This is a genomic window from Nostoc sp. (assembly GCF_036917415.1).
Taxonomy (GTDB): Bacteria; Cyanobacteriota; Cyanobacteriia; order Cyanobacteriales; family Nostocaceae; genus Nostoc.
Genome location: NZ_JBALDJ010000116.1, coordinates 115,068 through 172,738, shown reverse-complemented (window position 1 = coordinate 172,738; position 57,671 = coordinate 115,068). Strand labels below are relative to the sequence as shown.

At 42.3% G+C, this 57,671-nt stretch carries 51 protein-coding genes and 2 pseudogenes (2 of these 53 cut by a window edge); 21 read left to right on the top strand and 32 right to left on the bottom strand.

Annotated elements, in window-relative coordinates; all coding sequences use genetic code 11:
* The 7 genes from hpsE to gloA all read right to left on the bottom strand — a co-directional run.
* Positions 1 to 370 carry the 5' end (the start) of a hormogonium polysaccharide biosynthesis glycosyltransferase HpsE gene (gene hpsE / locus V7K41_RS28065; protein ID WP_334853555.1) on the bottom strand. It extends 590 nt beyond the left edge of the window, so 370 of the gene's 960 nt are visible here — the first part of the coding sequence; its start codon is at positions 368 to 370; the stop codon falls past the left edge of the window.
* 221 nt (positions 371 to 591) lie between these two features.
* Positions 592 to 1,299 (bottom strand): prepilin-type N-terminal cleavage/methylation domain-containing protein, encoded by a 708-nt coding sequence (locus V7K41_RS28060; protein WP_334853553.1) that lies wholly within the window; start codon positions 1,297 to 1,299, stop codon positions 592 to 594.
* Positions 1,300 to 1,337: 38 nt separating this feature from the next.
* Positions 1,338 to 2,366 carry a hormogonium polysaccharide secretion pseudopilin HpsC gene (hpsC, locus tag V7K41_RS28055; RefSeq protein WP_334853551.1) on the bottom strand — a complete coding sequence of 343 codons (1,029 nt, stop codon included), beginning with the start codon at positions 2,364 to 2,366 and terminating at the stop codon, positions 1,338 to 1,340.
* A 64-nt stretch (positions 2,367 to 2,430) separates the two neighbouring features.
* A complete protein-coding gene (hpsB, locus tag V7K41_RS28050) occupies positions 2,431 to 3,135 on the bottom strand; it encodes a hormogonium polysaccharide secretion pseudopilin HpsB (protein ID WP_334853549.1) in 705 nt (234 codons plus the stop codon).
* A gap of 262 nt (positions 3,136 to 3,397) precedes the next feature.
* The gene (gene hpsA / locus V7K41_RS28045) at positions 3,398 to 8,242 is read right to left on the bottom strand and encodes a hormogonium polysaccharide biosynthesis protein HpsA (RefSeq protein ID WP_334853547.1); all 4,845 of its coding nucleotides are present in this window, start codon (positions 8,240 to 8,242) and stop codon (positions 3,398 to 3,400) included.
* A gap of 783 nt (positions 8,243 to 9,025) precedes the next feature.
* Positions 9,026 to 11,668, bottom strand: coding sequence for an ATP-dependent chaperone ClpB (gene clpB / locus V7K41_RS28040; RefSeq protein ID WP_334853545.1), 2,643 nt, complete (start codon positions 11,666 to 11,668; stop codon positions 9,026 to 9,028).
* A gap of 845 nt (positions 11,669 to 12,513) precedes the next feature.
* Complete coding sequence (gloA, locus tag V7K41_RS28035; RefSeq protein ID WP_334853543.1) at positions 12,514 to 12,948, bottom strand: lactoylglutathione lyase; 435 nt, start codon at positions 12,946 to 12,948, stop codon at positions 12,514 to 12,516.
* Between the two features lie 269 nt (positions 12,949 to 13,217).
* Between gloA and eno the strand changes: the two genes are divergently transcribed.
* Positions 13,218 to 14,507 (top strand): phosphopyruvate hydratase, encoded by a 1,290-nt coding sequence (gene eno, locus V7K41_RS28030; protein ID WP_334853541.1) that lies wholly within the window; start codon positions 13,218 to 13,220, stop codon positions 14,505 to 14,507.
* Between the two features lie 96 nt (positions 14,508 to 14,603).
* On the opposite strand, the gene argC is transcribed toward eno, so the two are convergent.
* A complete protein-coding gene (argC, locus tag V7K41_RS28025; RefSeq protein ID WP_334853539.1) occupies positions 14,604 to 15,662 on the bottom strand; it encodes an N-acetyl-gamma-glutamyl-phosphate reductase in 1,059 nt (352 codons plus the stop codon).
* A 317-nt stretch (positions 15,663 to 15,979) separates the two neighbouring features.
* Between argC and ribBA the strand changes: the two genes are divergently transcribed.
* The 3 genes from ribBA (at position 15,980) to V7K41_RS28010 (ending at position 18,484) form a co-directional block, all read left to right on the top strand.
* A complete protein-coding gene (ribBA, locus tag V7K41_RS28020; RefSeq protein ID WP_334853538.1) occupies positions 15,980 to 17,653 on the top strand; it encodes a bifunctional 3,4-dihydroxy-2-butanone-4-phosphate synthase/GTP cyclohydrolase II in 1,674 nt (557 codons plus the stop codon).
* A 130-nt stretch (positions 17,654 to 17,783) separates the two neighbouring features.
* The gene (locus V7K41_RS28015; protein ID WP_334853535.1) at positions 17,784 to 18,050 is read left to right on the top strand and encodes a hypothetical protein; all 267 of its coding nucleotides are present in this window, start codon (positions 17,784 to 17,786) and stop codon (positions 18,048 to 18,050) included.
* Positions 18,047 to 18,484, top strand: coding sequence for a putative toxin-antitoxin system toxin component, PIN family (locus tag V7K41_RS28010; protein WP_334853534.1), 438 nt, complete (start codon positions 18,047 to 18,049; stop codon positions 18,482 to 18,484). The genes V7K41_RS28015 and V7K41_RS28010 overlap by 4 nt, the downstream gene beginning before the upstream one ends.
* 16 nt (positions 18,485 to 18,500) lie before the next feature.
* On the opposite strand, the gene V7K41_RS28005 is transcribed toward V7K41_RS28010, so the two are convergent.
* The 3 genes from V7K41_RS28005 to V7K41_RS27995 all read right to left on the bottom strand — a co-directional run bounded on the left by V7K41_RS28005 (position 18,501) and on the right by V7K41_RS27995 (position 22,253).
* Positions 18,501 to 18,629: a hypothetical protein gene (locus V7K41_RS28005; protein WP_334853533.1), complete on the bottom strand. Its 129-nt coding sequence runs from the start codon at positions 18,627 to 18,629 to the stop codon at positions 18,501 to 18,503.
* Between the two features lie 87 nt (positions 18,630 to 18,716).
* Positions 18,717 to 20,429 carry a diflavin flavoprotein gene (locus V7K41_RS28000; protein ID WP_334853532.1) on the bottom strand — a complete coding sequence of 571 codons (1,713 nt, stop codon included), beginning with the start codon at positions 20,427 to 20,429 and terminating at the stop codon, positions 18,717 to 18,719.
* 99 nt (positions 20,430 to 20,528) lie between these two features.
* A complete protein-coding gene (locus tag V7K41_RS27995; RefSeq protein ID WP_334853530.1) occupies positions 20,529 to 22,253 on the bottom strand; it encodes a diflavin flavoprotein in 1,725 nt (574 codons plus the stop codon).
* Between the two features lie 110 nt (positions 22,254 to 22,363).
* Here V7K41_RS27995 and V7K41_RS27990 point away from each other — a divergent pair, with 110 nt between their 5' ends.
* Entirely contained in the window at positions 22,364 to 23,206 is an 843-nt protein-coding gene (locus V7K41_RS27990; RefSeq protein ID WP_334853529.1) for a pantothenate kinase, read from the top strand.
* 387 nt (positions 23,207 to 23,593) lie between these two features.
* Positions 23,594 to 24,808, top strand: coding sequence for a Caspase domain-containing protein (locus V7K41_RS27985; protein ID WP_334853527.1), 1,215 nt, complete (start codon positions 23,594 to 23,596; stop codon positions 24,806 to 24,808).
* Between the two features lie 190 nt (positions 24,809 to 24,998).
* Here the strand turns inward: V7K41_RS27985 and V7K41_RS33030 are convergent.
* From V7K41_RS33030 to V7K41_RS27970, 3 genes and pseudogenes are all read right to left on the bottom strand, one after another.
* Positions 24,999 to 25,166, bottom strand: a pseudogene (locus V7K41_RS33030) (ISAzo13 family transposase); the annotation flags it as partial.
* A gap of 44 nt (positions 25,167 to 25,210) precedes the next feature.
* Positions 25,211 to 26,035 carry an alpha/beta fold hydrolase gene (locus V7K41_RS27975; RefSeq protein WP_334853523.1) on the bottom strand — a complete coding sequence of 275 codons (825 nt, stop codon included), beginning with the start codon at positions 26,033 to 26,035 and terminating at the stop codon, positions 25,211 to 25,213.
* A 209-nt stretch (positions 26,036 to 26,244) separates the two neighbouring features.
* Positions 26,245 to 26,739, bottom strand: coding sequence for an NUDIX hydrolase (locus tag V7K41_RS27970; protein WP_334853521.1), 495 nt, complete (start codon positions 26,737 to 26,739; stop codon positions 26,245 to 26,247).
* 723 nt (positions 26,740 to 27,462) lie between these two features.
* Here V7K41_RS27970 and V7K41_RS27965 point away from each other — a divergent pair.
* A complete protein-coding gene (locus V7K41_RS27965) occupies positions 27,463 to 27,627 on the top strand; it encodes a hypothetical protein (protein WP_167407613.1) in 165 nt (54 codons plus the stop codon).
* A gap of 171 nt (positions 27,628 to 27,798) precedes the next feature.
* Here the strand turns inward: V7K41_RS27965 and argH are convergent, their stop codons facing one another.
* The 6 genes from argH to trmD form a co-directional block, all read right to left on the bottom strand.
* A complete protein-coding gene (gene argH / locus V7K41_RS27960) occupies positions 27,799 to 29,184 on the bottom strand; it encodes an argininosuccinate lyase (protein ID WP_334853519.1) in 1,386 nt (461 codons plus the stop codon).
* A gap of 75 nt (positions 29,185 to 29,259) precedes the next feature.
* A complete protein-coding gene (locus V7K41_RS27955) occupies positions 29,260 to 29,466 on the bottom strand; it encodes a hypothetical protein (RefSeq protein ID WP_292780927.1) in 207 nt (68 codons plus the stop codon).
* Between the two features lie 107 nt (positions 29,467 to 29,573).
* Positions 29,574 to 30,362 (bottom strand): nickel pincer cofactor biosynthesis protein LarB, encoded by a 789-nt coding sequence (gene larB / locus V7K41_RS27950; RefSeq protein WP_334853518.1) that lies wholly within the window; start codon positions 30,360 to 30,362, stop codon positions 29,574 to 29,576.
* An 81-nt stretch (positions 30,363 to 30,443) separates the two neighbouring features.
* Complete coding sequence (locus V7K41_RS27945; protein ID WP_334853516.1) at positions 30,444 to 32,237, bottom strand: ABC transporter substrate-binding protein; 1,794 nt, start codon at positions 32,235 to 32,237, stop codon at positions 30,444 to 30,446.
* A 63-nt stretch (positions 32,238 to 32,300) separates the two neighbouring features.
* Positions 32,301 to 32,786, bottom strand: a complete 486-nt coding sequence (gene ispF, locus V7K41_RS27940; protein WP_334853514.1) for a 2-C-methyl-D-erythritol 2,4-cyclodiphosphate synthase — start codon at positions 32,784 to 32,786, stop codon at positions 32,301 to 32,303.
* Positions 32,787 to 32,859: 73 nt separating this feature from the next.
* Positions 32,860 to 33,594, bottom strand: a complete 735-nt coding sequence (trmD, locus tag V7K41_RS27935; RefSeq protein ID WP_334853513.1) for a tRNA (guanosine(37)-N1)-methyltransferase TrmD — start codon at positions 33,592 to 33,594, stop codon at positions 32,860 to 32,862.
* A gap of 582 nt (positions 33,595 to 34,176) precedes the next feature.
* Here trmD and V7K41_RS27930 point away from each other — a divergent pair.
* Positions 34,177 to 35,040, top strand: coding sequence for a cyanophycinase (locus V7K41_RS27930; protein ID WP_104905797.1), 864 nt, complete (start codon positions 34,177 to 34,179; stop codon positions 35,038 to 35,040).
* Between the two features lie 174 nt (positions 35,041 to 35,214).
* On the top strand, positions 35,215 to 37,920 hold the full coding sequence (cphA, locus tag V7K41_RS27925) for a cyanophycin synthetase (protein ID WP_334853512.1): 2,706 nt from the start codon (positions 35,215 to 35,217) through the stop codon (positions 37,918 to 37,920).
* Between the two features lie 48 nt (positions 37,921 to 37,968).
* On the opposite strand, the gene tatA is transcribed toward cphA, so the two are convergent.
* The 3 genes from tatA to V7K41_RS27910 all read right to left on the bottom strand — a co-directional run bounded on the left by tatA (position 37,969) and on the right by V7K41_RS27910 (position 41,054).
* Positions 37,969 to 38,142: a twin-arginine translocase TatA/TatE family subunit gene (gene tatA, locus V7K41_RS27920; RefSeq protein ID WP_094348761.1), complete on the bottom strand. Its 174-nt coding sequence runs from the start codon at positions 38,140 to 38,142 to the stop codon at positions 37,969 to 37,971.
* A 210-nt stretch (positions 38,143 to 38,352) separates the two neighbouring features.
* Positions 38,353 to 39,435 (bottom strand): DNA-methyltransferase, encoded by a 1,083-nt coding sequence (locus tag V7K41_RS27915; protein ID WP_334853510.1) that lies wholly within the window; start codon positions 39,433 to 39,435, stop codon positions 38,353 to 38,355.
* A 182-nt stretch (positions 39,436 to 39,617) separates the two neighbouring features.
* Positions 39,618 to 41,054: a serine/threonine protein kinase gene (locus V7K41_RS27910; protein ID WP_334853508.1), complete on the bottom strand. Its 1,437-nt coding sequence runs from the start codon at positions 41,052 to 41,054 to the stop codon at positions 39,618 to 39,620.
* Positions 41,055 to 41,149: 95 nt separating this feature from the next.
* Between V7K41_RS27910 and cbiT the strand changes: the two genes are divergently transcribed.
* Together cbiT and V7K41_RS27900 are read left to right on the top strand one after the other, a co-directional pair.
* Positions 41,150 to 41,752: a precorrin-6Y C5,15-methyltransferase subunit CbiT gene (cbiT, locus tag V7K41_RS27905; RefSeq protein WP_104905801.1), complete on the top strand. Its 603-nt coding sequence runs from the start codon at positions 41,150 to 41,152 to the stop codon at positions 41,750 to 41,752.
* A gap of 15 nt (positions 41,753 to 41,767) precedes the next feature.
* The gene (locus V7K41_RS27900) at positions 41,768 to 42,664 is read left to right on the top strand and encodes a phosphatidate cytidylyltransferase (RefSeq protein ID WP_334853506.1); all 897 of its coding nucleotides are present in this window, start codon (positions 41,768 to 41,770) and stop codon (positions 42,662 to 42,664) included.
* A gap of 136 nt (positions 42,665 to 42,800) precedes the next feature.
* Here V7K41_RS27900 and V7K41_RS27895 read toward each other — a convergent pair whose 3' ends face one another.
* Positions 42,801 to 43,061 carry a hypothetical protein gene (locus tag V7K41_RS27895; RefSeq protein ID WP_334853504.1) on the bottom strand — a complete coding sequence of 87 codons (261 nt, stop codon included), beginning with the start codon at positions 43,059 to 43,061 and terminating at the stop codon, positions 42,801 to 42,803.
* A gap of 72 nt (positions 43,062 to 43,133) precedes the next feature.
* A complete protein-coding gene (locus V7K41_RS27890; RefSeq protein WP_334853503.1) occupies positions 43,134 to 43,847 on the bottom strand; it encodes an LmeA family phospholipid-binding protein in 714 nt (237 codons plus the stop codon).
* Between the two features lie 135 nt (positions 43,848 to 43,982).
* Between V7K41_RS27890 and V7K41_RS27885 the strand changes: the two genes are divergently transcribed.
* Both V7K41_RS27885 and V7K41_RS27880 read left to right on the top strand, forming a co-directional pair.
* On the top strand, positions 43,983 to 44,741 hold the full coding sequence (locus V7K41_RS27885; protein ID WP_334853501.1) for a pseudouridine synthase: 759 nt from the start codon (positions 43,983 to 43,985) through the stop codon (positions 44,739 to 44,741).
* A 29-nt stretch (positions 44,742 to 44,770) separates the two neighbouring features.
* The gene (locus V7K41_RS27880; protein ID WP_334853500.1) at positions 44,771 to 45,583 is read left to right on the top strand and encodes a helix-turn-helix domain-containing protein; all 813 of its coding nucleotides are present in this window, start codon (positions 44,771 to 44,773) and stop codon (positions 45,581 to 45,583) included.
* 160 nt (positions 45,584 to 45,743) lie between these two features.
* Here V7K41_RS27880 and malQ read toward each other — a convergent pair whose 3' ends face one another.
* The gene (gene malQ / locus V7K41_RS27875) at positions 45,744 to 47,258 is read right to left on the bottom strand and encodes a 4-alpha-glucanotransferase (protein ID WP_334853497.1); all 1,515 of its coding nucleotides are present in this window, start codon (positions 47,256 to 47,258) and stop codon (positions 45,744 to 45,746) included.
* A gap of 201 nt (positions 47,259 to 47,459) precedes the next feature.
* Between malQ and V7K41_RS27870 the strand changes: the two genes are divergently transcribed.
* The gene (locus tag V7K41_RS27870) at positions 47,460 to 47,891 is read left to right on the top strand and encodes an NUDIX hydrolase (RefSeq protein WP_334853675.1); all 432 of its coding nucleotides are present in this window, start codon (positions 47,460 to 47,462) and stop codon (positions 47,889 to 47,891) included.
* 119 nt (positions 47,892 to 48,010) lie between these two features.
* On the opposite strand, the gene V7K41_RS27865 is transcribed toward V7K41_RS27870, so the two are convergent.
* Positions 48,011 to 48,457: a type II toxin-antitoxin system VapC family toxin gene (locus V7K41_RS27865; protein ID WP_334853496.1), complete on the bottom strand. Its 447-nt coding sequence runs from the start codon at positions 48,455 to 48,457 to the stop codon at positions 48,011 to 48,013.
* A complete protein-coding gene (locus tag V7K41_RS27860) occupies positions 48,457 to 48,765 on the bottom strand; it encodes a hypothetical protein (RefSeq protein WP_334853494.1) in 309 nt (102 codons plus the stop codon). The genes V7K41_RS27865 and V7K41_RS27860 overlap by 1 nt, the downstream gene beginning before the upstream one ends.
* Before the next feature lie 63 nt (positions 48,766 to 48,828).
* Here V7K41_RS27860 and V7K41_RS27855 point away from each other — a divergent pair.
* Positions 48,829 to 49,332, top strand: a pseudogene (locus V7K41_RS27855) (RidA family protein); the annotation flags it as partial.
* A gap of 41 nt (positions 49,333 to 49,373) precedes the next feature.
* Here V7K41_RS27855 and tumA read toward each other — a convergent pair.
* Positions 49,374 to 49,583, bottom strand: a complete 210-nt coding sequence (gene tumA / locus V7K41_RS27850) for an antitoxin TumA (RefSeq protein ID WP_334853492.1) — start codon at positions 49,581 to 49,583, stop codon at positions 49,374 to 49,376.
* A 127-nt stretch (positions 49,584 to 49,710) separates the two neighbouring features.
* Between tumA and V7K41_RS27845 the strand changes: the two genes are divergently transcribed.
* From V7K41_RS27845 to V7K41_RS27830, 4 genes are all read left to right on the top strand, one after another.
* Positions 49,711 to 50,184: a hypothetical protein gene (locus V7K41_RS27845; RefSeq protein ID WP_334853491.1), complete on the top strand. Its 474-nt coding sequence runs from the start codon at positions 49,711 to 49,713 to the stop codon at positions 50,182 to 50,184.
* A gap of 686 nt (positions 50,185 to 50,870) precedes the next feature.
* Positions 50,871 to 52,493, top strand: a complete 1,623-nt coding sequence (locus V7K41_RS27840) for a tetratricopeptide repeat protein (protein ID WP_334853489.1) — start codon at positions 50,871 to 50,873, stop codon at positions 52,491 to 52,493.
* Positions 52,494 to 52,833: 340 nt separating this feature from the next.
* Positions 52,834 to 53,073 (top strand): hypothetical protein, encoded by a 240-nt coding sequence (locus V7K41_RS27835; RefSeq protein WP_334853487.1) that lies wholly within the window; start codon positions 52,834 to 52,836, stop codon positions 53,071 to 53,073.
* Positions 53,070 to 53,336, top strand: a complete 267-nt coding sequence (locus V7K41_RS27830; protein WP_334853485.1) for a type II toxin-antitoxin system RelE family toxin — start codon at positions 53,070 to 53,072, stop codon at positions 53,334 to 53,336. The genes V7K41_RS27835 and V7K41_RS27830 overlap by 4 nt, the downstream gene beginning before the upstream one ends.
* Positions 53,337 to 53,472: 136 nt before the next feature.
* Here the strand turns inward: V7K41_RS27830 and V7K41_RS27825 are convergent, their stop codons facing one another.
* The 3 genes from V7K41_RS27825 to V7K41_RS27815 form a co-directional block, all read right to left on the bottom strand.
* A complete protein-coding gene (locus V7K41_RS27825; RefSeq protein WP_334853483.1) occupies positions 53,473 to 53,841 on the bottom strand; it encodes a hypothetical protein in 369 nt (122 codons plus the stop codon).
* A gap of 347 nt (positions 53,842 to 54,188) precedes the next feature.
* Positions 54,189 to 54,857 (bottom strand): (2Fe-2S) ferredoxin domain-containing protein, encoded by a 669-nt coding sequence (locus V7K41_RS27820; protein ID WP_334853482.1) that lies wholly within the window; start codon positions 54,855 to 54,857, stop codon positions 54,189 to 54,191.
* Positions 54,858 to 54,926: 69 nt separating this feature from the next.
* Positions 54,927 to 55,175 (bottom strand): Asr1405/Asl0597 family protein, encoded by a 249-nt coding sequence (locus V7K41_RS27815; RefSeq protein ID WP_292866551.1) that lies wholly within the window; start codon positions 55,173 to 55,175, stop codon positions 54,927 to 54,929.
* A 675-nt stretch (positions 55,176 to 55,850) separates the two neighbouring features.
* Here V7K41_RS27815 and V7K41_RS27810 point away from each other — a divergent pair.
* Positions 55,851 to 56,405 (top strand): Dps family protein, encoded by a 555-nt coding sequence (locus V7K41_RS27810; protein WP_094331591.1) that lies wholly within the window; start codon positions 55,851 to 55,853, stop codon positions 56,403 to 56,405.
* 613 nt (positions 56,406 to 57,018) lie between these two features.
* Positions 57,019 to 57,671, top strand: the start of a protein-coding gene (gene carB, locus V7K41_RS27805) for a carbamoyl-phosphate synthase large subunit (protein ID WP_334853480.1). Its footprint extends 2,608 nt past the window's final position; the window shows 653 of its 3,261 coding nt (coding positions 1-653); the start codon lies at positions 57,019 to 57,021; its stop codon lies beyond the right edge, outside the window.

Sequence of the window (57,671 nt, the reverse complement as noted above, 5' to 3'; positions counted from 1 at the left end):
AAGCTCCCGCTTTGGGATATTTTGCACCAAAAGCATAAGCTGCGACTACCCAATTTGATACTGGGTAGTTGTCATCATCTAGAAAACCTATGAATCTACCTTTAGCTTCTAAAACTGCCTTTTTTCGAGCATAAGCTGCGCCTTGTTTTGCTTCAAAGCAATACTTTAAAGGGTAAGGACATCGCCAATCTTTTTGATAGGTTTGAACAACTTTAGCTGTATTATCAGTGCTGTTATTGTCTACAACTATAATTTCCCAAGATAAATTTTCGGTGTGAAGTTGGTTTTGTAGCCGTTCTAGCAGTTCAGGCAAACGACTTTCACCGTTATAAGTTGGGATAGCTACAGTAAAGTCAAGGCAATTGTTCATTGCTCTAAAATTATATTTCTAAGTATGATGTGATACTCTTTATAGTATGCTCAAGTAATGAAAATACGACAATATATTACAAATTCTTCCTGGTGGTTAATAATCAGTCAAATATGTAAAATCAGTCATATTGCAACTTCTCTATCAATTTTGCTATCTCTTTTGCCGTTTTATATACCGTATTTTTAGGTATCTTTTCTATTTTACTGCTACAAGTAAATTTAATTGCAGTCACCATCTTTTTTCTTAAGAGTTGCGCCTAAAAGAGTATTGACGATAAGGCATCGCTTTAAGCTATTAGAGGATGATACAGAACTTCCAGCAGAAGCCAGTACAATTTTTAAACCTAGTGCGTTTGGTGATGTTGGGGTTGTGGTAAAAGTAAGAGTACCCATATAGTCAAAGGTAATAGTGTTTGGTTGATTAGTAGAATCGTATGCTCTAGAGTCTAAAGTACCAATTGTGTTTGGACTAATAATGTTACTACTTAACAACACTGAGCCTGCTGGAATTTGTAAATCTCCACCCAAGCTTTGCCATGTATTATCACTTAAGAGAATAGCAGAGGAACTGGGATAAACAGCAACTTTTATTACCTTGGTGGTGCTATCAGTTGTAAAACTGACACTGTAGCTAAGTTTGTTCTTTTTAGCTGTTTGCTGTGCTTGCTGTATGGAAGCTAAAACAGCATCTTGAGCTTTATTCAAGCGTTGTCGGTTCACAAAGGCAAACCAACCAGGGGCTGCGATCGCTGCTAAAATTCCTACTAACAGCAGTACTACTATTAACTCTATCAGGCTAAATCCAGCATCTTGTTGATTGTAGCCATCGGTAGAGGATCTATTTGCTAAATATTGTTGCTTCAGCTTTGTTTCTCGGCTGTGCAATTGGAAAGAATCTAATAGTCTTAAACTAGGAATATTCGGCATACTATCCTGCTTTTATGAATATTTGTCAAAGATAGAAGCTATTTGGTAAAGATGAAGCTGCTTCCTTGAACCTTAATGTTTGCACTCGGAAAATAACTAGATTTACTCTGCGCGTAACGTACTTTAGTTTCATCATTTTGTATTAAACGAGCTTGTGCATTACCCCTTAAATAAACTTCCGCAGCACTTCTATTATTTGCACTAACTGAATCTACACAAGCATAGAATCCTGTTTTGACAGTAGTTGCTGCTACTGGAATTTGACTAAAGTCAGTAGAGCATATTGCTGCTGGCGCTCCCTGTGCTATTGTTGTTTGATCTATAAAATCAACCAACACCACGGGATCTTGATTGTAAATTCCCCCTCTTGTCCAACTATTCATTTTTGCTTGTAATGTTATGCCTTTTTGTGACAAGTCAAATTGCTTAAAACCTTTATCTGGACATGGGAGATATTTTTCGGTGGGAAATCCTTCGCAAGCACCTACTGTTACTCTAGCAGCAGTATTTGGAACGCCATCTTTAATTTGCCATCTGGCGATGCGGGCAGCCTTAGACCAGTTAGGACTACCGTCTTGAATTAAATAGTAAGCTACCAATGAGTAAACAAAAGTATCATCTTTAAATTGAACCGCATCTGAAGAATTTCTAGTTTCAACAACGTTTTGGCTAAATTCTCGTTTCCAAAAAACAAGCACAGGAACTTTATCTGTTCCACTAGGTAGTTGATTCCCAGTTGTACTTGCATTTGGGCAAGTATTATCGGTACTAGTATCAACAGTACCGCTTAGACAAGCAATTCCAGTAGCATCATATATATATATTGCTTGTTGGAGATCGCGAGTAATATAATCTAGTGCAGCTTTAATTTCTTGCTCAGAGTTTGCTTTGGCTTGTTCCTGACCATCAGTGTTTAAAACACTGATCATAAAACTTAGTAACGGCGTAATTACTAAAAATGCAATGAGCATAGCCACCAGTAATTCAATCAGGGTAAAGCCACTATTTTTGTTTTGCTTGTGAGAGGGTTTTAGCTGAGTACTTAACAGCCACCTCAATATATTCATTTTGCTACAGTTCTCCTTAGTGACCGATATTGAGTTATAAAACTATTTATGTTTACCGAGTTAATTATGGTTGACAACCACCAAGACGATCGCACAAAGCGCTATAGGAACTTTGACCCCTGACAATTTCAGTTGTCATTTCTACTAGGGGAGCTTTGCGATCGCCTAGTCCCCCTGTGAATGTTGCTGCCGTTTTTCCATTGCTATCACTACTTTTTTTCAAGCTACCAGTACCGATGAAGGCATCTGAACGATATACCCGAACTCCCAAACGATAGCTTTGACCGCTATCAATTTGAGCGCTACTTGTGCTGATAGTTCCAACTGCATTGCCAAAAGCCTGAATGTAAAACTGAACTTGGCTGGTTGTACAGGTGGCTGGTAGAGTGATTGTGCCATCCTTGTGAAAGCAATATAAACTAGTTGCGTCTGCGGGAACAGCTGCACTACTGATTAAATAGTCACCACTGGTAGTTGAGCTTGATACTGTTCTGCGTGCAGCAGCAGTTGCAGCAGAAAGTGAGGTAGTATTTGATACTTGAGATTCTGCGATTGTTTTAGACTTAATAGCATCAATGAAGGCTTTAGCCGCTCCTGTTGCTAATTCGACCCGTTTAGCTTGCACACGAGTTGCTGTTGACATTACTAGGACAGGTGCGATCGCTACCAGCAAAATGGCAACTACGAGGATCGCCACAAGGGACTCAATGATCGTAAAACCAGACTCGTTAGACTGAGCAGATAATTGTTGTAGTTGACGTGGGTTCATACTCAATTTTTTAATAAGGCTATGTTTTACAGTAATTTGCGATCGGGTGTAAGCTAAAAAACATCTAATTTGCATAATCGAATTAAATATAATTCTTGTGGGGTGGGCATCCTGCCCGCCCAGCTTATGCAATTTAAATGTGGAACAGCTTAATACACTCGTAACCTCTCTCCAAACCTCTTCCCCATTAGGGAAAGAGGCTAGGTCTGTTAACGTGGTCTATTCACCTAAAAAGTGCTGTAAAAACTCTCATTCAGACACTTTAGGATGGTTGGAGTCGGCAGCTAGTAGGACGTTCAGTTGCAGGTAGCGCAAATTTGAAACCACTGCCAAAGTAACTAGTGTCAGCAGTATCAAACCCATCCGCTGTTTGAGTTTGGACAGCACACAACAGAGTTTTCACCCAAAGGTCATCGCGGCCTACTTCTCTGAAGTATTCATTCGGAGGATCTGCTGCTGGAGTTACAAAGCGCTGCGCAAACAAGTCGGGGTTTTGCGCTAATAACGCCACATCAAAACCCCAGTTACGGTTAGGAGGCATATAAAAAGGCGCTTCACCACTAGGATTAGTAACATAAGTACTATCTGATGTGTAACCAGGTCTTGCAGAATGCAGAACTCTGAAAAAGATACTGTTATTCTTAGCAAGGCTAGCAGTGTCAGTAAAATTAGGGTCAGCAGTGGTTGCTGGAGCAGTTGTTGGTCCTGGTCTAACAAAAGCTTGGAATGGTGCGGTAGCATAGATACTGCGTTTAAATTGGATGAATGAACCGTTGATATTGGCATCAACCCCATCCCAGTTTTCTAAAAACCGCACAAAGTTATGCAAACCCCCATTGATTTCGTAGGTATTTGGACCCACACGAGCCGGACTATCACCAGCAGCAACAACTAGATTAAAAGTTGTTGCACTTGCCTGAGACAACCATCTAGTGTTTTTAACAAGACTAGATAATCCTGCTAAACTGGCGTAACCTTGATCTTGAGGTGCTACGGTTGTTACCTGTAATTGCAATACAGGTTCTAATAACGGCTGGTATGTCGCATCTCTGGCTGTAAGAATCAATCCTGTTGTAGTTCCAGGAAAATCCCTCAAACTAGAAGCTGGTGGTCTGTGGTACCTGAAGAATAGACGATTAGTGGCGTTGTATTCTATTTTATCGAGTCCTGACCCTGGTGCTCCACCGTAATTAGTATCTGTTGTAGTTGCAAACCATAGGGCATTAGTTGCTGTTTCAGGTAAGGTACCGTTACTAAATTGGTCAACTACCTTCTTTCCGCCCACTGTTTTTATGCCCAGTACAACCGGAGTAGCGGTATTAAAAGGTATAAAAGTACCATCAGTTTTAACTGTTTGACCCGAAGTATTTCGTTTGTAGGCAACTCGGCGGGCAAATCTTTCAAAACCAGGCTGTGCCAGTTGGGCGGTAGTACCAGCTAAGAGTTTGCTACGCTCTGCATTTGCTGGAAGATTATGGGATTGTATTGTTTGATCGCCATCGTAACCAATATACCAATCCAATACTCCACATTCCGAAACTGGTATCTTGAAGCACATCTCCATTACATACTCTGGGAAAGTTCCTCGGCGTTGAATGGGTGTGACAAAGTTGGTCAAGTAAGAACTGTTATTGTCGGTAGAAGTGGGAGTACCTTGATAGTAGGCATCACCACCAGAGTCAATCAAGAATTTAGATGAAGTGACGAAGTTGTTATTCCAGAAACCTACCTTTAGTCGGCTGAGTACGAGGTTAGGATCGCTCCCTTGGTTATTTCGCAAGTCGTAATCACCCTCATTACGGAAACCTTCACGGAAGCTATTAGAAAGCAAAGTGACAGCATCAGCAATTACTGATGCTGGTCGCCAGGTTTCGCCTGTTGTGCAATTAGGTAGTCTAGGGTCACTAGGCCGACAAGCAAAGTCAGGATCGCGGTTTGTCTCAGCACGAGTGTAAAATTTAGTATCGTAGTTAGAAGCGCTGGGAGCAGGTAAAAGATCCGGGGTTTTGAATTCTTGTTTAGTGTGCAGATTAAAATTGCCTTTAACATACACTGGTAGCTCAGTTGCTAAAATTAAACCTTTTTCTTCTGGTCTGTAATTAGTCTTACGACTCAAGTCACTGCCATTAATCAACATAATGGCGTTGGGTCGCCGTTCTGGATCGAGCCTGTAGTCAGTAGCACTAACATTTTCACTAGCTGAGTTACTGGCATCTTTTTGAGCATCATCACGGGAGGCATAGATAATGCCGCTATTGGGCAATAGATATTCTTTATCCGATGCAGCGCCGATTGCTTGTGTGCGAAACTTACTTAAATCTATGGTAGTGGCACGAATTTCTAGAGGCTGACGCTGTTCGACTTCCAGATTGTAGTTTCCAGTTAATGCACCACCTTTATCTATAGCTTTAATTTGTCGGGCATCAAGAAATGCCCTTTCTGTGATTGCACCATGAGGAATGTAGGTAATACTCTGAGCTAGAGTGCCATCAGCAATCTGTATTGCACAGATGGTAGAGTCAATTGCTGATTGCTCAGAAAGAGTAAGTTTGCTGGTTGTTGCTTTGGCCAAAGCTTGCCTAAGTAGAGGATTCACAAGGCGACCATTGGGAAATACCAAGTTAGCTTGATGTTTCAAGCGATTTAGCAAAGTTACGCTAGTGTTAGTAACATCATCATCGTTAGTCGCAGCTGCAAAAAAACCATTGCTATCTACTGTCTGTCCTCTAGTTATGCCAGCAGATGTAGTAGTGGGAGCCTCGTAAACAACCCCATTATTTGATCTGGCTCCAGCAGGTCTAGCACCACTTGTGTCACCGCTCACATCCGGTAGTGTACCTGTATTTCTTGCTGTCTCAATGTTTGTGGGATCGTAGTAACTACTTACACAGGCCATAGGTGTTTGATAATCGTCTGGTGTAGCTGCCTCAGGATAGTAGGAATCAAACTTGTAGTGATAAACTGCCGTGGCACGCATTACCAAATCACCACGTTTTTGTTTACTCGCATCAAGAGGATCGGGCGGATCGGGTACAAGCATAGGCATAGTATCAGGCCAGACTACTGTGCCAGCACTTTCGTTGACTACCGACACAGGCGTGCTTGGATCATCAGGTGGTGTTGGACGAGTAGGTGTTAGTCCAGAACCTGTAGGTCTATATACTCCTGCACCTGTAATCACCCTCAGTCCACCGACCACATCGAGGGGATTAGATCGGGGTGAAGCGGCTGAAATTTCCCAAAAACCATCACGTCCTGTTACCCCTAAATCTGATAACTGTCTGACGCGAGTGGTACGAGTTCGATCTTTAGTAGTGCTACCTGTCCACTTCACAGCAGGATCGATAGGTTGGGGATCATCATCTCCGACAAACTTTCCTTTTGTGTTGTCCCATATAAGTTCAGGTAGGTTATTGCCTACTACGATGCGATCGCCTAACTGTGTTTCTATTACAGGAGTATTATCTACAACGTCTGGATCTCCAGTAGGTAGTTGCGCTGTATTTAGTGTTAGTTTTGTATTAGTATCTGTTGGATAAATCCACGCATCCATTGGACGTAGCGTATTAATAGAACCTTTCATAAAAGTTGCTGCATCTGCTGTGGTATAATCGACACCAGCAGATTTTTCAATACCAGAAGTACCATAAGGAACTTCTTTAAATGGTACACGCCTAGTACGTTTACGGAACCAATTTCCCAATTCTTCCTTACGTACTTTAGTCGCATCCAAGCTTGGATCGCTTAGAAGCCGATTATTTATATTAGTTTGGATTTCTTGAGGATCAGTATTAGCTAATTGTGCGTTCACTAATAAGTCTATGCGTTGAGCATAAGCCTGAGTGTTATAGGCAATGTCATTCGAGTTATTTGAGGTAGTTTTATTAGTAACTCCCAAAGATTTAGTTATATCAGGTGTATTATTTTCTCTAAATAAATCTACGCGTGTTCCACCTTTCTCAGTTGCACTGATTGGGCTACTAGTTGCAATATTACCGCCAACAACTATTTTGCCATTTTCTCGTTCGTAGTAACATGAATACCTACTACTGACCTGAAATAGGGTTATATTTTGATCGGTTTCACCAGTAAATAAGTTACTGTTGGTAAAGATGCGTCCATTGAGACGGAATCTCGGCCCTGGTGTAATATCTAAGTCATCTTCATAGACAACGGCATTATTAGTAATAGAAATTTGACTACGATCTTGTTGCATTTCTAATGCAGAAAAGCCCTTATTACCTCGATACTGCTCATATTTGGTTGTTGGTGTATTAAGAGAAGTAGCTTGAGCAATATCACTAATGGGAACCGTTACCGCATAAACGAAAAAGCTTTTTTTCAATTCGCCAGTTGGTAGTTTATACCAACCCGAACTACCTACTAAGCTGGCACTAGTATCACCAGCTACGTCACAAGCTCCACCTGCTTTAGCTGGTAGCATAGGAGGAGTTCTAGCATCTAGTGGGCTTCTACTTCTGGTTTGGGTTGTACCAGTTTGGGGGGGAGTGCGGAAGTAGAGACCATAGAGAATAAAGCTATCAAATTTACCGTTATTATCTGTATCGGCAGGAAATTTCCAGGCTGTTTGTATGTTTTCTTGATTTTCTAAAGCCATACTACTACCTGCTTCAATCATCGGAGTTGAAGTACTTTTATTAAGGTTATAAGCCAGGGTTATAGGAGTTTCATCACCAAATGTATAGATAGAAAGTTTATTAATTAAGGTATTGTATAGGGTTAGATTTGATGGGACAGAGCGTGGTAGAGTCGGGTCAGCAAACAGTGCAGTTATTTTGGCTTTAGCCCTTTCTAATGCAGGGGTGGCAGCTTGCATTGTTGCTTCATTCACGCGGACGTTACTAGCATTTTTAGAACGCTCAAAAGACCGAAATAAAATTGCAGTTGTTAATAGTACGACTACCAAAACTACCATCGCCACTGTTGGCAATACAAAGCCAGAGTTAACCGAGCCGCGTCTTCTTCGAGTACCAGAAATAGTTCGCAAAAGCCAAATAATTTGCTTATTAATTGCAGAGACAAACTGCTTGCTAATTTGTCTGAAGGTTTTTTTAATTACCTTGAATAGCTGGCGTTTTCGAGACATAGCTGCTTCCTGGTCAAGTGGATTATAGCGGATTTTCTATTTTGTCAAAGTTTTCACTTATGCCTATTAAGTATTTTTACAGGCATTAGATGAAAGGATATTTATCTAACTACTACATTTGGCTTTACTAACTTCCAAATAAAATAGCTATAAAAAAAAGATAATTTATTAAAGTTATATCATTTATAAATTGTTCATTTTATCCGGTAAACACTGATTTTTTCAGAATTATTTAGTTCAAGCCTGATAAATAATAAGAGCATTACTTCACAGTATATTTGCGTAAATGTGTTTTATTTGAAAACAAATTTATGAAGATTTTATCAGCAGAGTAGGCTTATAATACCCATCTGTTAAAGGAAAAATATCAGTTAGGTGCAAAATAATCAGATGTGCGGCTTAAATTCCCGACTTATTTAATTAAGAAGTCGGGAATCTTGTTGTTCACATTGCTTTGATTAATTACTAATTACTCACTAATACACCTTGGCGTAAATCCCATTACCACCTTTAAAGGCAAGCAAGCTTCTGCCACAAGGTACGAAAAATTAGTACCCTGTGGCAGAAGCTACTAGGCATCATAGATGCAACACGCAGTCACATTAACGTTAAAAAGGGTGGTTAGTGCAACAATATGGGGTTTAACCACCTGCGTGGGTTTCAAACCCTCAATTATTCTTAGACTTTGTTTGTGTATCCAAGCCAGTTTGGTTTTCTTCCTACAACCCTTTGGATACAGCAGGCGCTAGCCTCTCCTGTTGAGTGAAGGGGAGACGCCAGGTGCTATGTAGCAATTTGTGGTACTGACACCTTCACCAGCATTTTTTTGCTAAAAGACAGACCGTTCTCATTTTTGTCGATGATAATCGTGTCTCCAGAGATAAAAGTATTTTCCAATAATTTGGTGGCGAGGGGGTTTTCTACTTCTCGCTGAATTGCCCGTTTGAGTGGGCGGGCACCGTACACTGGATCATAGCCTGATTCGACAAGGTGATCGCAGGCTGATTGGGATATCTCAAAAAAGATTTTTTGCTCGCGGAGGAGATTTTCTACTCGCTTGAGTTGAATACGGATGATATGCCGCATTTCCGTGCGACTGAGGGCATGGAAGAGAATAATATCATCAAGGCGGTTGAGAAATTCTGGGCGGAAATGCGATCGCAAAGCATCCATTACCCGCTTTTGCATCATTTCATACTTGGAATCATCACCAGATACATCCAAGATATGTTCGCTACCAATGTTACTTGTCATGACGATCACAGTGTTGCGAAAATCCGCTGTACGCCCTAGTCCGTCAGTAATGCGACCATCATCTAACATTTGCAGAAATATGTTAAATACATCTGGGTGAGCTTTTTCAACCTCGTCTAACAAAATTACTGAGTAAGGCTTGCGGCGAACAGCCTCAGTGAGTTGCCCCCCTCTTTCAGAGTCTACATAGCCTGGAGGAGAACCAACTATTCGCATGACAGAATTTTTTTCCATATATTCCGACATGTCAAGCCGGATAATGGCATCATCAGAATCAAAGAGAAACTGAGCTAAAGCGCGAGCGAGTTCGGTTTTACCTACGCCCGTGGGACCCATGAACAAAAATGAACCAATAGGACGCGAGGGATCTTTCATCCCCGCACGGGCGCGGCGAATTGCGGCTGCTACTGCTTCTACAGCCTCTTCTTGCCCAATGACTCGTTGATGCAAATGACTTTCTAGTTGCAGTAATTTTTGTCGTTCCGATTCCAACAAGCGATTGACGGGGATTCCTGTCCACTTTGCGACGATTTCGGCAATATCGGCTTCGGTGACTTGTTCTCGCAGCAACGTGGAACCTTGGTTTTGAATTTCTAAAAGGCTCGCTTCTTTGGCTTCGCGATCGTGCTGCACTCCCTCCAATTTGCCATACTTCAGTTGGGCAGCTTTATTTAGATCATAGGCGCGTTCTGCCTGTTCAATTTGCACTCGCAGCGCATCTTCTTCTTTCTTTAAGGCGCTTATAGCCTCCAATATCTGCTTTTCACCTTGCCATTGCTCATTAAATATTTGCTGTTTTTCTGTTAAATTGGCGATTTCTTGTTCAATGCGCTCTAAACGTTCTTTCGTTTGGGGAGTACCCTTTTCTTCGCCAGCTAATGACAGCTTTTCCATTTCTAACTGCATGAGGCGGCGATCAATCGTTTCCAATTCGGCTGGTTTGGAGGTAATCTCCATTTTCAACTGTGCTGCTGCTTCATCCACTAAGTCAATAGCTTTATCTGGTAAAAAGCGATCGCTAATATAACGTGCTGACAGGGTTGCTGCTGCTACCAAAGCCGAATCAGAAATTTTGACGTTGTGATGGACTTCGTAGCGTTCTTTCAATCCCCGCAGAATCGAAATAGTATTTTCCACAGTTGGCTGATCGACAAATACTTGCTGAAAGCGGCGTTCTAGGGCGGCATCTTTCTCAATGTGTTTGCGGAACTCGTCGAGGGTAGTTGCACCAATACAACGCAATTCTCCCCGCGCCAGCATTGGTTTGAGCAAATTTCCCGCATCCATTGCCCCTTGTTGGCTGGAACCTGTACCGACTACGGTATGCAGTTCGTCAATAAACAGAACAATGTCACCGTTAGATTCTGTAACTTCCTTGAGGACTGCTTTGAGACGTTCTTCAAATTCTCCTCGTAATTTTGCTCCAGCAATTAAACTGCCGATATCTAATGAGATCAACTTGCGGTTTTTCAGAGATTCAGGAACATCACCGTTTACCATCCGTTGTGCTAATGCTTCTGCGATCGCTGTTTTACCTACCCCAGGTTCACCAATTAATACAGGGTTATTTTTGCTACGACGAGACAATACTTGAATTACCCGCCGAATTTCGTCATCCCGCCCAATTACCGGGTCGAGTTTTCCAGCTTTTGCCTGTTCTGTTAAATCTCTACCAAATTTTTGTAGGGCTTCATAGCGGGATTCTGGGGTTTGATCTGTCACCTTTTGGCTACCACGAATGGTTTTGATAGTAGCTTCGAGTTTAGGTGCATCCGCGCTAAAGCCTTTGAGTATTTTTCGTCCAATGCGATCGTCTTCAGCAAAGGCCAAAAGTATATGTTCCACGGAAATGTAGGAGTCTTTCATCCTGGCTCTAGCTTCCTCGGCTCGGTCTAGTAAAATATCTAAATTGCGGCTAAGGTAAAGCTGATCGCTTTTACCAACTTTGGGCTGGCGTTGGGTAAAGGCTTCTAGCTGCTGCTGCAAGCGGATTGGATCGACCTCAGATCGAGCCAGGATACGTATTGCTAGACTAGTGGGTTCTTCTAACAGGGCAATAATTAAATGTTCAACATCTAGTTGCTGTTGTTGATAAGCACGGACTATATCCTGAGATTTAACAATTGCTTCCCAGGCTTTATCAGTAAATTTATTTGGATCTGTAGGTTGCATCTTTATAATTTTGGAATTTGGATTTTTAGTTTAAGGATTGGGGATTATTAAAGGGAGTAGGGAGTTGGGAGTGGTTGTAACCCTACTCCTTCCTTAATACCCAGATAATTATCAAGGAAGGCAGGAGGCAGAGGGCAGGAGGCAGGAGGAAAACTGCCCGACGCTCGCGGACTCGCTAACGCTGCGCTATCTACCTCCTGCCGCGACGCCTTGGGAGCAGGGGTTTAAGACCTCACCGTTTATACGGCGCTTACAATTGGGAGGGGTCTGAATCCTCTCCCAATTGTTCCTTCTGCCTCCTGCCTCCTGCCTCCTTCAACCAAACATTCTCAGCGTATATCCGCGTGTATCTCCGGTGGCAATTTGGGATTGGCAATTGATGATAGTTTAATCTATTGCCTATTTCCTAATTTAAAACGAAAATACTGTTATGAGCAGACTTTCCCCGATAGTGTTATTGGAGCGATGTCTAACGACGGGCTATGACGCTCGCGGACTCGCTAACGCTTCGCTATCGACTTCGCTATAAATGTTGCTCATCAACGACAGTATTGGGGTAAAACTAATAGGATTTACGTAGAGGAGATCCCCTAACCCGCCGAAAAGCGGAAAAGTCTCGCGCGTCTTCTGGGTTTACTGACACGAGACGACAGTGCGCGGGAAAAATCAATCTCTCTCTAGCTCAACTTTTTAAGACATCTGTGTAGGATTTTCCTATGGCTCTTAAGCACAAGTTGCTGCCCAGATTCCCAGCTTCTTGAAGAAGTCGAGGATCTGAATCCAGCTTAAATAAATGACATTCCACCCTACCGGATAATTAATTTTTTGGAAATCCCTGATAAAAATTACTGACTCACAAGTTGCTCTTGTGATTCCTGTTTGACTCCTGAACCTTGAGTTCCCAGTTGAATCAGCTCAATTTTATACCCATCTGGATCTTCCACAAAGGCAATTACCGTCGAACCATGTTTCATCGCCCCTGGTTCGCGCACGAGTTTACCGCCCTGATTGCGAATTTCTTCACACGTAGCGTAAATATCATCAACGCCAAGGGCAATGTGACCGTAAGCATTACCTAATTCGTACTTTTCCACACCCCAATTGTAGGTTAGTTCGATCGCCGAGTTGTCGCTTTCGTCGCCATAGCCAACAAAAGCCAGGGTAAATTCTCCTCCAGGATAATCTTTCCGGCGCAGCAGTTTCATTCCTAGAATTTCACAGTAGAACTTTAAGGATTCTTCAAGGTTGCCTACCCGCAGCATTGTGTGTAGTAATCGCATATTGACCTTTTCTCTGTAATTGATTTAGTGTTATTCTCTGCAAACATTTTACCTAGCTCAAAGTCTTAAGGGAAAAATGCCGTCACAGAAAGAATTAAAAGCCGAAAGGACAGGATAAACAATTATCCATTTTTGGCATTGCTCCCCATCCCTATAATGGAAATCTTCTTTAATCTCAGCCGAGAAAGTCTCTTAACCGCCTATGCTAGCGATTGGGTTAGGCAACTGGACTGGATGCGTAACACACTCGAATAAAGGATAAAGTACAGATGAGTAAATTTCTAGATACTGCCATTGAGGCGATCGCAGCCCGTGAAATTCTTGATTCTCGCGGTAGACCGACAATTGAAGCCGAAGTGCATTTAGCTAACGGTGTTGTTGGACTGGCGCAAGTTCCCAGTGGTGCATCTACTGGCACTTTTGAGGCTCACGAACTGCGTGATGGCGATAAAAGTCGTTATGGGGGCAAAGGCGTACTCAAGGCTGTACAAAACGTCAGAGAAGCACTTGCACCAAAATTGTTAGGCTTGGATGCCCTCAACCAAGAACTGCTAGACCGGACAATGATTGCGATAGATGGTTCTGCTAACAAATCCAAATTGGGGGCTAATGCGATTTTGGGGGTTTCCTTAGCAGCTGCTAAAGCTGGTGCTGAGTCTCTAGAAATTCCTCTATATCGCTATTTAGGTGGCCCTTTAGCGAATTTGCTACCAGTGCCGTTGATGAACGTGATTAACGGTGGCGCACACGCCTCAAATAACGTGGATTTTCAAGAGTTTATGATTGTCCCAATTGGCGCAACTTCTTTCCAGGAAGCATTGCGTTGGGGTGCAGAGGTGTTTGCTACCCTCAGTCAAGTGTTAGATGAAAAGGGTTTGCTTACTGGTGTCGGCGATGAAGGCGGCTTTGCTCCTAACCTAGAATCTAATCAAGTGGCTTTGGAATTGTTGGTTGCTGCCATTAAGAAAGCTGGTTACAAACCAGGGGAACAAGTAGCTTTGGCGTTGGATGTGGCGGCTAGCGAATTTTACAAGAATGGTCAGTATGTTTACGATGGTAAACCTCACGCCCCGGCTGAATTTATTGATTATTTAGGACAACTAGTTGACCAATACCCAATTGTGTCAATTGAGGATGGCTTGCACGAAGAAGATTGGCAAAGTTGGCAATTACTGACCCAGAAGTTAGGTTCGCGGGTGCAATTGGTAGGGGATGACTTATTTGTGACTAACGCTACTCGCTTGCAAAGAGGCATCCAGGAAAAAGCCGCTAATGCCATTTTGATTAAGCTCAATCAAATTGGTTCACTTACTGAAACCTTGGAAACGATTGATTTGGCAACTCGCAATAGCATCCGTTCAGTAATTAGCCATCGTTCTGGTGAAACCGAAGACACAACGATCGCTGATTTAGCTGTAGCAACCCGTGCCGGTCAAATCAAAACAGGTTCTCTATGTCGCAGCGAACGAGTAGCAAAATATAATCGCTTGCTGCGAATTGAAGATCAACTAGGCGATCGCGCCGTTTATGCTGGTGCTGTGGGGTTAGGGCCGAAGTAGGGACTGGGGACTGGGGACTGGGTGACTGGGGACTGGGGACTGGGGACTGGGGGCTGAATTCTTCCTAATACCCAATACCCAATCCCTAATACCCAATTAAGGATAAAACCCCAACTTGGGCAACCCCAAGGTTTCATCCCAGCCCATCATCAGGTTCAGACACTGAATAGCTTGGCCCGCCTGTCCTTTAATTAGATTGTCAATTGCTGACATAACAATCACGCGACCTGTGCGTGGGTCAACTTCTACACCGATATAACAAAGATTGCTGCCGTTAGCCCACTTGGTTTGCGGGTAAACGCCGCTACCGCAGACTCTTACCCAAGGAGAGTTGCGGTAGAAGGCTGAGAAAATTGTGATTAAGTCATCTCGCACTAGACCGGGGTCGCTCATTGTGGCATATACTGTTGCCAAAATACCGCGTACTATTGGGATCAGGTGCGGTGTAAATTGGATCATGAGTTCGTGACCAGCTAAGTCACTGCAAATTTGCTCAATTTCTGGAGTATGACGGTGACGACCAAGATTGAAAGCTGTTATGGAATTGTCTGCTTCAGCTAGTAATAAGTTGGTTTGAACCTGCCGTCCACTGCTAGATGTGCCAGACTTAGCATCGATAATAGCTGTTTCTGGTCTGATTAAGCCTTGCTTTAAAAGTGGCGAAAGCGCAAGGAGACTAGCAGTCGCATAGGAACCAGGACAACCAATGAGTTGAGCTTCAGCAATGCGATCGCGATACAGTTCTGGTAATCCATAAACTGCTGTCGCTGCAATTGTGCGATCGCTTCTCTCTGTACCATACCAATTTGTATAAGTTGTCAAATTACTAAACCGATAGTCTGCACTCAAATCTAGTACTTTACATCCTTTTTCCAACAGTTTGGGTGCGATTTGGCAAGCCAGACCATTTGGTAAAGACAGGAAAACTACTTCACAGCGATGAGCAATTATTTCTGGTTCTACTGCCTCTATTAGCAGGTTAGTTGCATGAGCCAGATGCGGGTAGAGATCCCCAAAAGATTTCCCGATACTACTTTCACCTCCTAAATAAACTATTTCGACTTCTGGGTGATCCATCAGTAGTCGTACTAACTGCACTCCACCATAGCCCGACGCGCCAACAATCCCAACGGGTACGCGTCTAAATTTGCCCATGATCTGAAATCCTTATCCCATGAATGGTTAATTCGTTCTCAGCTATCAACAATATCAGCGACCAGACGCACAGCGCACAAAAGGTCTTAAACCCCTCTACTTTGTTCTAAGAAGATGGGGGAGCAAACAAACGATTATTATTCTTCTTCATCGCCTTCATCCTTTACTGTCGCTGCACTTTATCCCCACTTTTTATGGCAAAAATTTTTACCCCGTTATCAAATCATTGCTAGTCTACTTCTCTGCCTTATAAAGGAGCTACAATCTAAAAGAAGAAATTGTTAAAAAAATTTACGTTTATAGCTGGAAATCTTTCTGTGTCACAGACTAATCCTACCCAAACTTTTAAATTTGATTCGATTGATGCCGCTTTAGCAGACCTAAAAGCTGGTCGCGTCATTGTAGTGGTAGATGATGAAAATAGAGAAAATGAAGGCGACTTAATTTGTGCTGCCCAATTTGCCACACCCGACATGATTAATTTCATGGCAGTGGAAGCAAGAGGACTAATTTGTTTGGCAATGACAGGCGATCGCCTAGACGAGCTAGACTTACCCTTGATGGTAAGCAACATTACAGATACTAACCAAACTGCCTTCACTGTCAGTATTGATGCCGGGCCAGAATTAGGTGTCACTACAGGCATTTCAGCAGAAGACCGCGCCCGAACTATCCAGGTTACTCTCAACCCAGCTACAAAACCCACCGATTTGCGTCGTCCTGGTCATATTTTTCCGATTCGGGCTAAGGCTGGAGGCGTACTCAAACGCGCAGGACATACGGAAGCGGCTGTGGACTTAGCTAGGCTAGCAGGGCTATACCCGGCGGGGGTAATTTGTGAAATTCAAAACTCTGATGGTTCAATGGCGCGGTTGCAGCAGTTAGTTGAATACGCTAAACGTCACAATTTAAAAATAATTAGTATTGCGGATTTAATCAGCTATCGCCTACAGCACGATCGCCTAGTGTATCGTGAGGTAATTACCAAGCTGCCTAGTCAATTCGGTCAGTTTGAAATTTACGCCTACCGCCACACTCTGGATAATACAGAACACGTGGCAATTGTCAAGGGCGATCCAGCTAACTTCAAAGATGAGCCAGTGATGGTACGGATGCACTCAGAATGCTTAACTGGTGATGCTTTGGGTTCTTTGCGCTGCGACTGTAGGATGCAGTTGCAAGCTGCACTCAAAATGATTGAGTCTGCTGGTCAAGGTGTAGTTGTATACCTGCGTCAAGAAGGACGGGGAATCGGCTTGATTAACAAGCTGAAAGCCTACTCGTTGCAGGATATGGGGCTGGATACAGTAGAGGCAAATGAGCGTTTGGGATTTCCCGCTGACTTGCGAGACTACGGGATGGGGGCACAAATGCTCATGGACTTGGGTATCAAAAAAATTCGTTTGATTACCAATAATCCCCGCAAAATTGCTGGAGTCAAGGGTTATGGATTGGAAGTAGTCGATCGCGTGCCATTGTTGATTGAGGCAAATGACTACAATTCTTATTATTTGGCGACAAAGGCGAAAAAGCTGGGTCACATGCTGTTACAGACTTATCTGGTGACAGTAGCAATCCATTGGCAAGATGACCCGGAAGCTGTGACGGAACGTTATGAGCGCTTAGAAAAACTGCGACACTTAGCGAAAAGTAACGATCTATTGTTACAAGAAGAAGCGCGTCCCTTAGCGATCGCTCTATTTGACGAGCCATCTTTAACAGTACACTTGGGTTTCGATCAGGCAAAAGTTGCTAGCTGTGATTGGTATCAGCAGAGTGGTCATCCTTATATACAAGCTATCTTCCAAATTCTGGACAACCTCGCAACTGTGCCATACATCCAGAAACTAGAATTTCTGATTTCTTCTGGTTGCGATCCTTTGAGTAATTTACAAGTCCAACTAGATCGGCAGACATTCGCCGATGGTACACTGCCTTCGTCAATTAGCGATCGCTTGGAGACGCAGCAAATTTACAGCTTTAGTAAATAGCTTGGATGATTTTATTTTCAATAAATCTTGTAAGGTACACCACCAGAACCGATGAAGTAACTGTCGGAAGCGCCTCAAAATAACGGCATAATAAAACCACAATAGAGCGTCAAACCTGAAGATTGAGATTATGAATACAACTATTATTGCCAAAGTCACATCTGATGGAAAGCTAGAAATTCCTCCAGAGGTTTTGGAAAAGCTTCAGCCTTGTACAGAATATGAAGTCTCTGTTACTGAAAATGAAATTGTGTTTAAAAAAACAAATAACCGATTAACACTAAAAGCATTAAGGCAACGAGTAACACAGGCTGGTTCAGATCCAAATCAACCAACTCTCGAAGAAATTAGTCAAATAGTCAAGGAAGTTAGGCAAGAACTTTGGACTGAAACATGAGGGTTGTAGTTGATGTAAATGTTTGGATTTCAGCATTACTTTGGGGAGGAGTGCCAGATATAGTTTTGAAACTGGCAGAGGAGCAGAAAATAACTATATTTGCATCTGATGCATTATTTTTAGAGTTAGAAACTACTTTGCGTCGTCCAAAGTTTCAGTCTAAAATCGAGTCTTTAAATTTAAGAGTAGAAGATGTAATTAATGCCACAAAAGATGTACTCCAACTTTGTGTAACTGTTTCTGTCAATTCTCCTCAATTACGTGACCCAAAAGATATTATAGTTCTGGCTGCGGCTATTGCTGCAAATGTTGAAGTAATTATTACTGGTGATTTAGATTTATTGGTGTTGAGAGAGTTTAACGGAATTCCCATTTTGACACCACAAGATTTTCTGATGCGTTATTTTCCAGAAAGGTCTAATACTAATTCGTAGCAAATAAATTCTTTCACTAGACGATCGCATTTCTCCAGACAAGCTTACCAATAGGCAATTCGTGAAAACAAGATGATATGCGATCGCTCTCTAAACTTCTACTTTTTACCTCAGAACTTGGAACTCCGATATGAGAACTCGACATTTCAGTTTTATAGAGAAGACTGGGGTTTAGAGAATAGTTTTATTTATCCTCTAGCATCTCACTTCATGCCCCATACCCAATTCCCAATTAATAATGAGTTGCCGATTTACGATGATGCACAGCTGTAACGCCATCAGTATCTAACAATTTGCCATTCTCGACAGTCGCATAAACCAGCCAGTGGTCGCCAGATTCCATCCGATTTTGTACGGAACATTCGAGATATGCTAGGGCATCCGTAAGTATGGGAGAACCGCTTTCCGTTTCTTCGGCGGCGACATCAGCAAATCGGTCTTGTCCTGGGCCAAAAGGTTTGAGGAAGTGCTTCATCAACCCCAAGTGATTTCCTTCTTTAAGGATATTGAGGACAAATTTGTTTCCTGTATGCGTTAGTGTTTCTACTGCCCGGTCTTTAGCAACGGCGATGGTTAAACCAGGTGGACTAAAACTTGCTTGAGACACCCATGAAGCTAACATGGCACTAGAGCGATCGCCTTCCTTGGCTGTGAGAACGCAAAGAGAACCCACAATCCGACCAACTGCTTGTTCTACATTTGTTGCAGGTTGACGTGGCGATCGCACTTTTTTCGCTTTCTTCAGTGCTTGAGCAAAGTCGGTTCCAGCTTCTTCACATAATTGTAAGGTGGCATCGTCGGGTTTGAATTTTACGCGGATGGTGTCAAAACCAAACCGATAGCCAGCATCTTTTAATTTACCCTCAATTAAATCAACCGCTTCCCCACTCCAGCCAAAGGAACCAAAAGCACCAGCAAGTTTATTGTTAGTAGCGGTGGATAGCACAATTCCTAAAGCTGTTTGCACGGGTGTCGGTGCATGACCGCCGAGAGTAGGAGAACCGATGATGAAACCACCGGCTTTTTCCACAGCCGCCTGGATTTCTTCTGGTTCCGTAAATTCGCAGTTAATCGATTCTACGGCAACGCCAGCTTTTGTGATCCCACGAGCGATCGCTTGGGCTAATGTCGCTGTATTTCCATAAGCTGATGCATAAATCAATGCTACTGTCAAGTCAGCAGATGCTTGCTGCTGAATCCATTCCCGATAGGCTTTGGTTAGGTCGATTAAGCCATAGCGCACCAAAGGCCCGTGTCCAGTGCCATACATTCTCACGGAAAAATCGACCAGTTTATCCAACGCTGTTTCAACTTGACGAGCGTGGGGAGCCATGAGGCAATCAAAATAATAGCGCCGATCTTCGTTATATATTTCCCAGCCTTCATCAAATACCTGATCTCCACAAACGTGCGCCCCAAATAACTTATCTGTGTATAGAATTTCTGTTTGTGGATCGTAGGTGCAGAGTTGATCGGCATAGCGGGGATTGGGAGTGGGAATAAATTGTAAATTATGCCCGTTACCCAAATCTAGAGTTTCTTCGCCCCGCATCACAAGAATTTGCAAATCTGGATTTTCCAGCGCCCCACGTAAATTTATCGCCCCTGGATTAGAACACACAAAGGTGATTTGCGGGGCAATTTCTAACAAAGCTTTTAAAGTTGCAGCCCGGTTAGGATTTACGTGTCCCAAAATTACATAATCTAAATCTTCAAGATGGAAACGTTGTTGCAAAGCTTCTAAATAAATTTGCGTAAACGTTTCTCCTGGAGGATCGATAATGGCACTTTTATCGCTTTCGATTAAATAAGAATTAGCAGTTGTACCTTTAGCAAGAGCATATTCAATTTCAAATCTCAGCCTTGACCAACTGCGCGATCGCAGTATTCTCGTATCTGTAGCAATGGGAAAAACTTGAACGTCACGGGGTTTGTTTTTTGACATAGCTTTATTGGGGAATTGGGGATGGGGCATGGGGCATGGGGCATTAGTATTAATATATTCTCCCCGCTCCTGTGCCCCTCTGCTCCTCTGCTTTGCTTGTTAATAATGATTACCAACTTTACGGTGATGCACAGCAGTCAAACTTTCTGGCTTAGAAACCCCTCCGGCGTAGACTGTGCTATATACTCCCCAATGGTCGCCGCAATCCATTCTGCTGATGACTTCGCACTCCATGTAAGCAAGGGCATCGTTGAGGATAGGCGCACCATTTTCGGCTGGCTGAGTTCTCACACCTTGAAAACGATCTGCACCAGGGGCGAACCGTTTCAAAAAGTGTTTCATTAATGGTTGGAAATTGCCTTCTTCTAAAACGTTGAGAACAAAGCGATCGCCTACTTGCATGAGTGATTCAATTGCCCGATCTTTGGCGACTGCAATGGAGAATCCCAATGGTTTAAAGCTGGCTTGAGCAACCCAGGAGGCTAGCATGGCACTGGAAACATCGCCTTTTTTAGCAGTAATAATATATAACCCACCGCTGATTCTACCTAGTGCTTTATCTAAGTCAGCACCAAGGGATTTCATGGCTTTGATGCTGCGATCGCGTGTTACCCATTGAGCTAAGTCTGTGCCCGCTTCTTCACACAACTTGTAGGTATTTTCCGTAGGCGTTTGTTTAATCCGAATCGCGGGAAAAACTGTTGTCAAACCCAAATTACGGAATTTACTCAGTAAAGGATCTATCGGCTCATCATCGCCACTGCCGGTTTCAAACACGCCGATAGCTTGCTTTTCTTTGGCCGATCCTAAAACTGTGCTGAGTGCTGCTTGGATGCTAGCAGCGCCAGAAGCCGGAGGTAATCCAACGACTAGTCCAGCACAGCGGCTAACTAGTTCCCGCAGTTCTTGTAAATCGACTTCAGATCCCAAATCAACAATTTCCACGGCGACACCAGTTTTAGTGATACCGTTGGCAATTGCTTGCGCGAGGCGATCGCTATATCCGTATTCGGAAACGTAAAATATCCCAACTGCCGTTTCTGCCTTGGTTTGGCTTTGGCTCCAAGTGCGATAACGTCCAACTAGTTCTTCAACATTGTGAGATAATAATGGCCCGTGTCCTGTGGCAATCATGTCGATGGTTTTCAGTTCCGCCATCCGCTTCAGGGCAGATAGAACTGACCGGGCATTCGGCCCCATCAAGCAATCGTAGTAGTAATGAAAGTCTTCTTCGATAGCTGCTAAGTCTTCATCAAAGGTGCTATCTGAGCAATAGTGTAACCCAAAGGCATCGCAGGTATAGAGAATTTTGGTTTTGTGGTCAAAGCTGAAAATGGTATCCGGCCAATGCAAATTTGGGGCAATCACGAATTCAAATTCATGCCCATTGCCCAAATCTAAGCGATCGCCATTTTTCACAATCCGCCGTTTAAATGGCTGATGTACTAAATTCTCCAGAAACTGAATCGCCACTTTAGAACCAACAACGGTGATTTCTGGAGCCATAAGCAGCAAATCTTTAACTAAACCGCTATGGTCTGGCTCAGTGTGGCTGATAATCAAATAATCAATCTCTGTTGGGTTGATTAGTCCGGTAAGCGTATCAAAATATAGTTGACGAAACTTTTCGTGGGAGGTATCAACTAAGGCAGTCTGCTCCCCGCGAATCAGAAACGAGTTATAAGTAGTACCGTTTTGCAGACCAAACTCAATATCGAAGCGATCGCGATCCCAATCTAAAGAGCGAATAGCCGTCGTCTCTTGAGCAATCTCTACAGTCTGTATGGTGAGCCGTTTTTCAGTTTTTTCGGTGAGCGCTACCATAACTCCCCTCCTTGACACAATGAGTATTTGTTCCTCTAGGTTTATTGTGACACGGCTTGAATGTTAATTTTTATTAAAAAACATATAACTGACTTAAAAAAGTTAAAAGTGTGAAACAGCAGAGGCACAGAGAGGAAATTTGGCTAGCGTTGGAAATTGGTAATTCCCGGCTGCATTGGGCGTTGTTTGTTGGCGAAACGCTTTACTCAGCTTGGGATACCGATTATTTGCCTGACTCTGTTATACAACACTTGGCTGAATGTCAAACCCTGAATGATTTACTAGAGAAAATTTTTCCAGAAGGTGAATCTCTAACAAACACTCTACCCCTTTGCCCTCTCCTCGTCGCCTCTGTAGTTCCCAGCCAAACTGCTATTTGGCAAACTTACCCAAATACTCGCGTTATTACATTAGACCAAGTACCACTAAAAAATGTTTATCCCACACTAGGAATTGACCGCGCTTTAGCTTTGTGGGGTGCGGGGAAAACGTGGGGTTTTCCAATGTTAGTAATTGATGCTGGAACAGCGCTAACTTTTACATCTGCGGATGCTAATGAATCTCTAGTTGGAGGTGCAATTCTGGCGGGATTAGGCTTGCAATTTGCAACTCTCGGTCAACAAACAGGACAATTGCCATTTGTAGAAATACAAAATTTTCAGTCTTTACCACCACGTTTTGCACTTAATACAAAAGAGGCTATTAAAAGTGGAGTTATTTACACATTAATAGCTGGAATAAAAGCTTTTATTGAGGCGTGGTGGGCTTTATTTCCTGATGGTAAAATTGCAATAAAAGGGGGCGATCGCACTTTATTACTAAATTACCTACGAACCTTATATCCTGAAATTGCAGCACCTTTAATTGTGGAACCAAATTTAATTTTTTGGGGAATGCAAAAAATAGTAATGGGTGATAAGGAAATGGGAAATATTGGCACGATCACAAGATAAGCAGACAGGTTCAGCTATGGATGAAATAAAATTAGGGACTTCCATTAAAAAAAACATCCTATCGTAGATTTGTAAGGGCGCAAGAGCTTACAAATCTACAAATAATTTGAGATAATTTATTTTTTGCAAGTTCCTTAATCGCACTTATCTGTGACAGTTCTAGAAGTAATAACCCAAGTTGTTAGTTATCAAAAAGTGCCTTTGCTTAAATACAATATTTTGTTTTCTGGTATTTAAAAATACTTAAAAATTAGTTTTCTGTATCACATTTGATACAGTTGATAGACACTAACTAGCAACTTACGTTAATATTATTCGTGAGCAAAGGTTAAGAGTTATACTCTTCGCGAGACAGCAGAAAGCTTAGAGATATAGGATAATTACAAAATGCACCGCTTATTAGTCAATTTTACCTGTGGCTTGCTAGTTGCAGTTCCAGGTTCTAGTGGAGTAAGTCTACAACAAACTCATATTTGTCAAAGCCCGCAGTCAGAATCAAATTTCTTAGTTGTGGGTGGTGGTGGTGCGCCTTCTTACAACGAAATTGCTTTAGAGAAAAATGTACTTTACTTTCAGCGTACCCTGCAATTCATGGGGTACAATCCAAAGCAAGTTGCATCCATTTTCTTTGCCAATGGTAACGATGGCCAAGCCTCTGTGCGCTATATTGACCAGCAAAGAAGACAGCAATTTAAACGACCAAATATTCCTCACCTTCAAGGTGCTACTACTTTAAATAACTTAGAGCGTTATTTCAAGCAGTTAGGACAACATAAAAGTTCTAAAATTTCGTTTTTATACTTCACAGGACATGGAGGTAAAAATACACAAGACCTAGATAACAATTATTTTGTGTTGTGGAATGAACAACCGTTGAGTGTCAGGCATTTTTCTCAAATGCTAGATAAAATGCCATCAGAGAAGCCTGTTGTAGCAATGATGGCTCAGTGTTTTTCTGGCTCTTTTGCTAATTTTATCTATGAAGAGGGAAATCCCAAACGTCCTGTAGCACTTCAAACACGTTGTGGATTCTTTGCAACGATTAAAAGTCTACCTTCAGTCGGCTGTACGCCAGAGGTAAATGAGGCTGACTATCGAGATTATAGTTCTAGCTTCTTTGCAGGTTTGAGTGGACGCGATCGCACAGGTAAAACAGTGAGTTCTGCTGATTACAATCAAGATGGACGAATTACTTATGCCGAAGCTCATGCTTTTGCTAAGGTGGATGAGAAATCGATGGATTTACCAATATCTACTTCTGAGGCTTGGTTGCAGAACAAAGTTCTTCCAACACAGGAAAAGACAATTCTTACTCAACCAATTAGTCAAATTTTAAAGACAGCTCGCCCTGAACAGCGCTATGTAGTCAATTCTTTAGTGAAAAAGTTTAATTTAGACAAACAAAAGCCTATTTTTGGGGTTATACAAAATATAGATAGTAACAAAATTAAAATCGACGAACAGCAGGCTTATTTTAAACGCTTGAAGATGGAACTAATTAACATTGCTGTTGAAAAGCAAATCCGTACTTCTGGTAATCAAAAAGATATTGCGATACTCAAACGGTTGGTGAAGTGCGAGAGTGGTTCTTGGAAAAAATAAATTAACTATAGCGGTTCCCATTCAGATGCGGTACAAGATTAATCGCGAAGTGTAAGGGCACGGCAGTGCCGTGCCCTTACGGGTGTACCTCACTCAACCGAGAACGGCTATAAAACACCTGATAGTTTATATAGTATTGAGCCGAGATATGACCAAAAACCTGCAAGATGACCACTTTCCAACTCCTGCATCTATTCCATCCTAACTCCCGTTTTACTAAAGTCTGTCCACCTATTCCCAAACCTTTCACCACTTCTGCGATGAATTGTCGTCGGTTGCTTCCCTTAAGTTTTTTGGCTGTTTTGATGTACAGAGATTTTAGGTTCTCGGTGAGTTGAATGATAGATTTTGGAAACATGAGGTAGGCTGTATACTGAAATTATCTTTCTGCGATCAGTAGGATCAATCATTCTGTGGAGTTCTCTTAATAAACTCTTGAATCTCAATTGTCACAACTTCAGCACAAGATTCTGGTAAGTCATTTCCAGCATGGGCAATCATTTTTAACTCAACTTTCGGCATCAGTTGAGCATAAACCTGGCTTTTAGCTAAAGCATCTGGTGTATCTTGGCCACCTTGTAAAATAAAAACTGGGACATCTATCATATAAAGCTGCTTTTGCAGTAATTCCGCCTCAATTTCTACTTGTCGCCGTTTAAAAAGTAACTGGCAACCTATGGGATACGGCAATAGTGCTTGACGCAGTTGCAAGTCTTGTGCAATTTTTTCATGCCAACCCAGAATTTTAGTGAAAGGAGTTAGCGATCGCAACAATTGAACTATAAGTGGTGGATAATTCAATAATCGCCGCATCTTCTGGGAATACTCTTCTTGTCCTGCTATCTCTACGCCCTCTGGTGCTAGCAGTACCACACCATCAACTTTCTCTGGATACTTTAAAACATAGCTAGCAGCAATCCAACCCCCAAGAGAATGCCCCACTAAATATACTTTTTCTAGCTTCACAGCTTGCAAAAACTCAGCTAGACACTCAACTTGTAAATCTATCGAATGGTGGATATTAGGATTTTCTGATTCACCAAATCCTAACAAATCAGGTGCAAAACAATGAAAATCTTGTGCAAGGGATTCCATCACAGATAACCATTGACTGCTCTCATTCCAAGCACCATGTAAAAAAATTATAGGAGTTTTTTCACCGACTTCACGCCAGAATAATAGCCCTTGAGAGAGCTTTCTCCGGGAGTTACGGAATAGTGTATCCATTTTATTTAGTAATTAACTTTTAGCACCATAATAAATAGTCATTAGTCATTAGTCATTAGTCATTAGTTATTAGTCATTGGTTATTGGTCATTATTAACTAGTTCTGGACAAATTACAAACACAGAAGTGTGAACCAAGGCTTTTTGAGGTTATAACTTTGGCGGCAAATGACAAAGGACTAATGACTAATGACTAATGAAAAAATATTGTTATGCCAATGTTGTCAAGCCATTCAAGTAGTCTTGCAACTGCCGAGTATGGTCATGAGACATCTGTCCTGAAGGTAGTAAACTGGGAGAAAAAGCTTGGATTTCCATGACTTCTAAGGTGTCTTGAATTTCCATTGTCCCATGCACTTCGGCTTCAACCACAATACAAATAGAATGGATTCTGGGATCGCGGTCTGGTGCAGAGTAAACTCCTACTAAACGGTTAATTTTCACCAATTCTAGCCCGGTTTCCTCCATCAATTCCCGGCGGACTGTATTGGGAACATCTTCTCCCCAATCTACAATTCCTCCAGGCAATGACCAAAGACCATTGTCGCGCCGCCGGATCAGTACAATCCGACCATCGGGTAAAATTGGGATGATACTAGTGCCAGTAATGGGATGACGAAATATTATACCCAATACTGTTTGTCCAATACGCCATAAGCTACGTGTGGACTCGACAGCTGCCGGAAAAAAAGCAATAACGTTCAATCTTCAAAATTTATGTGTTGTATTCTCTAGTTCCCTACCACTTACATAGACTCAACTAATAAAATTTTTGTTGAGTTTTGTTTTATACAAAAATGTTTGTGGGTTAAGATTTTATTCTCACGATTTACGTAGAATACTATTAATTCTAACATCAAGTTTTAATAGAAGCACTGTATTTATATATACATGATATTTATTGAACCAAGTAAATTTTCAGTTTTTAGCTAGCATTAGTGCTGCTGAAACAAGCTATCACTAATAGTTTTTCAGTAGACATTAAAAAAAATAATATGAATAATAAGTCAAAATCCAAAATTCTGAATTTATAAGAGGAAATTTAGTAGGATTTAAAACTCCACTTAATTAAAGACCATTAAATCAAATATTAGACTCCATAGTTAAACCCACCTATGCCTGCTGAGTTTTGATGACTGACTCCTGAATTATTGCTTGATAATATTGGTTTGTTTCAATAACAACTAGTGAGCTATTCTACAATCTATTTGACAGATTAGAATCTCAGAAAAGATATTTTTCGTCTAGCTGGCGGGGAGAATTCAGAATTTTTATTGACAAAGCTAGGTAGAATGCGATAGGCTAGTACACTGTTTAAAGCGTATTTTTGCTGCACTAGGTTAAAAGTATATCAATAACATTGGTAGCTAATATTGCCTATGTGATGCCTAGTTGCTACTTTTTTGTTGTTTATTAATAGAGGTGAACATGGCCAAGCGCCGTAACCCGAAAAAAGAAAAGGCGCTACGTAACCAGGCGTATGCCAGAAAGTTTCGTAAACGGACTACGACAGGAAGAATGCAGAGAAGGTTCCAACAAAGACCACCAAAGAGTGAGGAAGAAGAAGGCGCAGCAGCAGCTGACACTGAATAAGCTGCCTGCTTAAATCCTTATTGTTTGGGTTATTTACCTTTTAGGGCGCACATTTATTTGTACGCCCTTATTTATTTTTGGGCATTGGGCATAGAGAAAAGACAAAAGAGAGATTTATTCAATAATTCCCCTTATATCCTTTATGTCCCTACTCTCCACTCCCCAATTCCTCTATTGAGCAATTTGAGCGCGGGCGGCTATAAGTGCTTTGTTTACCTGTACAAAGCCAGTTCCTCCGTAACTGTTGCGGGCAGCAACAACTTGACGGGGAGATATCGCTTCATAAATATCTGCTGCAAATGCCGGATGTAGTTGTTGCCATTCTTCCAATTTCAAATCTTTTAGGAGTTTACCTGCGGCAATACTAGTTTTTACCACCTTACCCACAAGATTGTAAGCTTCCCGGAAAGGAACGCCCCGTGCAGCCAGATAATCTGCTACATCGGTAGCATTAGAAAAATCTTCCGCTACAGCTGATGCTAATCGCTGGGTACGAAATTCTAAGCCTTCCCTGAGCAAAATTGTCATCGCTTCTAGTGAGGCTTTGACTGTGTTAACGCTATCAAATAGACCTTCTTTATCTTCTTGTAAGTCTTTGTTATATGCCAGGGGTAGCCCTTTCATGATGACTAACATCGCTTGGAGATGACCGAATACACGTCCCGTTTTCCCCCGCACCAATTCTGGTACATCGGGGTTTTTCTTTTGGGGCATGATACTGGAACCCGTAGCACAGCTATCTTTGAGGGTGACGAAGCGAAATTCTTCAGATGACCAAAGAATGACTTCTTCTGCAAGGCGGCTGAGGTGAACCATAATTAAGCTAGCAGCACACAAGAATTCGATCGCAAAATCGCGATCGCTCACTCCATCGAGGCTATTAGCATAAATATCCTCAAAATTTAAGAGTTTGGCTGTGTAGTGGCGATCAATAGGGAAAGTAGTTCCCGCTAAAGCACCACATCCCAAAGGTGAAATGTTCACGCGGCGAGAAACATCTCCTAAACGTTCCCAGTCGCGTTGCACCATTTGAAAGTATGCCAAGAGGTGGTGAGCTAAACTTAGAGGTTGGGCGCGTTGTAAGTGAGTATAGCCAGGAATCAGAGTTTCAACGTGCTTTTCGGCTATATCCAGTAAAACACCTTGAAATTCTCGCAATTCGCTTTTGATTTGTTGGATTTGGTCGCGCAGGTAAAGTCTGGTATCAGTGCCAACTTGGTCATTACGCGATCGCGCCGTATGCAACTTTTTACCTACATCACCGACAATTTCTGTCAGTCGGCGTTCAACTGCAAAATGTACATCTTCAGCATCGACACCAGGCTGAAATTTCTCCTGGCGGTACTCTTGGCGAATTTGTTCTAAACCAGCAACTAGTTGCTCTCCTTCTTCTGGGGAGATGATGCCCGTGTAAGCAAGCATTTTGGCATGAGCTTGAGAACCAGTGAGGTCATATTCGATTAATTCAATATCGAAACTTATACTGGCATTAAAACGAGCGATCGCTGGATGCAACGCTGATTCAAACCGCTGGCTCCAAGTTTGTTTTTCGGTCATAAATTATCAAGGAAAGGGCATTAATTTTAGATTTTGGATTAATTATCAATCCAAAATCCAAAATTCAAAATTACTTTAACCGTAGCTAGTTAGATTCCGAATCATATAGCCAATGACTAAACCAATCAACAATGCCCACACTTGACCTGTTTGTATAAAGTGGCTCCAAGCTTTTTGCATCTGACCCATAACGTTTGGATCGGTGATTGTTTGTGCTAGGGCTGTCCAATTTACAGGCAAATGCCAAAGTAACTGAGATGTCAAATCGCTGTAATTGCTCATCTTTGGTGATTAAGAAGTTAGGGGTGGCAAATTTCAGCATCAGTTTATTATTTACATTAATTACTGATATATACTGAAATATTTGGATATAACTTCAATGTCTTAACTCAAGATGTAGCTGATGCCAACCGCAATTTCTCGGCAGTCCGCAAAATCTGCCCCGCCAAAACTGCTGCACCAAAACCATTATCGATATTTACTACACCTACTCCCGCAGCACAAGAGTTAAGCATTGTCAATAAAGGTGCTAAACCACCAAAACTTGCGCCATAACCGATGCTCGTGGGTACGGCAATCACCGGACAACTCGCTAAACCAGCGACAACGCTAGGTAAAGCGCCTTCCATCCCTGCCACGACAATCAACACCGATGCTGATTCAATCAAGTGGCGGTTACTTAATAAGCGGTGAATTCCCGCAACGCCAACATCCCAGAGGCGCTGTACCCGAAAACCAGAAAGTTCAGCAGTGACAGCAGCTTCTTCAGCAACGGGTAAATCGGCAGTACCAGCAGAAATAATACCGATTTCACCCCAGAATTGTGGTTCTATAGTTGGGGGAGCGATCGCACAAATTCGCGCCGATTCGTAATATCGCAAACCGCTAACTTTTGATTGCAGTGCGGCATAAACTGCTGGTTCAATGCGAGTTGCCATCACCACCGGATTACGAAGACGCATCACTTCCATAATTTGAGCAATTTGTTCGGGCGTTTTACCAGGGCCCCAAATTACCTCTGGGAAACCAGTTCGTAGCTGCCGATGGTGGTCAATTTTGGCAAACTCCCCCACAGATTCATAAGCTAAATCTTTGAGTGAGTCTAATGCCGTATCTGGCGTAACTTTACCATTGGCAACCGCTTCGAGGAGCGATCGCAATTTTTTTTCATCGGTCATTTTTTATTTGTCCTTTGTTATTTGTCATTTATGAATAACCAATACCCCATATCCCAATGACTAATGACCAATGACTAATGACTAATCAGTTACTTTTAGTTCGTAGAGATTCCAGAATGGGCCACCAAGAGCAGTATATTGAATTCCTTGGAAGCGATCGCGCACTGCTTGCAGATTCAACCTTTCCACTAAATGAATAAACGGCAACTGTTCTGAGGCGATACGCTGATATTCGTAATAAATCTCCTTGCGCTTGTTTTCATCTAATACCTGTGCGCCCTTAATGTAAAGGCTATCAATTTCCTTTTCCCAGTCGGAAACTTTCCAGCCAGTCATGGGTGGATCTCCTGGTTGTGGCCCCAAATTAAATGCGTGGGATGCACCGGTAACTCTCCAGATATTGCTAGCGCCGTGGGGTTCAATACCGCCTCCAGCAAATCCTCCCAGATAACAATCCCAATTCTGCGTAACTTTGAGTTTTTCTAAATAAGAATTAAAGCTGAGAATTTGCAAATCTACTTGAATTCCAATCTTACCGAGATCCCGTCTGATTTGAGATGCCATATCTCCTCTAACTTTTCTTTCCGAATTTGTTAAAATTGTAAATCTGACTCGGTTGCCATCAGCATCGACAAGCTGATTTTGAGCATTATATTTGAACCCAGATTGTAACAGTAATTTCTTAGATTTATCTGGTTCGTAATTATATACTTTTAACCCTTTTTCTGGAGGAAGGAAGTAGGGACTCTTGACATAAACAAATGAATTTTGTAGTTCACCCAGTCCTCGATAAGCATTTGTTTTCATCGTTTCTCGGTCAAGTGCGTATGCTATAGCCTGCCTGAATTCCTTTTTATTAAACCAGCTAGATTTAATTGGGTCTACGAAAGGTTTACCCTGAGAATTCTTAGCTTTACTAAGATTGAAAGCAATAAAACTCGTACTTGTATCTGGACCACCGTTATAAATTTTAAACTTTGCCCGTTTTTCTTCTCGCTTTAGCAAACTAAAACCTTCAGGAGGAACTTCTAAATCATCCAACTGCCCAGAGCGAAAACTAATCAATTGGTTTTCAGTAGATTCAATAATTTGCCAAACAATTCGCTCAATGTAAGGCTGAGGATTACCCTGAGTATCTTTGCGCCAGTAGTATGGATTACGCCGAAATATAACTCGCTGACTGGAAACATAACTTTCCATTACATAGGGGCCGTTGCCAACAATTTGTTTAGGATCTGTCCCTGTTCCCCATATTGAGAGAAACTTAGAATTTTTATCAGATCCAGTTGTGCGAACTGCTTCCTGTAGAACATGGGCTGGCATAATTGGGATGCCGCCTACATATCTTAAAAAAGGAGCAAACGGTTCCAGTATGCTAAATTCAACCCGACGCTCATCAATTTTTTTCACCTTTGGCAAACTGCCCTTCTCGCCAATTCTTAGGGCATCTTTGGTAGAGGTGGGAATTTTAGGATTGAGGTAAATTTCGTTATAACTAAAGACAACATCATCAGCAGTCATTGGCTGACCATCTGACCACTTAATTCCTGATCGCAGGGCGATCACAATCCGCTGACCATCTTCAGAAACTTCCCACGCTTCTGCTAAAGCAGGCTCTAATTTTGTGGTTACGGGATTCTCATTAATCAATGAGTCATAGAGGAAGCCAAAAACGCTATATGCCGACTCATTCAGAGCATAGTTGAAAGTTGAAGGCTCACTCAAAACTGCGGTGACAAGTTGCGGCACTTGAGCAGCTGCGCTTTTGAAGTTAGCTGGATTGCAGGCGGTAACTGTAAGTGCAATTGCTGAAATCAGAATTAATGTTAGCCAAAAATGTTTAATTGCCAGAAATATTTTTTTAAAAAATCTCATAATTTCAAATTTATTTCCATCTTAATCAGTCCTCAATATCTCGATCAGAGGCTAAAAGAAAAGTTACTCTGAAGCAACTAGCAAGACAACAGCATAAGCACATATACCTTCTTCACGTCCAACGGGGCCTAATTTTTCGTTAGTGGTAGCTTTGATGCCAATTTGATTTGGTTGTAATTCTAAAACCGCCGCTAGTTTGTCGCGCATATTGTTAATATGCGGCTTTAATTTTGGACGTTCTGCTACTACTACCGAATCAATATTTCCCACCTGCCAACCTCGATCCCGAATTAGTTGATGTACTTGAGTTAATAGTACTAAACTATCTGCTCCCGCCCATTTAGGATCGCTAGGCGGAAAATAATGACCAATATCCCCCAAAGATAATGCCCCAAGCATCGCATCCATAATTGCATGGGTCAGTACATCAGCGTCACTATGACCTAATAAACCCAGTTCATGGGGAATTTGGATTCCACCTAAAATCAAAGCGCGATCGCTCACTAGTTGGTGAATATCGTAGCCGTTACCAATACGAATTTTTGTCATTTGTCATTTGTCATTTGTCATTTGTCATTTGTCATTTGTCATTTGTCATTTGTCATTTGTCATTTGTCAGGAGTTAGAAATTATTATTCTCTCCCTGCTCCCTTGCTCCCCTGCTCCCCTGCTCCCCCTGCTTCAATTTCTCCAACAAATCAGGGCGGCGATCGCGGGTTTTTTGAATTTGTTGTTCGTAACGCCACCGGGCGATCGCTGCATGATTCCCACTGAGCAAGACATCAGGCACTTTCAAGCCGCGAAAATTCGCAGGACGAGTATATTGGGGATAGTCCAGTAACCCTTCCTCAAAACTTTCTGCTGTCAGGGATTCAGTTTTGGCGACGGTTCCTGGTATTAGCCGCACTACACCATTAATCAAAGCCATTGCTGGAATTTCCCCACCAGTCAGAATAAAATCGCCCAAAGATATTTCACGAGTTACCAAATGTAGCACCCTCTCATCCACTCCTTCGTAATGCCCACAAATAACTACTAACTGGTCATAATTTGTCACCAATTCTTTCAAAAGAGGTTGATTAATTGCTTGACCCTGTGGACTCATCAAAATTACTTCTCTTCGGGGTAGAATCGGCAGCGACTCCACGGCGGTAAAAATAGGTTCTGGCTTCATTAGCATCCCAACACCACCGCCGTAAGGTTCATCATCTACTTTTCGGTGTTTGTCAGTCGTAAAGTCCCGTGGATTAATCAGATGCACTTCGGCAATCTGTTTGGCTAAGGCTTTACCTAGCAGCCCAGAATTGAGAACAGAGTTAAAACAGTCAGGAAAAAGCGTAACTATATCAAAGCGCACAGTTATTCGTATTCGAGGACACTAATCTTAAATTTGAATGTCTAGCAAACACCAGCAAGCCAAGGTCGGGTTAAACTCCAGTTAAACTTTATCAATAGTATCTAAAACTACCAGACCCCTGGATTTTAGATGGGATCAAAAGTTTTTCTAATTACTTAATTTATGTTTAAATGTTGTCACAACTACATTTAAATTAATAATCATATCAAGTTAACAACTTCCAGGATGCATCGAGCCAGCCTCAGAAAAAAGCGTAGTCTTAACTGCTCGTCCCCAACTCTAAAGGGGAAATCTAGCTACTTAAAGACTATTTTGCCCTGCTGCAAGTGGACAGGTGAAAAACAAGGCGCTGGCGAGAGAGGAATGGGAACAAACACGTTTAGACTGAGGCAACGCGAGCGTTAAGCGAGAATTTGGAGAGTGGCTTTCCCCAGTTCCAAACTTCCAAAAAGTGTTCTCTCAAAGAAGCAAAGCGCAAAAATTATCAGGCAACTGAACTTGTTAAATTCACACGCCATTCGCCACAAGCCGGGGAACCCGTCCAAAGCGATGGCTCCTGAAGTTGTTGACAGGAGAACCAAAATGCCGCAATTACAAGCTAAATCGCTAGAAATGAGGACACCCCAAGCAACTAAAACCGCCGTTCTGGTTATCGGAGGTGCAGAAGATAAAGTTCATGGGCGCGAAATCCTACGAACTTTTTTTGGACGCGCCGGTGCTAGTAAGGCTTATATTACAATAATTCCATCTGCCTCTCGCGAACCTGCCATCATCGGTGGTCGGTATATTCGCATTTTTGAAGAAATGGGTGCCCAAAAGGTAGAGATATTAGACATTCGCGAACGAGAACAGTGTGAAGCCTCCCAGATCAAAGCATCCTTAGAAGCCTGTAGTGGGGTATTTTTGACAGGAGGAGACCAACTGCGTCTTTGTGGCGTATTGGCAGATACGCCAGCAATGGAAATTATTCGCCAGCGGGTGAGGGCGGGGCAACTTACGTTAGCAGGCACCAGTGCAGGAGCGGCGGTGATGGGGCATCACATGATTGCTGGCGGCGGTAGTGGAGAGGCGCCCAATCGTTCCCTAGTGGATATGGCAACAGGCTTGGGATTTATTCCGGAAGTAATCGTTGACCAACACTTTCACAACCGTAATCGAATGGGGCGACTGATTAGTGCGATCGCAGCTCATCCCGATCGCTTAGGTATTGGCATTGACGAAGATACTTGTGCCGTTTTTGAACGTGATGGTTGGCTACAAGTTATGGGCAAAGGCAGTGTCACCATTGTCGATCCCACTGAGCTGACCCATACTAACGAACCCCATGTCGGTGCTAATGAACCGTTAACCGTGCATAATTTACGTCTCCATATCCTCAGCTACGGCGATCGCTTTCACTTGTACCAGCGGACTGTATTGCCTGCTGTACACCGAATCTCCAGCTGACGGGATAGAGTATCTGAGGTTACACTGAGTTGACCGCACATTTATTATTTCTTACCGTAGAAAAATGATAAGAATACCATGTAAAAAGAAAAAACTGTTTTTTATGAACAGTTTAGCGGTCAATTCCAGTAAGAAACTAGAATTTTGGTTCCGAATCTCCATCTACCTATTCCCATGAGAATTCTCAAGATCCAGACCTTACGCGGCCCAAACTATTGGAGCATTCGACGCCACAAACTGATCGTCATGCGCCTCGATTTAGAAAACCTTGGCGAGACGCCCTCGAATGAAATCCCTGGCTTTTATGAAGGATTAGTTGAGGCGCTGCCAAGTCTGGAGGGCCACTATTGTTCGCCTGGCTGTCGCGGTGGTTTTCTGATGCGAGTCAAAGAAGGCACTATGATCGGCCACATAGTAGAACACGTAGCCTTAGAACTCCAAGAATTAGCTGGGATGCATGTCGGCTTTGGTCGCACCCGCGAAACTGCCACACCCGGAATTTACCAAGTAGTAATCGAGTACCTGAATGAGGAAGCGGGACGCTACGCTGGACGAGCTGCAGTACGGCTGTGCCAGAGTATCGTTGATCGAGGCCGTTATCCCAAAGCAGAATTAGAGCAAGATATCCAAGACCTGAAAGACTTTTCCCGTGATGCTTCCTTAGGCCCTTCCACAGAAGCGATCGTCAAAGAAGCAGAAAAAAGAGGTATTCCCTGGATGGCGCTGGAAGCCCGCTTTTTGATTCAGCTAGGCTACGGCGTGAACCAGAAGCGAATGCAGGCCACAATGACAGACAACACCAGCATTCTGGGTGTAGAACTAGCTTGCGATAAAGAAGCCACTAAACGTATCCTTGCTGCTGCTGGTGCGCCAGTACCCAGAGGTACAGTAATCAACTTCTTAGACGATTTAGAACAAGCCATTGAATTAGTTGGTGGCTATCCCATCGTCATCAAGCCTCTGGATGGCAATCATGGACGTGGGATCACCATTGATATCAGAACTTGGGAAGAAGCTGAAGCCGGATACGAAGCTGCCAGACAGGTTTCCCGGTCAATTATTGTCGAAAGATATTACGTTGGACGTGACCACAGAGTACTGGTGGTAAATGGGAAAGTAGTAGCAGTAGCCGAGCGCGTCCCGGCTCATGTCATTGGCAACGGCAGATCAACCATTTCCGAACTGATTGAGGAAACAAACCTTGACCCGAATCGCGGTGAAGGACATGATAACGTCCTGACCAAGATTGAACTAGACCGCACCAGCTACCAGCTCCTAGAAAGGCAAGGTTACACCCTAAATAGTGTGCCACCCAAGGGGACTATTTGTTATCTCAGGGCAACAGCAAACTTGAGTACAGGTGGTAGTGCCGTAGACCGTACCGATGAAATTCACCCAGAAAATCTTTGGTTGGCACAACGAGTAGTCAAGATTATCGGTTTGGATATCGCCGGACTTGATATCGTCACCACAGATATTAGCCGTCCTCTGCGGGAAGTGGATGGCGTGATTGTCGAAGTTAACGCCGCTCCCGGTTTTCGGATGCACGTTGCCCCAAGCGTAGGTATTCCCCGCAACGTTGCTGGCGCAGTGATGGATATGCTGTTTACTAACGAGCAATCTAGCCAAATTCCCATCCTCAGCATCACGGGTACTAATGGTAAAACCACCACGACTCGACTACTAGCACATATTTATAAACAGACTGGTAAAGTAGTAGGTTATACTACTACTGATGGAACATATATCGGTGATTACTTAGTAGAATCTGGCGATAATACAGGCCCCCAAAGTGCCCACGTCATCCTCCAAGATCCCACAGTAGAAGTAGCAGTACTGGAAACGGCTCGCGGTGGTATTCTCCGCTCTGGATTGGGCTTTGAAGCCGCAAATGTAGGGGTAGTATTGAATGTGGCCGCCGACCACTTAGGAATAGGCGATATAGATACCATTGAGCAGTTAGCTAACCTCAAAAGTGTAGTAGCAGAAGCTGTATTCCCTGATGGCTATGTGGTACTTAACGCCGACGATCGCCGCGTCGCCGCCATGTCAGAAAAAACTAAGGCTAATATTGCTTACTTCACGATGAACCCCAATTCGGAATTAGTGCGGAAGCACATCCAAAAGGGCGGAGTCGCGGCAGTATATGAAAATGGCTATTTGTCAATTGTTAAAGGTGATTGGACACATCGCATAGAAAAAGCAGAAAATATACCTTTAACAATGGGCGGACGTGCGCCGTTTATGATTGCCAACGCTTTAGCTGCAAGTTTGGCAGCATTCGTGCAAAACGTCACAATTGAGCAGATTCGTGCTGGTTTGAGGACTTTCCGGGCTTCAGTTAGTCAAACACCGGGACGAATGAATTTATTTAATTTAGGCAATTACCATGCTCTGGTAGACTATGCTCACAACGCAGCCAGTTACGAAGCTGTAGGTTCGTTTGTGCGGAACTGGACTACAGGACAACGGATTGGTGTAATTGGCGGACCAGGCGATCGCCGCGACGAAGACTTTGTTACTTTGGGTAAATTAGCAGCACAAATTTTTGATTACATCATCATCAAAGAAGACGATGATACACGGGGACGCCAACGGGGTTCAGCTGCCCAGTTGATTATTCAAGGTATCACGGAAGTTAAGCCTGATAGCCGCTATGAATCGATTCTGGATGAAACCCAAGCGATAAATAAAGGCTTAGACATGGCTCCTGATAACAGCCTAGTGGTAATTTTGCCAGAAAGTGTTAGTAGGGCTATTAAGTTAATTAAGCTGCGTGGTTTAGCCAAGGAAGAGACACACCAACAAAATCCCGGCACAACTGTTATCGATTCCCAAAATGGAATCACACCTTCTTCTGTTGTTAATACCTTGCTGTAGTCAGGAATCAGGAGGAAGCACCGCGCTGGCTTCTCCTGACTCCTTTAATTACTGTTTTTCTTCTTCCTGATTGGTTTCCTCGCTGGGAGTTTTCATTTCCTCCTTAAAACCTCGTAGGGTTTTGCCCAGTGCAGTCCCCAGTTCGGGAATTTTTTTTGGGCCGAAAATTAAAATAGCGACTATGCTAATTACAGCTATTTCTGGCCATCCCAGTCCAAACATATAAATATTCCTCTAAGGCATCTGTAATTAAATATAGACATTGATGGCTCAAATCCGATGAGTTCGCCACTGATAAACACTCTACATCTTGTAAAATAGGGTATAAATAGAACTAAAATTCTCAAGTATTGTCCATAAGTAAACCTTTTTAATTGATTAGACTCCATTCTGCAATTTCCTTAAAACATCTGATTAGTTGGAGTACCTTTATTAAAACAGTCCTAACTGTACTGACTGCTTATTATCAGCATTTTCTGTTACTATTGGTGGTAAATCTGCTGGAGGTTCAACAACCAAAGGAGCGTTTTCTTCAAATCTCAGTTTTGAGCTTCTGATGTAGTTTTCATCAATCTCAAAAGCTAACCAGCGTCTTTGTAAAGTTTCTGCAACTCGACCTGTCATATTAGAACCAGCAAAAGGTTCTAAAACAATATCACCTGGTTCTGTACAAAGGTTGATGACAAACTCTGGTAAAGCTTGAGGGAATCTTGCTGGATGTGGCTTAAAACCTTCTTGTCTGCAACGCCTTTGGTAATAATCGTTGGAAGCAGTATTCGAGGCAGAAATTACATTTACGGGCTGGACTAAATCTTCAAATAAAGTTTCTTGTATAAGAGTCTGTTGCCCAATTTCTTCTTTGTCTGTACTACAACGTCCATCAATAATATTCGGGGGAATGGCTCCTCCCCTGTCCTTCCCAAATTTATCGGAAATATCATGGCCTGATGGTCTAATTTTGGGTTTATACCCATTATTTAGAAGGTTTTTCATCGCATCACTATAAGGCTTTAAAACCCTTCTGTTATTAGCTTTAGGATGCGGTTCTTTTGACAGCCACCAAATTGTATTTACTGAATCTTTAACTCTTTCCCTGCGAACTGTTACCCATTCGGCAGGGGTGGGTAGTTTTGCTGGGTTATACCAATACAATTCTTGTGCCAGATAAAATCCAAGTCCGCCTTTTTCTTTTGCTTTGCACAAAGCAACAACTAGTTCAAAATGATATAGAGAACGAACTGGCATTCCTTTAATCCAACTGCCACCTATATCAATAACTAGTGAGCCTGTTGGTTTGAGAATACGGTAAAACTGGGCTGCATAATCTTTAAACCATTCAACATATTCCTCAGCATCAACATTTCCGTATTCTTTTTTACGAACCAATGCAAATGGTGGAGAGGTACAAATTAAATCGATACTTTCGTCGAGAATACCTGCCATTAATTCTAGGCTGTTTCCTAAATAAGCAGCACCAAATTTTGTTTCGTAGTAAGGATTACAATTAAGTCTCATCTAAACTTTTTTAGTACATATGTACAGGATATGAAAACAGTATCATTCATAAAAGCATAAGTTATCCAACTGTTAGCTATTTTTTTTGATCAATTTGCTAAGTATCTGCACCAATATTCAGTACATAAGTTCTGTGTTAAGTATGGTTGAAGCCAAATTGGACACATTAAACAAAGCGATCGCTAGCTCAACTCACTTCCCATTGGATTGGTAATTGGCAAACCTAACCACTCACTTAATTCATGAGCTAACCATTCAAGTTCTACTTCGGATTTAATACCGCCATCGTTTCCACCAATCTGATATTTTTGTAATCCTGAGCAAATATATAATTGTGCTGGAACAGCAACTCTAGTGTCTTTAGAGCCTTTAATAAAGTGTTTTGGAATGTAAACCAACTTATTAACACTTTGCCTTGGCGATGGACGGGGACGCTCAAACTTCCAACTAAACAACTCCCAGGTTAGGGTAATTTGTTCTGGATTCAGGCGTAAGTAGATGCTTCCAAACAAATTAAAGATAAATTTATACATCATCATAAAGCCAGCACCCCAAAAAGGAAGTGAGAACAAGGCAAAGAGGATGTTGGTAGGAAAAGTGATTATTGAGAGAGCGTTAATTGTCCAGATCAGGACAAATGAATTCCAGATGATCGCAAAGAAACCTGTGAATACTATTGATTCATGGAAACCAGCTGGTGGAATGATAATTTCTAGAGAATCCCAATTTTTGGTTAGTTGAATCTTACTCCCATCTGGTTTGCCAACAACCAAAGTAGGCAAGTTTGTCGGTTGTGGTTTCTCTAAAGCTGCGTAGGCGGAGCCCGTCGTAGACATCGCTTGATCGGCAGAACTCAAACGCCGTTCTAAACTGGGTTCAACCATCGACTTCAACCAGCGAGTCAATGCAGGACTCACATTAGCCACTTCTTCAAACTGAATCCGAAAATCCTTTTGGGGTAAATCGGCTGGATGAGTACCCGTCACTAAATAAATTAGAGTTGCACCTAAGCTATAAAGATCGGAAGCCGGAACCGTGCGTCCGCCAAATTGCTCCTGTGACATATAGCCATAGCTTCCCACCACAGTCCTAGTCCCACCTTCTGTAGCCAAGACAGTTTGCACTGAGCCAAAATCTACTAGGTAAACTTGACCAACACTGTTACCCGAACGCTCTCCCAATAAAATATTGCTAGGCTTAATATCACGATGGATAACAGGCGGATATAAACCATGTAGATAAATAAGAATTTCTAAAAGTGCTTTGGCTATCTCTTTGACTTCTGCTTCGGTAAAAGTCCGCCCAGATTGGCAGTATTGCTCTAAGGTTTTTGCTGGGATATAACTTTGTACTAGGGCAAATCCTTTGATGGTCGTTGAATTTACCTCAAAATAGTCTAAATAGCGAGGTATTAAGGGATGTAACAAAGATTTTAGAGTTTCGGCTTCTCGTTCAAATAGCTTCAGCGAATCCCATTCAAAGTCACTACCAAAAGAGAGTAACTTAATTACAACTAATTCCTGAGTATTTAAATCACGAGCTACAAGTGTCCGCCGCCCTGCTTTTTTGCCTAATAGCTGCTGAACTTCGTAGCGATCGCCTAATATTTCGCCAATCATTATGGTTTCTTATAATGCTACCTTTGAAAAGTTTTTATAGCTTATGACTTCTCAATTTCGGCAAATCGATATCTTTAGTATAATTGCGTAATTCTATGCCCTCCCAACTTTGGCCTTATATTACCCCTGGTATTCCCGATGAATTATTCGAGCATTTGCCAGGAATTCCCCTGAGCCAGCGAGAAGTCCGACTACTATTGATTGCCCAACTACGGCTAAAATCAGATTCCGTGTTGTGGGATATTGGCGCCGGAACAGGTACAATTCCGGTAGAGGTGGGGCTATTGTGTCCAGACGGACAGATTATTGCTATCGAAAGGGATGAAGAAGTAGCTAATCTGATCAAGCGTAACTGCGATCGCTTTGATGTGAAAAATGTCGAAGTTGTTGAAGGCAGCGCCCCAGAGTGTTTGCATGACCTCAAAATTACCCCTCACCGCGTTTGTATCGAGGGAGGTCGCCCCATTCAGGAAATTCTGCAAGCAGCTTGGCATTATTTGCCGCCATCCGGTCGGGTTGTAGCCACAGCTGCTAATCTAGAAAGTCTGTATGCGATTTCCCAGAGCTTTTCTTTATTAAGGGCTAGAAATATCGAAGTTGTCCAATCTGCGGTTAACCGCCTAGAGACACGCGGCTTTTCTCAAACTTTTACCGCCGTTGATCCCATTTTTATCCTCAGTGGTGAGAAACTAGACTAAATCCAAAATACTTCTATGCCTTGGTCTCGGATTATTAGTGGAATTGTTGCGATCGCTCTTGCTCTTTGTGCAACCCTTTTGGGGGGTTGGTACTTTACCATTATCTTTGCGGTTATCATCTTTTTGGGTCAACAAGAATATTTTAATTTGGTACGAGCTAGAGGCATCGCTCCCGCCGCTAAAACTACTATGGCTGTCAGCCAAGTCTTGCTAGTGATTTGCACCCTTGATGGCAGTTTAGCTGACGCTGTGATGCCAATAGCCGGTACACTTATTTGTTTTTACCTGCTGTTTCAACCCAAATTTGCCACGATCGCTGATGTTTCCGCTTCCATTATGGGGCTATTTTACGTAGGTTATTTACCAAGTTACTGGGTGCGGTTACGAGCAATTGATAGCGCTACTTTTAGCAATCTCCCTTTTGGAGGTTACTGGCCCACAACCTGGACAGATTTCTGGGAAAAGGCAAATTCCGCTTCCTTAGCACAAGGTTTTACAGCCACACTACTGACTTTTTTGTGTATTTGGGCAGCTGATATCGGAGCTTACACCATTGGCAAATTCTTTGGTAAAACCCGTCTATCTGACATTAGCCCGAAAAAAACTGTAGAAGGTGCTGTCTTTGGCATTATTTCAAGTGTTGCCGTAGCCATAGCAGGAGCCTATTATCTTCACTTGCCTAAATCTCTCTTCACTGGTTTAGCATTGGGTTTGCTGATTGGCATTGCTAGTCTTTTAGGGGATCTCACAGAATCTATGCTCAAGCGGGATGCTGGAGTTAAAGATTCTGGGCAGTTAATCCCTGGTCATGGTGGTATTTTAGACCGTACCGATAGTTATATTTTCACAGCTCCTTTGGTTTACTATTTTGTGACATTGCTATTGCCATTGATAACAGATAGCGGGACTTAAACAAAAGTGAAGAACAAAAGCATCATAATTGAGTGGATTTGCGTTGAGTGGGTACGTCCTTATTGTTACCCTTGCTTACACACCAGTACCTTGTAGTCTCCCAACTCAAAAATCTCGGAAAATGAAGTAATTATGTCTACATTTTCGGGTGCGATCGCAGCAAGGGCGTGGGTAAGTTACTCAGACTAGCAATGGCGTGTGGTTGCTGGAATACGCCATTAGCATTGGATTGTAGATGCTGAGGGCATTGGTTGGTTCTTCTTCCTTTGCTCCCTGCTCCCTGCTCCCTGCTCCCTGCTCCCTGCTCCCTGCTCCCTGCTCCCTGCTCCCTGCTCCCTGCTCCCTGCTCCCTGTTCCCTGCTCCCTGCTCCCTGCTCCCTGCTCCCTGCTCCCCCACTGCCCTTACTTCGAGAAGCGTTATATTATTTAGGATAAGTAATTGGTATTTTTAGTTTTTAATTTTTAATCATCAAGGGTTAACGTTAATCCGTCCACGACACACCAGCTTGCCTGGGATCAGCGTTAGTTCTTGGATATCGACATCTGAGCCAAGATCCAGATTGTACTCATAATTGCCTTTTAATATATCTCCCCGATCGGGCTTGATTGGGATATGTGCCAGTTGCAACTCATGCCCACTGAGTAAGTGTAAGCCCAGACAAATCTCTAGAGGCGTTGTTTCACTATTGGTGACTTTCAAACCTCGCAGTATAATTTGGTTGTTCCCAAGGAGAATTTCTTGCCACTTGATTGGTTGTGACTGTGAGTAATCTGTTGGTAAAACCTTAACCAATAGATCGCTCAAAGCAGTCGATAATAAGTCTGATGAGAGAGAAGCATTCAGATCCTTCTCGTCTACGATTAAATCGCCAACCACTGGTACTGTTTCTAACAGTCGCAGGGCTTTTCCCTTGAGTACGGAACCGATATTTACCCGAATATTTTCTGCTATTAATTGAATTTGTGTAATTAGGAGACCTTGATAAACTGCATGAGTAGCAAAAACAGATACCGAAGGAATGCGTCCAGAGAAAAGTTGGCGATCGCTAGCTTTAATCTCCACTTCTAATTTCGATATTTGGCTGACCTGCGCTCTTAACCAGAGCTTGACGGCTGTTGTGAGTACCTGCGTAATTATGCGGATTTTATTTGCACTTGTTGTTTGGGAATTTTGATCTGGCATCTAAACTAATTTGTTTATGAGTATTTATTCAACAACCGAACATAAATTAAATAAGCTTTAAATGTAACATTTCTGCCTACTCGCTACACAATGCAAATATCATTTAATTGATAACAATAAATAAGCAATTTCCACATGGAGGTACGGTTACAAAAAATTCTCGCTCAATGGGGTATCGCCTCACGTCGTGAAGCCGAAGAAATGATTAGGCACTCACGGGTGCGGATTAATGGGGTATTGGCACATTTAGGTCAAAAAGTCGATCCTGAAAAAGATGCGATCGCAATTGATGGTAAGCCTGTATCCCAAAAGCAGCGTCCGGCTTTAATATATCTATTGCTGCATAAACCACCGGGAGTGGTTTCGACTTGCTACGACCCTCATCGAAGACCAACAGTCTTAGATTTACTACCGAAAGAATTACGGGAGGGTTCAGGTATTCATCCAGTTGGTCGTTTAGATGCAGACTCTACAGGAGCATTAATCCTGACTAATGACGGAGAACTGACATTTGGATTAACCCATCCACGTCACAGTATTTCCAAGACATATCATGTTTTGGTCAAAGGACATCCTCCAGAAACAGTACTACAGATGTGGCGTCAAGGTGTGATGTTGGAAGGTAGAAAAACTAGGGCTGCTAAGGTACATCTAATAGAAGATCGTAACGAGCAAAGCGTTTTAGAAATAGTGTTGCAGGAGGGAAGAAATCGCCAAATTCGCCGGATAGCCCAACAGTTAGGATACCCAGTAATCAAGCTGCATCGGACTGCTATCGGCCCAATTCAATTACAAACTCTAAAAGAACCCTTTTTGTCAGAGGGTAAATATCGTTCCCTCAAAGATTATGAGATTCACTTTTTGCAAGACCAGATAACGCAACCTAATTATTGATTCAGTGGAATTAAGGAGTGTCAGTAGGCATGAAATGGCTAAGAAAGAAGAATAATCACCAGCCATCACTTTCATTAGAGGAACAACGAGCCGAAAAGTTGGCAGAATTAGGCGCTCAACTTTGGGCATTGCGTCAAGAACGGGGTCTATCCCTAGAACAAGTGGTTGCATTGACCAGGATTCCCCGACGATTATTGCAGGCGATCGAAGAAGGTAATTTAAACGATCTGCCAGAACCAGTATATATTCAGGGTTTGATCAGGCAATTTGCCGATGCACTAGGCTTGAATGGAGTAGAATTTTCTGGCACTTTTCCGGTCAGTTCTGCACAAGTTAGCCCTCTAAGTAGAGGTAATACTTCACCCCTGGCTCAACTACGTCCGATTCATCTTTACTTTCTTTACATATTACTAATAGTATGCTCTGTAAATGGCTTATCTCAGTTATTAAATAACGCGTTACTACAAGCAAGTAATAGCCCAAACCAGCCATATCCAAAACAAAAGTCCGTTGTTAAACCAGAAATAGCTCAACTAAAAGAGTCAACGCAGGTACAACCTGTCAGCGATATCCTCAGCGGTGTCCAAAAGGGACAGGTTGTCCAGGTTGGTGTGACTTTGAAAGCCTCATCTTGGATTCGTGTAGTAGCCGATGGCAAAACCGAGTTTGAGGGTATTCTGCCAGAGGGAACTCACCGAATTTGGAAAGCCCAAGAGCAACTGACAGTGAAAACTGATAATGCTGGTGGTGTGTTGGTGAGCGTCAATCAAGAGAAAGCCAAGAAAATGGGAGAGCCAGGGAAAGAGGAAGAAGTTAGGATTGCTGCCAAGCCTAAATTTTGAAATATGGAGTATAGGGCATTGGGCATGGGGCATGGGGATTGAATCTTCAATTTTGAATTTTGAATTTTGAATTTTGAATTGATTTCTCCCCCCTGCTCCCCTGCTCACTCATCTCCGTTTTTCTTCTTCCTTTGCCGCCTCTTGTCCCATGCCCCACTCCTCACTGGGCTTGGTCTTCCGGGGCGCGTCCATTAAGTTTGGTAAGAACTTTCAAGCGATCGCGCAATTCGTCTGTTATCGCTCCTGTTTGATAGCGCCACTCCCAGTTCCCCTCAGCAATACTGGGAAAATTCATCCGCGCTTCGTTTCCTAATCCCAAAATATCTTGCAAGGGAATAATCGCTTGGTTGGCTACAGAACTCAAAGCTAGGCGAATCAAATCCCAGTGAATACCATCAGGGCTGATAGAACCTAAATAAAGCAACAAGTTTTGCTTTTCCTCATCGTTAGCTGTATTGAACCAGCCTAAAGTTGTATCATTATCGTGAGTCCCAGTATAAACTACAGCATTGTGCCGATAATTGAATGGTAAAAATGGATTAGCGGAATCAGCACTAAAGGCAAATTGCAAAATTTTCATCCCCGGAAATTCATACTTGTCTCGCAGCGCTTCTACCCCCGGTGTAATTACTCCCAAATCTTCTGCTAAGACGGGTAGCTTGCCCAACTTTTGCCTAATCACTTCAAAAAAAGCATCCCCAGGCGCTTCCACCCATTTACCATTGATGGCAGTTTGTTCACCTTGCGGCACAGCCCAATAAGCCTCGAAGCCCCGGAAGTGGTCAATGCGAATTATATCTACATAATCGAGCATTGCCTCAAAGCGCTGTACCCACCACTTAAAGTCTTGTTTTTGCAATTCCTCCCAGTTGTAAACCGGGTTGCCCCACAATTGACCGGTAGCGCTAAAGTAATCTGGTGGAACTCCTGCCATTTGGGCAGCAGCTCCTGTCTGTTCATCTAGACAAAAGATGTTGGGATGCGCCCACACATCAGCACTATCATGAGCTACATAGATGGGGATATCGCCAATAATGTCAATACCGCGCATATTAGCGTAGCTTTTAAGCTCTGACCACTGGCGGAAAAACTCAAATTGGACAAACTTGTAATAAAAAATCTCTCCATTGAGCCGCTCCTGTACTTGCTCCATTGCTTGGGGATCGCGCTTGACAAGTTCTGACGGCCATGTATGCCAGTTTGCATTCTCGTTGGCATCTTTCAACGCCATAAATAAGGCGTAATTATCTAGCCAATAGGCTTTGCTGTCGCAAAAACCTTCAAACTCTTTTTGTTGGATAGGTGTGGCATTGGCTCTAAAATGTTCATAGGCTTTTTTGAGTAGCCCAATCTTAACCGACACAACCTTCTCGAAATCTACCTTTTCTTCGGGAAATCCTGGTAAATTAGCAAAGTCTTCTTCTGTTAGCAAACCCTCATCTCGCAGTTTTTCTGGGCTAATCAGCAGGGGACTTCCCGCCATTGCCGAGTAGCACATATACGGAGAATTACCGTATCCAGTGGGGCCCAAGGGTAAAACTTGCCAATATTGTTGATGGCTTTCTTTAAGAAAATCGATGAAGCGATAGGCTTCTAAGCCTAAATCCCCAATGCCAAATCGACTGGGAAAGGAGGTAGGATGCAGCAAAATACCACTTGATCTAGGAAAAGGCATAATTAATCTGAATTATAGGAGGAAGCGATTGTCTGAACGATACGCTAGGCGATCGCATCAAATTTATCACGGAACAGTATTTGCAGGGGAAATCAAGTAAACTCATTTTGTTTGTCATTTGTCCTTTGTCATTTGTCCTTTGTGAATAACCAATGACTAATGACTAATGACCAATGACTAATGACTAATGACAAAATAACTATGACTTACCGAAATCCTACACCGACAGTTGATATCATCATTGAACTTGTAGATCGACCTCATCGGCCAATAGTGTTAATTGAAAGACATAATCTACCTTTAGGTTGGGCTATTCCTGGTGGGTTTGTAGATTATGGGGAAGCGGTGGAAGTGGCGGCGCGGCGAGAAGCTGAGGAAGAAACGGGTTTACAGGTGGAGTTGGTTGAACAATTACTGGTGTATTCTGACCCCGATCGCGATCCGCGTCAGCATACGATTAGTATTGTGTTTTTGGCGACAGCTACGGGGGAACCTCTGGCTGGAGATGATGCTAAGGGTGTAGGCATTTTTGAGTATTGGTGTGTGCCTGGTAATTTATGTTTTGACCACGATCGCATTTTGCGCGATTATTGGCGATATCGGCATTATGGGATACGTCCGAGGTTGGGGTAAGAGGGACGAACCGCAGAGGCGCAAAGGGCGCAAAGGAAGAGGGGAGAAAAATATCGGGAATTTTCTACTATACAGTTTGGGTAAATGTTCTCTAGAAATCCGTTGGTGTTGGAAGGCTGTCAAAGCCAAGATTCTAAAGCTAAGGCTTGCACCTGTTGTATCCTTTTAAAATCGCTGTCCCCTGAGACAATGGTGAGGTTATAGTGCAGAGCAGTTGATGCGATCCACAAGTCGTTATCGCTAAAACCCAAGTCTTGAACTGTAAACTTTCTCCGCTTTGCTTTGTCTTTGGGGCCAAAATATTCGACAATTTCTCCTTTAAGGCTACCGTAAACATCGGCAACCCCTCCACTAATGGGATAAAGATCGATGGTTTGCAGAAAAGTTATGACAAAGCGAAGATTTACTTCTTGTTGAGAAGACTTTTGCACCATATAAAGGAGTTCACCTTGCACAATCACGCTAGTTGCAACTCCTAAGCCGATGTGTTCTTGTAATCGACGGATGAGGTTTGTTTCTCCGAAAATGATGCGGCTACAATGGTTGGTATCTAGGAGGTACGTCACTAAAATTCAGCCTGGGAACGGGTTTTGTAAACTAGCTGCAAGCACTCTTCAAAATCATCTCCTTGCCAGGTTCCGGCAAATTTTAGTAAGTCTTCTGCTTTAGAGCCTCTAAGAATTGGTGTTGCTTCCTGTATTTCCGGTTTTGTTTTCTGATTGGAAGTATCATCATTTTTTTCCGTTGACAGGTCAAGAGATATTTCCTCGGTTTCTGGTTTTGTCTTGAGAAAACGCAAAAAATCTAGTGTTTCAGCTAGTAGAACATCTGAGGATGATTCAATTTCTTGGAGCAGTAGTTCTTTAATATTCATCCTGGTTTATTCATAAATAATGTTTTGCAGTCTGTTGTAACAGTATTATACGAGTGCGGTCGAGATGCAGACCTGACTGGTGCGATAATGCCAGATGGAGAAGTCTACAAGTTGATCGCAGCTGAGGCAGAAATTGGTAAACAGGAAACATCGTTAGAGAAAGTAATATCTATGATCCGTAAAGTAATTAATACTGATAACGCACCCGCACCAGTGGGCCCTTATAATCAAGCGATCGCAGCTTCAGGTCAATTTGTATTCATTGCTGGACAAATTGCCATCGATCCTCGCCTTGGTGATGTCGTCTACACTGATGATGTCAAAAAGCAAACTGAGCAAGTATTAGCTAATCTTGAAGCCATCCTCACAGCAGCTGGGGCGACTTTCCAAGATGTGGTGAAAACCACTGTATTTTTAGCTGATATGAATGATTTCGCGGCGGTGAATGCCGTTTATGCTAAATATTTCCCAGAAGATACAGCCCCAGCGCGGGCTTGTGTTCAGGTATCGCGCTTACCTAAAGATGTGTTGGTGGAAATTGATGCGATCGCTGTAATTGGCGGTTAAAAGGAACGTATCAATGAGCAAAATCTTAACCTTGAATAACTTTACACAACATCTCTAAGGTTGCTCTTTATATGTTGGTAGTTTCCTGCCCATTTGACAAACACTTCATCGTCAGAAGTTTCGCCTTGGTTATATTTGGCAAAAAAATCTTCTGAATTTATTTGGTACTTTATTTCATAGGTATTTAACTGTTTGATAAGGGCAATCAGCGCATCTAGGGGAGATGTATATTCGATGATTTGTTTACGCATTGATTTCTACATTCAGTTTCATCGTTAATTATCTCTCAACAAACGCGTTCACGAAGTGACTCTGAAAGAGTATCGCCTCTATAACTTTGGGAATACTGAAATTAAGTACCCTAAAGGAGTATTAAAAATGTCAGAAAATCGTATCAGTGCCAGTTTAGCTCCAGCAGATAAAGAAGCAGTCATGCAGGCGATCGCTACAATAAGAGAAAAGTTACCGTTTTTGGTAGATTTGACCACCGACGAACGGCGAACAATGTTGAAGATGGGAGATAAAAGTCGGGCTTTTGTAAGCAAAGCTTTAGAAGTAGCAACACAAAACCCTAACTTTTTGCCCCGTTCTTTTGATTTGGAAGAGATGCGCCGAGATTTAGCGCTGTTTGAATCGTTGTATCCAGTGCTTTTGTCTCTAACGCAACTGCAAGAATTGGTGGATGATACCTGTATAGCCTCTGCTAGCGAAGCCTATGCAGCAGCATTAGCAGTTTATAGCTATGCCAAAGCTAGCGGTGATGTCACAGGTTTAGATGGAGTAATAGATGAGATGGGACGCAGGTTTAACCGCCGTTCTAAGAAAAAGCAACCCGAAGTACCAGTTGGCTAAAGCTTAAAATAGGTAATCATACCAGTTGTAAAGTTACTAAAATACACATAATTTGTAGGGGCATAACATTGTTATGCCCTTTTCGCGTTTTATATCCAAAGATTCTTGAAACCCGCACAGGCGGGTTTTGTCTGTGTAGCCGCGATTTTTATAGTGCATCTCGTTAATCTAAAATACACTTTGACCTCTCTCCAAACCTCTCTCCTAAAAGGAGAGAGGCTTTGAATCTTACTCCCCTTCCCTTGTAGGGAAGGGGCTGGGGGTTAGGTCTATATTAGACTCCACCGATAAGCGCTAATTCGCCAAGGCATTTTTGAGCCTCAGAAGGTCAACATTGAGCCTCAGAAGGTCAACATCGAGCTTCAGAAGGTCAACATCGAGCTTCAGAAGGTCAACATTGAGCCTCAGAAGGTCAACATCGAGCCTCAGAAGGTCAACATCGAGCTTCAGAAGGTCAACATCGAGCTTCAGAAGGTCAACATCGAGCTTCAGAAGGTCAACATCGAGCCTCAGAAGCTCAACATCGAGCCTCAGAAGCTCAACATCGAGCCTCAGAAGCTCAACATTGAGCCTCAGAAGGTCAATGCATAAAAATTAACTAAAAAAAATTTCATAAATTCCGAAATCCACTTTATATATTTAGTAGTCATTCTGTAGGCATTAGCACCTCAAAATTGAATCTTGTAATGAACCCACAAAACAAGCCCAAGAACCTACAAGATATTATTAAACAACGTCAGCAATTAGGTTTTGTGGGTCGTGAAGACCAAACCAATCAATTTCGCCAAAATCTGGCATTGCATGTAGAAGACGATCGCCGTCGTTTTTTGTATAACATTTGGGGTGAAGGCGGGGTTGGTAAAAGCACACTTGTACGACAGTTTCGCAAAATTGCTGAAGAAGCAAAAAATATTACGGCTTATATAGATGAAGCTGAAAAAACTGTACCAGAAGTTATGGGTCGTCTAGCTGAAGACTTGGAACGGCAAGGTCACAAATTGCCGCAGTTTACCGAACGCTACAAAGTTTACCGTCAGAAGCGCCAAGAATTAGAAACCGATCCAGATGCTCCTCAAGGTTTTTCGGCTTTTGTAGGCAAAACTGTAGTTAAAACTGGTGTGCGTCTGGCGCGCCACGTTCCCGTTGGCGGTGCTGTATTTGACTTTGTAGATGGAGATGCTTTAGCTACCCAAGCCGGAGAATGGGCATCTTATGTTGCGAAGAAAATCACAAATAAAGATGAGGTGCGCTTAATTCAAGAACCTGTGGAAGTCCTCACCCCACTATTTTTACAAGATATTTTTAAAATTTGTGAGAAAACTGCTATCGCCTTGTTTTTTGATACTTATGAACGCATCGGGGAATTCTTAGATAACTGGTTACGAGAAATTCTAGAGGGTCGCCACGGTCAAGTATCTTTCAATATATTGATAACTATTGCTGGTCGGCAGGAATTAGATGAAAATCTTTGGACAGGCAATGAGGGGTTAATGTTTTACCGCTTAATAGAGCGATACACGGAAGCTCTACAAGACTTTGACTGCGCCATTGGACTTGACCCCAAATCTGCCTGGGTGATCATAAATCGCGGTGAAACTTACCGCTCAATGGAGCGTTACGCAGAAGCACTACAAGATTTTAACCACGCCATTGAACTTGACCCCAGAGTTGACTGGGCGATCGCAAATCGTGGTGAAACTTACCGCTTAATGAAGCAATACACGGAAGCTCTACAAGACTTTGACTGCGCGATTGAACTTGACCCCAAATATGCCTGGGCGATCGCACATCGCGGTGAAACTTATCGCTCAATGAAGGGATACACGGAAGCTCTACAAGACTTTGACTGCGCCATTGAACTTGACCCTAAAGATGCCTGGGCGATCGCACGTCGCGGTCAAACATACCTGATGCTTAAATTGTATAATGAGGCTTTTGCAGATTTCAATTACGCTATTGATTTAGATTCTGACAGTAATTGGTATTTATATAATCGCGCTTTAGCCTACCTAGCCCTTAACCAACCAGACAAAGCACGAACTGACCTAGTGCTTGCCATCAAGCTTGCTAAACAGCATTACGAAAAAGATACTAAAGACTGGCGTAATGCCTTTAATTTAGCTCTTTACTACTTGGCTGCTAATTATACTCAACCAGCAGAGCAGTTATATCGCTATGCCTTATCTAAAGGTGCTTCTTCAGAATCTATTCGTGAAGCTATCCAAGACTTAAATAACTTTTTAACTGTCTTCCCTGACCATTTGCAAGCTACATCCATGCGACAGTTGTTGCAGTCTTCTCTAACTTAGACCATATAATTTCCAGTAGAAATTGTGAAGCGATGCCTGCGGTGGGGGCTACGCCTACGCCTTTACAACTTTGCCCTTCTAAGGGACTTCCAAATAAAAAAATATTCCAAAACTGACGCAAAAATCCTCTTAATCTCTCTTCTCTCTGTGTTCTCTGCGTCTCTGTGGTTCGTTTTTTGGGATAATTTATTTCTTGGAAATCCCTAATGAGAGGCTGTAGGCGATCGCTCAATTCAATTGCATAGAAATGTTAAAGATTTTGCCTTTTTCATGACAAAGTGCGACGGTCTACCATAGAGACGGTGACACAAAAAATAAAACCATACTTGGATGATTAAAAATGAAATCAACAGACGAAAGAGAACAGTTAATTAAAGATATAAACGTACTATTACATCAAGCTTACGACAGTACTTTAGATGAAATTTACGCCCTCTTAAAAAGAATCGATGATGTAGACGACGAAGAAGACTTAAAAGCCATTAAAGAAGCTAGGGAAGATATACGCATTAATGGTACTGTGTCTTGGGATGAAATTCAAAACGAAATCAGAAATGAAATAAACAAGGATGTTGCGTGAGTTACGAAGTTAAATTTTCAAAGGTTGCGAAAAAGCAGTTTAGGAAATTACCTTTAGATGTACAACAGCGCATACAAACTAAAATCAACGACTTGGCAATAGAACCGCGTCCAAACGGGGTAAAAAAATTACAAGGGGATGATACTTCATATCGTGTTCGAGTAGGAGATTATCGAGTTGTTTATGAAGTAGATGATGATGTTTTGATAGTAACTGTAATTAAAGTAGGACATCGTAGCGAGATTTATAAAGATGAAAGTTAGCACAAGTCCATGACTTGGTGCATTAGGATAGATAGTGCTACCAATAGTTGCGATCGCTAAACCTAATTGCATATAAATATTAAGCGATCGCAATTCTGTATCCCTACGGTATCAGCCAGGTAAAAACGGGATTTATCTAAATCCACTCAAATCCTTGTGTGGCTAAAAATTCTTTAGCCGGTTCCAAAATATCTTTGCTTAAAATCAGGGTGACTTTTGGAGAACTAAGATACAAACGAAAACGCTTAATAAGAAATAGTTGGTTAGCAGGTTCAATTTTCCTAATGGCACTCCAGGGAATTAACAACGGCGTAAGTCCAAAGCTAAACAACGGGAAAATACTCAGATAAATCCCTTGAGGAGTTATACCAACATTTAAAGTTCCTTTGTAGTCTACCAACCCCACACAACCGCTTTGCATTCGCGAGAAGTTTTGTGGCGGCGCTTCTTTCATGCGGTAGAGTTTAGCGAGGCGATTCCAGTCATGACGGAATAAAAAAATCATGACTATCGTGGAAAATGTAAAAAAAACGATGTATAACCACTGAGGGGTATGTGGCATTTGTTTTTAAATCATTGATGATTGACGCTTCAACTGTAAGCGATGTCTAACGACAAGTCTCTTGGCGCCTACGTATTCATCAATCAACTACATTCCCTTGAATTTTTCCAAATTATGGGAGCATCCCAGTTAAAAATTACTTAATAAAAATCCTATTCATTCAAAAAACTGGCCTTAATTAAAGCCAGTTTTTTGATTTTATTGCAAACTTCTAGCGGACTTAGGGCCGAGTATTAACGGAACACACTTGAGAAGATATTATTAAGCTTTCTCATTAAAATGTCAAGATTTTATGAATTATTCCCCCAAAGTTTGCCATTATATATCGCAACTTCCCTTAAATTTTCAGGCTGTGCTGATAAATTTTTGTCGCCAAAATGCTGATTCATCAAGGCGGGAACTTGTGTAGCTTGAATTCGACTATGGCGTGTTTTATCTGGCATAACTAAATTCGGCCCAGCTTTACAGTTCTTCATACAACCAGTGCCCTTGATTGTAACTTGGTCTTCTAAACCGCGATCGCTTAAAGCTGCCTCCAACGCCTGACAAACTGCTTTACCACCGCGTTTCATACAATCAGACTTTTGACACACCAAAATCGTGGCCTTAGTCTTAGCTGGTTTTACCTTGACATCATCAATAGATGGGGGTTCTTGTCGTGCAGCGATGGTTTTAACTGCCGCTATTTCAGAACGCGCCGCCATCACACGTTCAGCTTTCAGTGTAACTTTGTCTTTTTTTATATCGTATTCTTTATAACCAACAACTTGTAGCCAAGTACCTGTTGGTAGCCGCAAGTCAAAAGCAGCCCGTAAATGTTTAGCGAGTTTAATGTAGCATTCACCCTCATGAGTAGCCAGCAGTAAACCTTTCAGCTTATAGCCATCTTTAATAACAAAATCTATAAATCTGCCCTCAAGGCAAAATTGTGATACTTCCATATTGTTAGATCCACCCATTTTTTAACCTCCTTTTAATTAATACAAGCTATCAAGCAAGATATTCTCAGCAGCTAAAAATTATAACTGTTAGTAGCGACTTTTCCAGCAACACTCAAGAGTCCAAATCTGGTCTTGACGAGAGGCTGTAAATCGCCGTACTACACTCCAAAGTTGAACAGCCGCAGTCAGATTGCTAATTTCAACTTTTAATGGCTGGTTAGCCGCACAACTACAGGGAATGTCTAACTCCTCTAGACGTTGATAGACTTGCCAGCGATCTACCCAATTCACCTCTACAAGGTGGTTTATTTCTATTTCTGAACTATACGATTTCAAGAGAATTGCCCTCAAAGTGCAACAAACTTGCAGTAACTACCACCATTTAACTCCCTGCTTTTTGAAAGTCTTAGTAGTCTAGCCTCTTAAAACCAGCATACCTTAAGTGCAAACAATTCTCATTAATTTTGAAAAAAAAATAAAATTTTTGCAATCATCCTATGAGGGAGATCGGGGAGATGACCAGGACAATTAGGGCAAGGAGGTATTTACTCCCCCATCTACCCTCACCGAAACAGTGCTGAGTGCTGAGTAACGAGTGCTGAGTAAAAAAGTAATAATTGCACTCAGCACTTTATGTTTGAAGCCACGGCTTTTAAGCCAAGGAAAAAGAAATAAATATTTATTTCGAGGAGAGTGCAACAAGAAATAATACGTCCAAGATCAATCCCCTAGATTTATCTATGGGGTTACTCTAAGCTGAGGCACTATAAGCCGAGGCACTCCTGAATTTCTAGAGTATGTATGCATACTTAACTTTTCATGTCAATAGTAATGAAAAATATACACAGCTAGATGAGCGTGCCATAATCCAGCAAACGAGAAACTTAAGACTTTTAGTAAACAAAAATACAAAATCTTGTGATGGCAAATTGGCTTGCTCTTATTGTGAAAATGTTAATATGTAAACAATGAGCTGTTAAAATCTATAATTGCTAAATAGCGAGGAGAACAATGTCTGAAACGCAAACTTTGTTACGGAATTTTGGTCATGTATATGACAATCCTGTGTTGCTGGATCGCAGTGTAACTGCTCCAGTTACAGAAGGATTTAACGTTATATTAGCTAGTTTCCAGGCACTGTACTTGCAGTACCAAAAGCATCATTTTGTAGTTGAAGGCTCAGAATTTTACTCTCTGCATGAGTTTTTTAACGAAAGCTACAACCAAGTACAAGACCACGTTCATGAAATTGGCGAACGTTTGGATGGACTGGGTGGTGTGCCAGTAGCTACCTTCAGCAAATTAGCAGAATTAACCTGTTTTGAGCAAGAATCTGAAGGCGTATATTCCTCTCGCCAAATGGTGGAAAACGACCTAGCTGCCGAACAAGCAATCATTGGTGTAATTCGTCGTCAAGCTGCTCAGGCAGAGAGTTTAGGCGATCGAGGCACACGCTATCTGTACGAAAAGATTTTGTTGAAAACTGAGGAACGTGCATATCATTTATCTCACTTCCTCGCTAAAGACAGCTTAACTTTAGGGTTTGTCCAAGCAGCTCAAAGCTAAAATTCTCATAATCTAGATTTGTCTACCTAGACTCAAAGAAAAAGTTGGCAGTCCAACTATTAAAATATTATAAAAAATGGCAGAGAATGGCATACCTAATTTCTCTGCCATTTTTCATCTAAGTAAACATATTTATATAATCTTTAACGTTGAAAATATTTAGCAATTAGCTAGTTAAGATAAATTTTTATCTAAGTAATTTATTTGTGCATAAATAAGCAGACAGATAGATACCAAAATAAATCATCATTTATCGCAAGGTTCATCAGATTAAATAATAAAGATTCGCAAAAGCTTTATAAATTTGAGGATCGTAATTAAATAAAATTAGAAATACAAAATAATCATTGGGCATTGGGCAAAACAGTTCCGAGTTTCGAGTTCCGTTAGCGGAAGCGGGGCGTTTAGCCCGTGCTGAGTAAAGAAGTGAGATTCCCCACTCAGCACTCCTGAAGGGCATTGGGTATTGTTTATTAATTATTCTCCCCTGCTCCCCCACTCCCCAGTCCTTCCTGTCATCAAACTTAGAAAACTTAATAATAAAAAGCACCATAGGGGGTAAAGACCCTTAAAATGATCAGGATTTGTATTCTCGTATTCCAAGGCAACGACTATGCCCCGCCGTGACGACCTCCGGAAGATTCTACTGTTAGGCTCTGGCCCAATTGTGATTGGACAAGCCTGTGAGTTTGACTACTCTGGCACTCAAGCCTGCAAAGCACTCCGAGAAGAAGGCTATGAAGTGGTTTTGGTCAACTCTAACCCTGCAACGATTATGACCGACCCGGAAACGGCCGATCGTACTTACATTGAGCCGCTAACTCCAGAATTGGTCGAAAAAGTCATCGAAAAAGAACGCCCCGATGCTCTACTACCAACGATGGGAGGACAAACTGCCCTCAATCTCGCCGTTGCTTTAGCCAAAAAAGGGGTGTTGGAAAAGTACGGCGTTGAGTTAATTGGCGCTAAACTCCCAGCGATCGAAAAAGCCGAAGATCGAAAGCTGTTTGGTGAAGCAATGGCAAGGATTGGGGTAGCTGTTTGTCCTAGCGATACAGCCGAATCTTTAGAAGAAGCCAAAGCTGTTGCCCGCCAAATTGGTACTTATCCTCTAATTATTCGTCCAGCTTTCACAATGGGTGGAAGTGGCGGCGGCATTGCCTACAACCAAGAAGAATTTGAAGAAATGGCACAGGTAGGTATAGATGCCAGTCCTGTTTCGCAAATTCTCATTGACCAGTCTTTACTCGGCTGGAAAGAATATGA

Excerpts from the sequence above, each read along its gene's own strand:
- V7K41_RS27825 (WP_334853483.1), bottom strand. The coding sequence starts at position 53,841 with ATGATTTTTTTATTCCGTCATGACTGGAATCGCCTCGCTAAACTCTAC.
- V7K41_RS27860 (WP_334853494.1), bottom strand. The coding sequence starts at position 48,765 with ATGAATATTAAAGAACTACTGCTCCAAGAAATTGAATCATCCTCAGAT.
- V7K41_RS27945 (WP_334853516.1), bottom strand. The coding sequence starts at position 32,237 with ATGAGATTTTTTAAAAAAATATTTCTGGCAATTAAACATTTTTGGCTA.
- gloA (WP_334853543.1), bottom strand. The coding sequence starts at position 12,948 with ATGCGATTACTACACACAATGCTGCGGGTAGGCAACCTTGAAGAATCC.
- tumA (WP_334853492.1), bottom strand. The coding sequence starts at position 49,583 with ATGCGTAAACAAATCATCGAATATACATCTCCCCTAGATGCGCTGATT.
- V7K41_RS27900 (WP_334853506.1), top strand. The coding sequence starts at position 41,768 with ATGCCTTGGTCTCGGATTATTAGTGGAATTGTTGCGATCGCTCTTGCT.
- V7K41_RS27915 (WP_334853510.1), bottom strand. The coding sequence starts at position 39,435 with ATGAGACTTAATTGTAATCCTTACTACGAAACAAAATTTGGTGCTGCT.
- hpsA (WP_334853547.1), bottom strand. The coding sequence starts at position 8,242 with ATGTCTCGAAAACGCCAGCTATTCAAGGTAATTAAAAAAACCTTCAGA.
- malQ (WP_334853497.1), bottom strand. The coding sequence starts at position 47,258 with ATGCCTTTTCCTAGATCAAGTGGTATTTTGCTGCATCCTACCTCCTTT.
- V7K41_RS27820 (WP_334853482.1), bottom strand. The coding sequence starts at position 54,857 with ATGGGTGGATCTAACAATATGGAAGTATCACAATTTTGCCTTGAGGGC.
- larB (WP_334853518.1), bottom strand. The coding sequence starts at position 30,362 with ATGACCGATGAAAAAAAATTGCGATCGCTCCTCGAAGCGGTTGCCAAT.
- V7K41_RS27965 (WP_167407613.1), top strand. The coding sequence starts at position 27,463 with ATGGCCAAGCGCCGTAACCCGAAAAAAGAAAAGGCGCTACGTAACCAG.
- hpsB (WP_334853549.1), bottom strand. The coding sequence starts at position 3,135 with ATGAACCCACGTCAACTACAACAATTATCTGCTCAGTCTAACGAGTCT.
- cphA (WP_334853512.1), top strand. The coding sequence starts at position 35,215 with ATGAGAATTCTCAAGATCCAGACCTTACGCGGCCCAAACTATTGGAGC.
- V7K41_RS27910 (WP_334853508.1), bottom strand. The coding sequence starts at position 41,054 with ATGATTGGCGAAATATTAGGCGATCGCTACGAAGTTCAGCAGCTATTA.
- V7K41_RS27890 (WP_334853503.1), bottom strand. The coding sequence starts at position 43,847 with ATGCCAGATCAAAATTCCCAAACAACAAGTGCAAATAAAATCCGCATA.
- V7K41_RS27955 (WP_292780927.1), bottom strand. The coding sequence starts at position 29,466 with ATGAGCAATTACAGCGATTTGACATCTCAGTTACTTTGGCATTTGCCT.
- V7K41_RS27835 (WP_334853487.1), top strand. The coding sequence starts at position 52,834 with ATGAAATCAACAGACGAAAGAGAACAGTTAATTAAAGATATAAACGTA.
- argH (WP_334853519.1), bottom strand. The coding sequence starts at position 29,184 with ATGACCGAAAAACAAACTTGGAGCCAGCGGTTTGAATCAGCGTTGCAT.
- V7K41_RS27845 (WP_334853491.1), top strand. The coding sequence starts at position 49,711 with ATGTCAGAAAATCGTATCAGTGCCAGTTTAGCTCCAGCAGATAAAGAA.
- V7K41_RS27985 (WP_334853527.1), top strand. The coding sequence starts at position 23,594 with ATGCACCGCTTATTAGTCAATTTTACCTGTGGCTTGCTAGTTGCAGTT.
- tatA (WP_094348761.1), bottom strand. The coding sequence starts at position 38,142 with ATGTTTGGACTGGGATGGCCAGAAATAGCTGTAATTAGCATAGTCGCT.
- V7K41_RS27840 (WP_334853489.1), top strand. The coding sequence starts at position 50,871 with ATGAACCCACAAAACAAGCCCAAGAACCTACAAGATATTATTAAACAA.
- V7K41_RS27975 (WP_334853523.1), bottom strand. The coding sequence starts at position 26,035 with ATGGATACACTATTCCGTAACTCCCGGAGAAAGCTCTCTCAAGGGCTA.
- clpB (WP_334853545.1), bottom strand. The coding sequence starts at position 11,668 with ATGCAACCTACAGATCCAAATAAATTTACTGATAAAGCCTGGGAAGCA.
- V7K41_RS28005 (WP_334853533.1), bottom strand. The coding sequence starts at position 18,629 with ATGTCGAGTTCTCATATCGGAGTTCCAAGTTCTGAGGTAAAAAGTAGA.
- V7K41_RS27930 (WP_104905797.1), top strand. The coding sequence starts at position 34,177 with ATGCCGCAATTACAAGCTAAATCGCTAGAAATGAGGACACCCCAAGCA.
- eno (WP_334853541.1), top strand. The coding sequence starts at position 13,218 with ATGAGTAAATTTCTAGATACTGCCATTGAGGCGATCGCAGCCCGTGAA.
- V7K41_RS27810 (WP_094331591.1), top strand. The coding sequence starts at position 55,851 with ATGTCTGAAACGCAAACTTTGTTACGGAATTTTGGTCATGTATATGAC.
- V7K41_RS27885 (WP_334853501.1), top strand. The coding sequence starts at position 43,983 with ATGGAGGTACGGTTACAAAAAATTCTCGCTCAATGGGGTATCGCCTCA.
- V7K41_RS27995 (WP_334853530.1), bottom strand. The coding sequence starts at position 22,253 with ATGGTAGCGCTCACCGAAAAAACTGAAAAACGGCTCACCATACAGACT.
- V7K41_RS27870 (WP_334853675.1), top strand. The coding sequence starts at position 47,460 with ATGACTTACCGAAATCCTACACCGACAGTTGATATCATCATTGAACTT.
- V7K41_RS28015 (WP_334853535.1), top strand. The coding sequence starts at position 17,784 with ATGAATACAACTATTATTGCCAAAGTCACATCTGATGGAAAGCTAGAA.
- V7K41_RS28060 (WP_334853553.1), bottom strand. The coding sequence starts at position 1,299 with ATGCCGAATATTCCTAGTTTAAGACTATTAGATTCTTTCCAATTGCAC.
- V7K41_RS28000 (WP_334853532.1), bottom strand. The coding sequence starts at position 20,429 with ATGTCAAAAAACAAACCCCGTGACGTTCAAGTTTTTCCCATTGCTACA.
- argC (WP_334853539.1), bottom strand. The coding sequence starts at position 15,662 with ATGGGCAAATTTAGACGCGTACCCGTTGGGATTGTTGGCGCGTCGGGC.
- V7K41_RS28010 (WP_334853534.1), top strand. The coding sequence starts at position 18,047 with ATGAGGGTTGTAGTTGATGTAAATGTTTGGATTTCAGCATTACTTTGG.
- V7K41_RS27880 (WP_334853500.1), top strand. The coding sequence starts at position 44,771 with ATGAAATGGCTAAGAAAGAAGAATAATCACCAGCCATCACTTTCATTA.
- hpsC (WP_334853551.1), bottom strand. The coding sequence starts at position 2,366 with ATGAATATATTGAGGTGGCTGTTAAGTACTCAGCTAAAACCCTCTCAC.
- ispF (WP_334853514.1), bottom strand. The coding sequence starts at position 32,786 with ATGACAAAAATTCGTATTGGTAACGGCTACGATATTCACCAACTAGTG.
- cbiT (WP_104905801.1), top strand. The coding sequence starts at position 41,150 with ATGCCCTCCCAACTTTGGCCTTATATTACCCCTGGTATTCCCGATGAA.